A 57,671-nucleotide genomic window follows, 5' to 3' on the forward strand; every position below is an offset into this window, starting at 1 on the left:
AGAATTTGATGAATCTGCTCGAATTGATGGAGCTGGCGAATTTGCAATTTATTCAAAAATTATGTTGCCGATGATTCGTCCTGTGTTAATTGTTTGTGGATTATTTTCTTTTTCAGCATCATGGAATGATTTTTTATGGCCAGTAATTGTTTATAATGATGTAAACAAAATGCCGGTTACAGCTGGACTATTGTTGTTACAAGACATCTATGGAAACTATCGTCTGATTGGTCAATTAATGGGTTCAGCTTTTCTAGCGATTATTCCCACCTTACTTTTATTCGTTTTCGCTCAAAAGTATTTTGTTCAATCAATGAATTTAAATTCAGGTGTAAAAGGATAGTGAAAATAATGAATAGAAAAACAGAAAAAAGATTTTTGATTGCCGCAGCAATCTGGAATATTCTGACTTCATTGTTGACTATTTTTGGTTATTCTAATTGGTTAGAAGAAAAAGGCAGTAATCTTTTTAATCAAAATCAACAGACTTCCTATTTTTCATCAAGTTTCTTAGACAATGTCATTCATGTAGTTATGATTTATGGATTATTTATTTTCTGTATTGGATTAATTAGTCTAGTTATGGCACATACAATAAATAGATCTCCAATTGATAAAAAGATGATTTGTTGGTTAAGTTTTTGTCTCGTTCTTTCTTTTATATCTGTTGATATCATTGGTATTCTTCTTTATTTAATTACTTTAACGCTTTATATGGCTAGAAATAAAGCGATGCGAAGAAAACAATTTACAATAAATAAAATATTCACTGATAAAGAGAAATGAAAACGAATAGTCATATTCAATAAAAGAGAAAATTAAAAATAGGAAATAGTTGGCTGATGTCTATTAAGGGATTTAATAAATACCTATAGAAAGAGATAAATCATTAAGATTCTAGATAAGCAATAGAAATGAACAAGATAAAATAGCAATTTTAGAAAACAAGGAGAAATTTGATGGAAACGATATTGGCAAAAAGTAAGCAACCAAATGTTAAAGAAAGAGCAGATCCCTGGGTATATAAACATACAGATAATTATTATTATTTTACTGGGAGTGTACCTGGCTATAAAAGTATTGAACTAAGACGGGCAAGGTCACTAGATCATTTAGAGAATGCCGAAAGGGTAACAGTTTGGCAGGCACCAGAAACTGGCATACAAAGTCAGCTGATTTGGGCACCAGAGATTCATTATTTAAACAACAAGTGGTACATTTATTTTGCAGCAAGTGATCATAGTAAATTACGTAACGAAAAACATCATCATCGGATGTTTGTAATTGAAAACGCTCAGGAAAACTCAATGAACAATCAATGGCAAGAAAAAGGTCAGATTACGACCCAATTTGATAGTTTTAGTTTAGATGCAACAATATTTACACATAAAGAACAATTGTATTACGTTTGGGCTCAATTAGACCCAAGAATTCCAAGTAACTCAAATTTATATATTTCTAAAATGAGAAATCCTCGGACACTTAAAGGAAAACAAACCTTATTATCGATTCCTGAATATAATTGGGAAAAAATTGGATTTAAAGTAAATGAGGGACCAGCTGTTATTCAGCATAAAGATAAAGTTTTTATTACGTATTCAGCAAGTGCTACAGATGAAAATTACGCTATGGGATTATTATGGGCATTTAAGGATAGTGATTTATTAGATGGCTTTTCTTGGTATAAATTACAAGATCCTATCTTTAAAACTTGTGAAGAAACTCAATTCTATGGTCCAGGACATAACTCATTTACTAAAGGGGAAAATGATCAAACTGATATTCTCATTTTTCATGCCAGACCTAAGAAAAATGATTTTACAGACCCACTTTCAAATCCAAATCGTCATACCTATGCACAAACATTTACATGGGATAAACAGGGATTTCCTATTTTTGGTAAGCCGGGAATAGAGATGAATTTTAAAGGAGAATAAAAATGATAAAATTATTAGATCAAAAAAAGGGAGCAACAATTAGCAAGTATATCTATGGTCAATTTGCAGAGCATTTAGGTCGCTGTATCTATGAAGGAATTTATGTAGGTGAAGAGTCAAATATTCCAAATACAAATGGGATACGTAACGATGTCGTTGAAGCATTGAAAAATATTCAGGTTCCTGTTGTACGCTGGCCGGGTGGTTGCTTTGCAGATGAGTATCATTGGAAAGATGGTATTGGTCCAAAGGAAAAACGAAAAAAAATGGTGAATACACATTGGGGTGGCATTACTGAAAACAATCACTTTGGCACACATGAATTTTTTGAACTGATTAAGCAACTGGGCTGTGAAGCCTATGTGAATGGCAATGTTGGAAGTGGTACAGTCCAAGAGATGTCTGAGTGGGTTGAATATATCACGATGGATGGCATTTCACCAATGGCTGATTTAAGAAAAGAAAATGGACAAGAAAAAGCTTGGGAAATGAAGTTCTTTGGTGTTGGTAACGAAAATTGGGGCTGTGGTGGAAATATGCGTCCAGAGTATTATGCTGATTTATACCGTCGTTACCAGACTTATGTCCGTCAATATGGTGATAAAAAAATCTATAAAGTTGCTGGTGGAGCGAACGTTGCTGATTATCACTGGACAGAAGTTTTAATGAAAAATGCTCATTGGTTGATGGATGGGTTAAGTCTACACTATTATGTACATCCAAAAGGCTGGGAAGAAAAAGGAAGTGCAATTGACTTTGATCAACCGGAATGGTTTGTTACCTGTCAAAAAGCAGCATATATGGAAGAACTTATAAAAAAACACGCAGCAATTATGGATGTTTATGATCCAGAAAAACGTGTTGGTCTAATCATTGATGAATGGGGCACTTGGTTTTCTGTTGAGCCTGGAACCAATCCAGGATTTTTATATCAACAAAATACAGTACGTGATGCTATGGTAGCAGCCATTACTTTAAATATTTTTCATAAATATGCCGATCGTATTCATATGGCAAATATTGCTCAAATGGTTAATGTTTTACAAGCAATGATTTTAACAGATGGTGATAAAATGATTAAAACACCAACCTACCATGTCTTTGACCTATATAAAATCCATCAAGAAGCAGCACATGTTGAAATGTATGGAGATTTACCAAAAAATATGACAATGACAGCTTCCAAAAAAAATAACATGCTTAATCTCTCACTTTGTAATTATAACCTTGATGAAAACCAAGCCATTACTTTTGATTTTGAAAGTAATTGGTCTAAAATTATTTCTAGTCGCTATTTAACTGGTGAAAAAATGAATAGCTATAATGATTTTGATCATCCAGAAGATGTAATTATTCAAGATTTTAATGATTGTCAGCTAGAAAATGGGAAATTAACGATAATGGTTCCAGCTAAGTCGGTAGTAACAATCCAACTAGGCGAATGACAAAAATAGGTTGTAAAAATTGTGATCGACTTCAATCATTCGATCAGAAAGTGGTTGATGCATTAATTGATGAGCAGTTGAGTCTTGAGATAGATTTAGCTAACCAAGAAATTGTCAAGCAGCGCTTAACAATTTGCAATCAATGTTCTTTTAAAGTGGAAAATACCTGCACAAAATGTGGTTGTTATTGTCGATTTCGTGCTAGTCTAAAACATAAGAAATGTCCAATGGATTATTGGTATAAAGATAAAACATTTTATAACTAGATATTCCGTTTGGAACAATATTAAAGCAGTAATTCTTAAGCAAAGCAAATATTAAATATTCCAGTCTATTATGCAAATGATAGACTGGAATGTTTTTCTGTATTAATTAATTCATTAGGTTAAATGCCGTCTAGCCGAACTAGTAATTTCTAAAAAAACAAATCAATAATCATCAAATAAACAAAAGAAGAGATAGATAGAAAGTTATATTTATAAATAAAGATAGACATAGAGAATAAAAATTTAAAATCAAAAATTCAAATTTGTAATTATTTTTGAAATGATATTATACATTTAATTTTTTATTTAACCCTAGAAATTCCAAGTATATAGTTGCCTTTTATCTATAGGTATATAGTTAAGTTAGGCATATAGTTGATTATATAAAAGATGAGGAAATTTTATTCCATTGATTGCTTCCTCTGTTTTGGCTACAATAAAAATCTTCTTGATTTTAAAGAAAAAAAGGTTGATCATGATAAAATAGAATAAAAATTAGGAGGGATCTTATGGAAAAACCAGTGACAAATGATTTTGCAAAAATTGTATTTGAAAGAAGATCGATTCGTGAATTTGACAAAAATGTCAAAATTGACAAACAGGAATTACTTGAAATTATTCAAAAAGCAACGGCAGCACCCTCTTCTGTTAATATGCAATCTTGGCGTTTTGTTGTTGTCGAAAGTGATGCAGGAAAAGAGAAATTAAGACCGTTGATTGGCCCAAATATCAAACAAAATGATACTTCTTCAGCTATGATTTTAATTTTCGGTGATATGGAATGTTATAAGTACGGTGAAAGAATTTGTGATCAAGCCTATAAAGAAGGAAAGATGTCAAAAGAAGAAAAGAATAAGGGATTAGAAACATTTATTCCTTATTATGAAAATCTTTCAAAACAAGAGATGAATGATATTGTAAAAATTGATAGTAGTTTGGCAGCTATGCAGTTAATGTTGGTTGCTCGGTCTTATGGATATGATACAAATCCAATCGGCTATTTTCAAGCTGACCAATTGGCGGAAACATTCGACCTAAATAAAGATCGTTATATGCCAGTTCTTATTCTTGCTATAGGAAAAGCAGTGGAAGAAGGTCACCCATCTTTTCGTCTGCCTGCAGAAGAAATTACTTATTTTAAATAAAAATTTAAATTATTTATTTAAAAATTAAAATATATCTGTTAAAGGATATGATTCACAATTATTAGCAATAAAAGAGAATTCTGATAACATGATCTTTTGTAATTAAAATAAGTGATGAAAATAAGATATTAAAAGAAGTACCCAATTACTTTACTACTTTTTAAGTAAGAGATGAGTAGATTACGAATGTAGCATAAAGCTATTATTTTTCTTAACCATTTAAGTGATAAATCAAATAAAAATATTCAAAATATCAACCTATATTGATATTTTGAATATTTTTTAATTAGTTTATATTTTACTGAATGATTATTTATTTTTATCATAAACAGATGAATAGTTAAAAACAAAACCATTCTAATATTTGTAAGTTAGGTATATAGTTAAAAATAATTAACAAAATTAAAATTTAATAAAAATTTGAAAAATGTCTATCATATAAATAAATAATAATAAAATTAAATGAGATGTACACCCTTATCTACATAAATGGTATCACCGATCATACCACTAGCAAGATTGCTGACTAGAAAGGCACAAGTATTACCTATTTCTTCAATTGTGACACCTACATTATCAGCTGCACGTTCGTTAGACACTCTAATTAATTGATCATAATCTTTAACACCTGTTACAGCTAACGTTTTAATAGCACCGGCAGATATTGCATTAACATGGACTTGATTAACAGCGAATTCATAAGCTAGGTATCTTACTGCAGCTTCCAAAGAAGCTTTGGCAACGCCCATTACATTATAATTTGGAACAGCTCTCTCTGAACCGAAATACGTTAATGCAACTATACCAGAACCTGGATTCAATAAAGGTTTAGCGTAATGCGCGACAGCTAAAAGGGAATAACTGCTGATGTCCTGTGCTAAAGCGTAACCAGAACGAGAGACATCACTAATATTGCCTGATAATTCTTCTTTATTGGCAAAAGCAATGGCATGAACAAGACCATCAATTTTTCCGACAGATTCCTGAATAAAAGTAAATGCTTTTTCAATGGATTCATCGGAAGCAGCATCGCATTCAATTAAAATGTCTGTTTCATCTGCTAATTTGGCCACTTGTTTTTTCATACGCTCATTTTGGTATGTATAAATTACTTGTGCGCCTTGTTCTCTTAAGGCTTTTGCACATCCCCAAGCGATACTTTTTTTATTGGCTACACCCATCACTACAATTTTTTTGTCTTTTAAAAACATAGAGAAACTCCTTTATTTTATTCATTTAATTTGAAAAACGCCTACCTATCAGTTCTTGTTTAAAATTAATTTTATTATTAAGTTGACGGATAAAAATGCAACTGGTATCATCTGTGTAAGAATAAGAATGCTTAACTAAACAATTCTGTGAGGTATGCATTTTTCTTGATGTCTGAATTATTAACTAAAATACTTTGAAAGTCAAACTATTTTTACTTAATTTTAAAAAATTATTGGTAAGAATGATATATTTATTCTAAAAATTGCATTATAAGTACGGAGGAAATCATGAAAAGAGTCGTCGTTACTGGAATGGGAGCTATTACTCCAATAGGCAATACTGTTGAAGAATATTGGGAAAACCTGATAAAAGGAAAAGTAGGGTTTAATCCAATTACTAAATTTGATTCTAAGGAAACTGGAATTACTTTAGCTGGTGAGGTAAAAGAGTTTAATCCTCAAGAAGTATTGGATAGAAAGGAATATAAACGAATGGATCTATTTTCCCAATATGGCTTGGTTGCAGCTTTACAAGCTTTGGAAGATAGTGGATTATCAGAACAAGAAATAGACCCTAAAAGATTGGGAGTTATTGTTGGCAGTGGAATCGGTGGCATGACAACTTTACAAGACCAAGTAAGAGTGATGGATAAAAAGGGTCCAAAACGGGTGACACCTTTCTTTGTTCCAATGGTTATTGCCAATATGGTTGCTGGTAACATTTCTATTCGTCTTGGTGCAAAGGGACCTTCACAAACGGTTGTAACAGCATGTGCATCTGCTACAAATGCTATTGGTGAAGCTTTTGAAGCAATTAAAAATGGTAAGATGGATATGATGGTCACTGGTGGTGCAGAAGCTGCGGTTTGTGAAATAGGTATTTCAGGATTCGCTGCTTTAAGTGCTTTAAGTACTTCGACAGATCCAAATCGGGCATCGATTCCCTTTGACGCTGAACGTACAGGGTTTGTTATGGGTGAAGGTGCTGGAATGTTGATACTAGAAGAATTAGAACATGCACAAAGAAGAGGAGCTAAGATCCTTGGTGAAATTGTCGGATATGGTAATAATTGCGATGCAAGTCATATGACGGCTCCTTTAAAAGATGGTAGTGGTGCAGCTGGCGCAATTGAACAAGCATTAACTGAAGCGACAATCAAACCTGAACAAGTAAATTACATAAATGCACATGGTACATCCACTGCAGCAAATGATGCAGCTGAAACAACAGCTATTCATCGTGTTTTTGGTGATAATGCTGCTAAGATACCTGTCTCAAGTACAAAAAGTATGATTGGACATTTGTTAGGTGCTGGAGGCGGTGTTGAAGCGATTGCATGTATAAAAACCTTGCAAGAAGGAGTTGCCCATCCAACTGCTGGATACCAAGTTGTTGACCCAGCTTGTGATCTTGATTATATTAGCGAGGGTGCTAGAGAAATTAATGCAAAATATGCTATCAGCAATTCTTTTGGATTTGGTGGGCATAATGCAGTCATTTGTATGAAGAAATGGGAGGAAAAATAAATGGAAAAAGTACTAACAGCTGAAGAGGTTATGGCGTTAATCCCAAATAGATATCCAATTTGTTATATTGATTATGTGGATGAGTTAACACCAAATAAAAAAATTATTGCAACAAAAAATGTAACAATTAATGAAGAATTTTTCCAAGGACATTTTCCAGGGAATCCAACAATGCCAGGTGTTTTGATTCTTGAATCTTTGGCACAAGCCGGTTCGATTCTAATTTTAAAGACTGAACAATTTAATGGCAAAACTGCTTATATTGGTGGTATCGATAAAGCAAAATTCCGTCAAAAAGTTGTTCCAGGAGATGTATTAAAATTACATTTTGAAATTATTAAACAACGTGAAACAATCGGAACAGCACAAGCAGCAGCATATGTTGAAGGCAAGAAGGTTTGTGAATGTCAATTTACCTTTATTATTGGTCAGGAAACACGCTAATTTAAAAACACAATTAAATTTAATATCAAATAAGACATAGAAATTTAATTTCTATGTCTTATTTGATATTAAGAATGAGTTGAAATATGCAGAAAATATAAAAGAATAAAAATGAGAAAAAACTCTTTATTGATGGGTTCTATTTTTAAAAGTAAATAGAATAGAAAAACCATTTCCTAACTAGTTTAGTTGAAAAAACGACTAGAGTAAGCTACACTGAAAATTAGAGTTTTATAGGAAAAATGTAAAAAATATATATTAAAAAGAAAATGCAAATAGAAACTGGAGTGAAAATAATGGAAAATCGGTATGCAATTATTTTAGCTGCTGGTAAAGGAACACGTATGAAGTCTAATCTATATAAAGTACTACATTCTGTAGCCGGAAAATCTATGGTAGAGAATGTCTTAGGCCAGGTAGAAAAAGCACATCTACAAAAAATTATTACCATTGTTGGGTATGGTGCACAAGCCATTAAAGAAGAATTAAATGAACGTTGTGAATATGTTCTTCAAGAAGAACAACTAGGGACAGGGCATGCTGTTTTACAAGCAGAGACATTATTAGGTGATAAGGAAGGAATAACTCTGGTTGTTACTGGAGATACGCCTTTATTAACAACCGAGACAATCAATAATCTATTTGACTACCATCAAGAACAAAAAGCAAGTGCAACAATTTTAACTGCATATACAGAAGAACCAACCGGCTATGGTAGAATTATCCGTGACGCCAAAGGACTTGTTGAAAAAATTGTTGAACAAAAAGATGCGAATGACAAAGAAAAGTTGATCAAGGAAGTCAATACTGGAATGTTTTGTTTTAACAATAGCGATCTATTTTCTGCCTTATCTCAAATCACTACAGATAATTCACAAGGTGAATTTTACCTTACAGATGTAATTGAAATCTTAAAAAATAAAGGTAAGGTTGTTACTGCTTTTCAAATGGCTGATTTTGAAGAAGCCTTAGGTGTGAATGACAGGGTTGCTTTGGCAGAAGCAAATAAAATCATGCAACGACGTTTAGCTAAAATGCATATGATGAATGGTGTAACCTTTATTGATCCTGAAAGCACGTATATTGAAGGAGAAGTTTCTATAGGACCAGATACAATTATAGAAGCTGGTGTTCAATTAAAGGGAAAAACAAAAATAGGCAAAGAATGTATCATTGGTGCACATTCTGAAATTATCGATAGTATTATTGAAGATAAAGTAGTAGTGAAACATTCTGTGATTCAAGAAAGCAAGGTTCATAGTGAGTCAGATGTAGGTCCCTTTGCACATTTGCGGCCTAATGCAACAATTGGAAAACATGTCCATATTGGGAATTTTGTTGAAGTCAAGAACTCTTTTATTGATGAAGGAACAAAAGTTGGACATCTTACGTATGTAGGTGATGCAAGCTTAGGAAAAAATATTAATGTGGGTTGTGGCGTTGTTTTTGTTAATTATGATGGTAAGAATAAATATCGAACAACTGTAGGCGACTATGCATTTATTGGCTCATCAACAAATATTGTTGCACCTGTTCAAATTGCTGAAAAATCTGTTATTGCTGCTGGTTCAATTATTACAAAAGATGTTAATAAATATGATTTAGCAATTGCGCGTGCAAAACAGATAAACAAATCAGATTATGCGAAAAAATTTCCTTATCTAAACTAAACTTTCTCTGAATCACTTGATTTATTTTGTGATGACTACTATTATTTAAAAGGAAATAAAGTTTATGTAATTGCCTGAAAAAGAAAGTGGAGGTTCTAATGTCGAAACATTATTTTGATCCGAGGTTGAAAATTTTTTCTCTTAATTCAAATCGTCCATTAGCCGAAAAGATTGCTAATGCCGTAGGTGTAGAACTTGGAAAATCATCAGTTAATCAGTTTAGTGATGGAGAAATTCAAATTAATATTGAAGAAAGTATTCGTGGGTCACATGTATATCTGGTCCAATCAACAAGTAGCCCGGTAAATGATAATTTGATGGAATTACTCATTATGATTGATGCTTTAAAGCGTGCTAGTGCAAAAACAATTAATGTTGTTATGCCTTATTATGGTTATGCACGTCAAGATCGAAAAGCTCGGTCTCGTGAACCAATTACAGCTAAATTGGTTGCAAACATGCTTGAAAAAGCTGGAACAACCCGTATGTTAACGTTAGATCTCCATGCTGTTCAAATTCAAGGTTTCTTTGATATTCCTGTGGATCATTTAATGGGCGCACCATTAATTGCCGATTACTTTTTGGAACGTGAGATTCAAGGAGACGATGTTGTAGTTGTTTCTCCAGACCATGGCGGGGTAACACGTGCCCGCAAATTGGCTGAATATCTTAAATCACCAATTGCTATTATTGATAAACGTCGACCAAAAGCCAATGTTGCTGAAGTCATGAATATTATTGGACAAGTGGAAGACAAGGTTTGTGTATTGATTGATGATATGATTGACACAGCGGGTACAATTACTTTAGCAGCAAATGCTCTGAAGGAAGCTGGAGCAAAAGAAGTATATGCCTCTTGTACGCACCCAGTTTTATCCGGACCTGCTTTGCAACGGATTGAAGATTCTGCGATTAAACGATTGGTTGTTACAGATTCTATTTATCTATCAGATGATAGAAAAATCGGAAAGATTGATGAAATTAGCGTAAGTGAATTAATCGGGGATGCAATCAAACGAATTCATGAAAATAAACCGGTTAGTCCACTATTTGAAATAAGATATCGTTAATCACAAGGAAAACCGATTGCCTTAAGCATTAAATCAACAAATGGATAATGCTTATTATCTAGAAAAATTGAATAAGCGAAAAAGTAATTAAAAATAGGTTAGAGTTAACTAAATGTTTTTTAAATTTAGTTAACTCTAATTTATTTTCAGCTAGGAGTGCCTTAGAACCTATTTTTATGTATATAATTAATTTTTAATAAGGAATCAATCTGTCTATCTATTTTATTCATCCATTGATGAGTATTAATAAAATAAAAGGATCTACTTAGGATTTTTGGGTAGCTAGGTATTAAAAAATGTGATTAAATAAATTTATATATAACTTCAATCAATAGAAAATATTTAAGAAAGAAGTCTATCAATGAATTATTATACAAAACAATTAAAAGAATTAACCAGTGAACAATTTTACAGAATAGCTCAATTGAGAATTAGTGTTTTTGTTGTGGAACAAAACTGTCCTTATCAAGAGATCGATACACTTGATGAAATTGCCTGGCATATCTGGTTAGAAGATGAAAAAGATAATATTGTTGGTTATACAAGAGTGATAAATTATGAAGATTATGCTAGCTTTGGCAGAGTTCTCATTGCCCCTACCTATCGAAATAGCGGATTAGGAAAATCTCTAGTTGCACATACAATTTCATTTATCAACGAAAAATATCCCAATCAGCCCATTGTAATCAGCGGACAAGCTTACTTGAAGATGTTTTATGAATCCTTCGGATTTCAAGCAATTTCTGATCGTTACTTAGAAGATAATATTCCACATATAAAGATGCGAAAAGTATTTAGCAGTGATAAATAATTAAAAAAGGATAGGGCCTTTTAAATGACTAGGTTCTATCCTTATATGAACGATCTTTACGATTTAATTATTTTTATTTATGTTTTTTCGCACTACTATTCATTTTTCAATCGATTGACTGAGACAACCGTACCTGTGTAAGCATCGGCCAAAAATTCATAATGAACAAGTTCATCATCTTCGAATCGACAAATACCCCCTGTATACACTTTTGAACGTACAGCAAATTTTCTTAATGGTTTTTTTCAAATTCAATCCATGATCCTTCAATAGGTCCTTCTTTTAAGAAAGCATTCTTAATTTTTTTCAATACATCATCTGGCGATAAGGTTTTTCTTTTCTGATACCATAGCATAGAGGTTAGTCCACTTAAAACACCTAGACTAATTCCTAATGTCAATCCACCTTTAAAATATCCTAATTCTTCCTCACCACGCATTTAAATCCCTCCTTTAACTAGTAGTGGAAGTAGTTAACTGTTTTAATATTCTTTATTTTACCATAGAAAACAAAGAATATCGAAAAACAAAAAATGTTCAATTAAAAATTATTAGGTTATAATAAACTTAACTTAACGAATTAGAAAGGAATTCTTGTGAGTCTTTTATTTTATCATTGTATAAATGATAATTAATTTTAAGATAACAAGAAAGGACAGCAAATGGAAGAAAAAACATTTCAACGTATTAAAGAATTGACAGAATTACAAGGAACAAGTGGTTTTGAAGATGATATTCGTCAATATATGAAAAGGCAATTGACTCCCTTGGTAGATGATATTCAATATGATGGATTAGGTGGAATTTTTGGAATTAAGCAATCAAAAGAGAAAGACGCACCAAGAGTGATGGTTGCTGCTCATATGGATGAAGTCGGCTTTATGCTAACAGAAATTAAAGAAAATGGCTTATTTCGGGTAGTTCCACTAGGTGGTTGGAATCCTTATGTTGTTTCAGCACAACGCTTTTCATTAAAAACAAAACAAGGTGTTTATCCATGTATTTCTTCTTCAGTGCCACCACATTTATTAAGAGGAACCAATGGGCAAAGAAATTTAGAAGTGAGCGATATTTTATTTGATGCTGGTTTTGAATCAAAAGAAGAAGCAGAGCAATATGGGGTCCGGCCGGGAGACACATTAGTTCCACTTGTTGAAACGATAAAAACAGCAAATGATAAAAATATTATTAGTAAAGCTTTGGATAACCGCTATGGATGTACTATCGTGTTAGAAGCGCTTGAAGCCTTGCAAAATGAATCACTCGCTCATACATTGATTGCTGGAGCAAATGTACAAGAAGAAGTTGGATTACGTGGTTCAAAACCATCTGTACATAAATTTAAACCAGATCTTTTCTTTGCTGTAGATTGCTCAGCAGCAGATGATAGTCAAACTAAAGAAGGAACATTCGGACATTTAGGAGAAGGCACTTTACTTCGTATCTATGATCCAGGCTTGATTTTATTACCTAGACTACGAGAATATTTATTAGACATTGCAGAGACAAATAAAATTCCTTATCAATATTTTGTTTCAAAAGGTGGAACAGATGCAAGTGCCGCACATATAACAAATAATGGAATCCCTAGTACGGTTATTGGCGTTTGTGGTAGATATATTCATACACATCAAACGATGTTTAGTATTAAAGATTTTGAAGCAGCAAAAGAAATGTTGATTCAAGTCTTAAAAGGATTGGATTGTTCAACGGTAGATACAATTGTCTATGGAAGGTAGGTTTTAGTCAATGATTTATCCAAATTCATTAGAAGAAATAACAAATTACGAGAACTCTGGGAGGGTTGTTTTCTTTTTCACTGCAACTTGGTGCGGTGACTGTCAATTCATTAAACCGTTTATGCCGGAAATTGAGTCTGAATTTGCCGATTACCAGTTTGTTGAAATTGATCGAGATAAATTTATTGATACAGCTATTAAATGGGATATTTTTGGCATTCCAAGTTTTATTGTGATTCAAGATGGTAAAGAAGTGGGACGTTTAGTAAATAAAAATCGTAAAACAAAAGAAGATATCGCAAAATTTTTAAAAAGCATTGGTTGATCCATTTATTTTAAATGATTAGGTAGTCTCATTGCAATTATCTTTAATGATATGAAATATTTATTTATAACAAGATAAACAATTCTATAATCGAATTGTTAAGGTGATTATGCGATTTAAACACCTAACAATTCGATTTATTTATATCACTGGTTTGTTGTTTTGTTGAATAGTTTAGTTTTGGTATTTTTATGATTTAAACAGAGTAAAAGATAACATGATTAACTTTTTTATAAAAATGTTATTATTATTTGATTGGAAAATTACTAGACATTCTAATCATCTGTTCTATTTTTTAAGTATCTTTATGATCATTCATTTATCACTGGGAACTTTCATTTAAATACTTGCATTTTATTTTCTATTTTTTAACATTCAAAGTATAATTTGTAGTTAATAGAACGAAGTGAAGGGATTAATAGAAAAGGAGACGGTGAATAGATGGAAAAGCAAGTTTATAAGAATGTTTTGGTTGGTGTAGATGGTAGTGAACAAAGTGACCAGGCGTATAAAAAAGCACTGGAAGTTGCACGTAGAAATGATGCTCACTTGGTCGTTGTTCATATTGTTGAGGAAAGTGGACTTTCCACAATGGGTTATCCAACAATCACTGAAAATTCGATAGACCAAGAATCAGAAGACTCAAAAGAATTACTAAGGAAATGTGAAAAGTATGCCAAGGATGTAAAATTTAGTAATATAGAAACGATTTTGGTGTATGGTTCACCAAAAAGATCCTTAGCTGTAGAATTACCGTCAAAATATGACATTGATGTCATTGCTATTGGCCAGTCAGGAATTAACAATACAGTCGAACGTTTAACTTTAGGTGGTGTAAGTAGTTACGTGATTCGTCAGGCTCCCTGCGATGTTTTAATAGTGCACTCTGATTCTAATGGTTAACTCAACGAGTTAAATCACTTTAAAAGCAACTTTCTAGTTGAAAGGTAATTTTATTACACTAGAACTAGTGAGGTTGCTTTTTTGTAGTGGTTATTCGTTGAAAAAATAGCATGCAGAAAGCAATTTTTTTTGTTAATATAAAACAGAATAGATCAAGAATTTAAGCATAGGAAGGAATAAAATAAATGATTACAATATATAACAAAGAAAATATTGGTGATGTTTTACTAATAATTATTGAAAATGATGAAGGAAAAGAAAATAAAATTGAGCGAAAAGAAAACGTTACACAAATTAGTTTAATGGAAGAACCAGAGAAGGTTGTTGCTTGGAACATTTTTAATGTTTCAGAGATTTTAGGAGAAATCAAAGGTCAAGGCCAGGTTTTTCTGTCTGATACCCAGATTGATAAACTTAATCAAGTACTTCAGACATCTGGATTTACTGACAAATTGATAAATGATCAAGAACCAAAATTTGTTGTCGGTTATGTTAAAACATGTGAAAAACTGCCAAATTCAGATCACCTATCGATTACACAGACAGAAGTTGATCATGGAGAAGTTTTACAAATCATTTGTGGTGCACCAAATATACAAGCCGGACAAAAAGTAATAGTGGCAAAATCAGGTGCAATGATGCCGGATGGACAAATTATTTGGCCAGGTGCATTGCGTGGCGTAGAAAGCTTTGGAATGATCTGTTCTGCAAACGAACTAGGACTCAAAAATGCACCATCGAAAAAAGGTATAATGGTTCTTTCAGATGATGCAAAAATTGGTGAACCATATAATATTGATTCACAAAGTTAAATCTTATTAGAATTTAAATTATTTTGTAATAGATAAAAACTGTTGCACTTCCTTTAACTAATAATGAATGACATACATAACACTAATTGAGAACAATTAAAATTTTTAAAAGGATATTCCTAATAGATTTAATAGGTGAACAGAATAATAATGCACGTATGTATATTTAATTTTTTTTGGCATGCTCTTTATTTTGTTTTAGATGGGTTGTTATGTAAAATAGATGAGTAGCACTTATTGTTATTAAATATTATTTAATAACAATAAGTGCTACTCATCTATTTTAAAGTCAATGCTTATTATTGCTTTAATTATTTTTGTTCTGTTGCCTTTCCATGAGTAGGTTTCGAATATCTTCCAAATAGCCTTCGCTTTTTGTATCTGATACACTTTCTGGTGGTGGTTGAATCTGTTGTTTTCTTATTTTATTTGCCAGTTTTACTACGATAAATAAAACAAAAGCAGTAATTAAAAAGGTAACAACAGCACTGATAACATCACCAATTCTAAATTGAACACCTTCAACTGAAAATACCATAGAACCAAATGCTTGGTCTGCATTTTTTTTATGTGTAATAAGTACAAAAATCAAACTAATTAATGGCGTAATCAAACCATCTACAACCCTAGTAACAATGGCAGTAAAAGCACTACCCATAACTACACCAATAGCTAGGTTCAAGACACTACCTTGCATAATAAATTGTTTAAATTCTTTTAGCATTTCTCAACCTCCTTTATTTTAGTATATCGAAAGATAAATAAATTTTAAAATGAAAGCTGTCGTAATAGAAAGAAAATTAGGAAACTATGTTATAATGAACAGGAAGAGATCAAAAGAATAATTGGAGCTAACGATCAGAGCAGCAATCACTTTTAAGCTTCATTAAATAAAAAGATAGGGAGTGAGTATTACGTGACTATTGAATTAGCAAAAGGTGTAAATTTACAGGTAGTCCCCACAAAAAAATATAAAACACTACATATCCTTATTCGCTCTGTTACTCGATTATGCAAAAAAACAATTACAAAGCGTACATTACTATCAAGCTTACTCGAAACAAATAGCTTACACTATCCTGATCAGGTAAAAATAAGTGAAAAGATTGCAGAATTATACGGTGCGAATTTTAGTATCTATACGTCTAAAAAAGGCAATCATCATTGGCTCAACGTATCAATGACAATTCCCAATGGACGTTACTTAATGAATGATAATCAAATTTTTGCTGATTCGGTAGATTTTCTAAAAGAAATTCTTTTTTTCCCAAATATTGTAAATCAAGCTTTCGAACAAGAAACATTTCAGCGAGAAAAGAAAAACTTAGCTGCTTATTTTAAAAGTGTTAACGAGGATAAGCAAGTTCATGCGGCTCTTGCACTTCAACAGCTTTACTTTGATCAATCGGCTAGTCAACAAATTCCGAGCTTTGGAACTTTAGAAGACTTAGAAATGGAAACAGCAGAAAGTATGGCTAAATACTATTCTCAGTTAATAATGAATGATCCAATTGAAATTTTTATAACAGGAGATGTAACTGAAGACCAAGCTGTATCGCTTTTTAAGGATTTGCCATTTGAAGATAGAAAAACGGAGAATAATGATATTTTCTATTATCAGTCTGATAATAATTTAATCAAAGAACGTTCTGAGCAAGAAGTATTGGCCCAATCTAAATTGAATCTAGGCTATCATACGGGTATCTATTACGGCAGTGAATTCTATTTCGCCCTTCAGGTATTTAATGGTATTTTTGGTGGCTTTCCACATTCTAAGTTATTTATGAATGTTCGTGAAAAAGAAAACTTGGCTTATTATGTTTCTAGTTCTATTGATACTTTTCGTGGTTATTTGACAATTCAAACAGGTATTGATCGAAACAATCGTGAGAAAGTTTTACATTTAATTGCTGAAGAATTGGAAAATATTCGGTTAGGTAAAATCAGTCCACTAGAGATGGAACAAACAAAGGCTATGCTTAAAAACCAATATTTATCATCGCTTGATAATGTACAAGCTATTTTTGAAAATAATTATTTAAAAAAATTATTTACCAACTATTTATCAATAGATGAACAAATTCGTAGAATGGAAGCAGTAACGATTGAAGAAATTCAAAAGGTTGCTTCACTTATTCAATTGCAAGCCATTTTCTTCTTGGAAGGAGTTGAGGAAGATGCATAAATTGACGTATGAACAAATCAATGAAACAGTATATACAGAGGTTTTGGAAAATGGATTGACCGTTTATTTGATTCCTAAACAAGATTTTCATAAAACCTATGCCTTATTTACTACAAACTATGGTTCTATTGATAATGATTTTACTCCTTTAAATAAATCCGAATTTATCAAAGTACCAGACGGCATTGCACATTTTCTTGAGCATAAAATGTTTGAAAAAGAAGAAGGAGATGTTTTTCAGAAATTTGGTAGTCAGGGAGCATCTGCCAATGCTTTTACCAGTTCTACAAAAACAAGCTACCTATTTTCAACAACAGACCAAGTAAAACTTAATTTGACCACATTGCTTGATTTTGTGCAGTCTCCTTATTTTACAAAAGAAACGGTTGAAAAGGAAAAGGGAATTATTGGACAAGAAATACAAATGTATCAAGATGATCCAGATTGGCGCTTATTTTTTGGGATGATTGAAAATTTGTATCCAAATCATCCCCTCCATATTGATATTGCTGGCACTATTGAAAGTATTAGAGAGATTACTGCAGAAGATTTATATACTTGCTATAATACATTTTATCATCCAAGCAATATGAAACTTGTCGTCGTTGGCAATATCGATCCAGATGGTTTAATGGCATTAATTTATGAAAATCAGGCAACAAAGCCATTTGCTCGCTCTATGCCGATAAAACGTCATTTCCCTAAGGATAGCATCTCTGACATTATTCAAGAAAGGCAAGTAACTTTGCCTGTAGTTCGGCCAAAAGTGTTGCTTGGTATTAAAGGAATAGATAAAGAGGTTCCAAAAGAAAGCCGAGCAAAAATGAAATATCAACTAATGATTGAGCTGCTTTTGCAACTCTTATTAGGAAATACTTCAAAAAATTATTTAGCTTTATATGACCAAGGTCTGCTTGATGATAGTTTTAGCTATGAGTTTAACTTAGATCGTGGCTTTCATTTTGCTGTTGTCGGTGGCGATAGTGATTATCCAGAAAAACTGGCACAAAGAATGGAAGAAATTCTACTTCAAGCTGCTAATAGTCCAGAGATAACTGAAACTAATCTTATGCTAGTAAAACGAAAAATGATTGGAAAATATCTGCAATCATTGAATTCATTAGAGTATATTGCTAATCAATTTTCACAATTTATTCTAGATGATAAAATTCTTTTTGACAAAATAGCCATTATTGAAAGTATTCAATTACAAGATATTCTAATAACAACTAAATTTTTTCAAAAAGATAGATTGAGTCGCTTTTATATCTATCCTAAAAAAGAGGCATAAAGAATAGAATTATATTTATTTCAAATCATTAAAAATTGAATAAATGCTCATTAAGCAGTTATGACTTAGTTAAATAATTATAAATTTATCAAGATTCATTTAAATTAAAAAACTAGTACTGGTATTTTCCTTTTATTTTTAATAAACTAAGGATTAAAGTTGAACGAATTTGTTAATCACTTTTATTTTGTTGTTTTTAAAAAATATAGGTTGTATCATTTATTTTGATAAATTCTATCATAATTGATGTATAGGTACTTCAATTTACTTTTTAATAAATTAAATTTAGAAAGACTGGAGAAGATGGACGAGTGATCAGTGTAAATATTGGAGAAATACTTAAAGAAAAAAGATTGCAAAAAAACATCACACTTGATGAATTGCAACAAATCACCAAAATACAAAAACGTTATTTAATAGCAATCGAGGAAAATGATTTTAATATCATACCAGGTAAATTTTATGTTCGAGCATTCATTCGTCAGTATGCTGAGGCGATAGAGATGAATGGAGAGGAACTTGTCGATATTTATGATGGCAAAAAAACACAACTAGAAAAGCAGGAATCAAAAGAAACCTACCAACCTTTAGACGAGTCTAGGATTCAACATCATGAGAAAGAACAACCAAATAGTTGGTTATTGCGAAATCTACCAGCTGTTACTTTCTCTTTAATTGGTGCAGCAATCCTAATTATAGTTCTTTATGTTACTTGGCAAGATCATCAAAATGATTCTATTATCCAGACAACATCAAGCATCAATGTGAATGACAGTGCAAGTGCTTCAATTGCTAAAAGTAAAAGCCGGGAAAAAGCAGCTGCCTCTTCAACAAGCTCAAGCGCAAGTACGAGTTCTAGTAAAGAACAAAAAACAAAAATAGAAACAACAAATGAAACAAATAGATCGATGAATGTCAATGTGACAAATACTACTTCACCAGTAAAGGTAGAATTTAGTGGAAAAAGTGGTCCTTGTTGGGTAGGCATAATGGTTAATGGCGCCTATGTTTATCAACACACCTTACAAAGTAATGAGAAACAGGCAACTGAACTACCAGCTTCGGCATCTAATGCAACGATTGTTTTAGGCGCTTCAAATAATGTGAATGTTCATCTAAATGATCAAGAAATATCGATTGCACAAACACCTGTTTTGGTCCAAAAAAATATTATTGCTACAATTGCTTATAAAAATTAAAAAAATGAAAAGCATGGGTAAAGAAATACTCATGTTTTTCATTTTTTTAGTAGTGACAGTTCGTTTAAGATAACGTAAAATAGACAAAAAAGAGGGAGGTAAAAAATTGAATTTACCGAATAAACTAACTGTACTTCGAATTTGCCTAATTCCAGTATTTATTGTAACGATGAGCTTCTCAACATTCTTTGGAACCTTAACAGTTGGAAATACCACGATTGCTATAATGCAAATTATTAGTGCTCTTATTTTTGCAATTGCTAGTATTACAGATTGGCTAGATGGAAAGATCGCTCGTTCACGTGGTTTGATTACAAACTTTGGTAAATTTGCTGATCCATTAGCAGATAAAATGTTAGTTATGACTGCTTTTATTATGCTTGTTGGGCAGGGAAAAGTACCTGCATGGATCATTTCAATTATTGTTTGTCGTGAATTATCTGTAACAGGATTACGTTTACTTTTAGTAGAACATAGAGAAGTAATGGCGGCAGCCTGGCCTGGAAAGGTAAAAACAGCTACTCAAATGATTGCTATTATTTTGTTATTGATTAATAATATTCCTTTTTCCTTTATTTCTTTTCCTTTAGATCAAATCATGTTATATCTTTGTCTATTATTTACTATTTATTCTGGTGTTTATTATTTTGTTAAAAACGCTACTATATTTAAAGGATCTATGTAGTTTTTAATGGATCAACTGACTAAAAAATATAGACCAATAATGGTAGCTGAGTAGCTGAATAGATAAAGAATTCATCTTTTTTATATTTTGTTGTGTATATTGATAGAGACAGGGTGATGGTAAAGGTTATTGGTATGGATTGTTTTCCTTTTTATTATTAGTAAGTCGTTAAAACGATTATAATAAAAATAAAGAATAAATAAAGCAAAAAGGTGGGTGACCAGATTGGCTAAAGAATTTTCGTATGAAATATTAGAAGAGATTACAGTTCTATCAGAAAACGCCAAGGGTTGGCGTAAAGAATTAAATTTGATTAGTTGGAATGAACGTCCACCAAAATTTGATATTAGAGATTGGGCATCAAATCATGAAAAGATGGGTAAGGGAATCACATTAACAAATGAAGAATTTGACGAATTATCTAAAGTGATTAAAACCATGTAAACCATGCAGCCCTGTCAATAGTTAATTATTTCGGTGACTCTTTAAACTTAGGAAATTAGTATTATTTTTATAAGTAGATATAAAATTTTCAATTGAGAAATAATTTGTTAATTAAAATAAAAAATGTTGTTATTCTTGTTAAATTAAATAGAAAAAAGAGGTATTTGGCAAATGGATTATTATGATGTAACTTTTCAAGAGTTAAGTGGTCGAACAATTATTAAAAGAGGGGTAGCTTCAAATAAAGACACCTATTCTGTTTGGCAAGATGCGTGTGATGCTTACGATGAAAATGAATTAAGAGTTGCTGTTAATACAGATGTTTTTGTGGTTATGAATAGAAGATATATCGTTCGTATTGATATACAAAAAATTGATAGTCCAACAGAAAAACAAATAAAGAGACATGATGAGATCATGGGTGTTGTCACCACATTATCTAATATGGGATTTTAAGTGTTCATATAAAAATTATTTTAGTCATTGGCAATTTTGATTTCTAGAAATCAAAATTGCTTTTTCATTGGGTTAAATGAAAAAATGAAAAAATTTTTTAGAATAAAAAATAGGCGGATTGGATTTTTAATAGATGAGCTATTTCTTCTATGATTTAAACGGATTTATACGAAAAAAACTTGCTATTCAGGTGAAATTATACTATAATGGCAAAGGTACGATTTACAAGATGCGTAAAAAGTACTGGTAAATCAAGTAATTGATTTATCGGCGATGAAACGAGAGGTTGCGACACGCCTGGACGCTTTGCCACGAGCAAGTGTGTTGGAAATTTTCGGTGAGCCATGTCTACTTTCAAAATAGGCGAAGGAGGGAAATAAAGATGGCAAAACAAAAGATTCGTATTCGTTTAAAAGCGTATGAACATCGTATTTTAGATCAATCTGCGGATAAAATTGTGGAAACAGCAAAGAGAACTGGAGCTAGTGTATCTGGTCCAATTCCTTTACCAACAGAACGTTCACTTTATACAGTTATACGTGGACCACATGTACACAAAGACGCACGTGATCAGTTTGAAATACGTACACATAAACGTCTAATCGACATTGTGAACCCAACACCAAAAACAGTTGATGCTTTGATGAAGCTTGACTTACCATCTGGTGTAAATATTGAAATTAAATTATAAAATTAAGATGATGGAGGTGTACTCATGACCAAAGGAATCTTAGGGAAAAAAGTGGGAATGACTCAAATCTTCACTGAATCTGGTGAATTAATTCCAGTAACTGTTGTTGAAGCTACTCCAAATGTAGTATTACAGTTAAAAACAATGGAATCAGACGGCTATGAAGCAATTCAAGTCGGTTACCAAGATATGCGTGAGATTTTATCAAACAAACCTGCGAAAGGTCATGTTTCAAAAGCAAACACGACTCCTAAGCGCTTCATTAGAGAATTCAAAGATGTTGAGCTAGGAGAATATAAAGTAGGACAAGAAATTAAGGTAGATGTTTTCCAAGCTGGCGACATCGTTGATATTACAGGAACTACAAAAGGTAAAGGATTCCAAGGCGTAATAAAACGTCATGGACAAAGCCGTGGGCCAATGGCACATGGATCTCGTTACCATCGTCGTCCTGGGTCAATGGGTCCAGTTGCACCAAACCGTGTATTTAAAAATAAACATCTTGCTGGCCGTATGGGTGGCAACCGAGTAACAATTCAAAATTTGGAAATTGTTAAGGTAGATGTACAAAGAAACGTAATTTTAATTAAAGGAAATGTTCCTGGAGCTAAAAAATCATTAATTACTATTAAATCAGCTGTTAAAGCAAAATAGTAGAAGGAAGGAGGAACTAAGAAATGCCAAAAATAGCATTATTCAAACAAGACGGAACAAAAAATGGAGAAATGACATTAAATGAAGACATTTTTGGAATTGATCCAAATCAAAATGTTGTTTATGATGCAATTATTATGCAACGTGCTTCATTAAGACAGGGAACACATGCAGTAAAAAATCGTAGTGCAGTTCGTGGCGGTGGACGTAAACCATGGCGTCAAAAAGGAACTGGCCGTGCACGTCAAGGCTCAATCCGATCACCACAATGGCGTGGCGGTGGCGTTGTCTTTGGACCAACACCACGTTCTTATAGTTACAAATTACCTAGAAAAGTTCGTCGTTTAGCAATGAAATCTGTTTTATCAGAAAAAGTTGCTGATAATAACTTAGTAGCAGTAGAAAGCTTAAATTTTGAAACACCAAAAACGAAAGAATTTAAACAAGTTCTTGCAAACTTATCTATTGATACAAAAGTATTAATTATTTTAGAAGATGGCAATGATAATGCAGCATTATCTGCACGTAACTTGCCAAATGTTTCAGTTGCAACTTCTAAAAATGTCAGTGTTTTAGATATCGTATCTGCCAATAAATTGGTGGCAACACAAACTGCTCTTACTCAAATTGAGGAGGTGCTTGTATAATGAATTTACTAGATATTATTAAACGCCCAATGATTACAGAAAAATCCATGCTTGCAATGGATGACAAGAAATACTCTTTCGAAGTAGACACACATGCGAACAAAACATTAGTAAAACAAGCCGTTGAAGCTGCTTTTGATGTGAAAGTGAAAAATGTAAACATTATGAACATACGTCCAAAATTCAAACGTATGGGTAAATATACTGGTTATACAAGAAAACGTCGTAAAGCAATCGTAACACTAACAGAAGATTCAAAAGAAATTCAACTTTTTGAAAATGCTGAATAAGTATTAATTAAGTAATCATCAAAGTAGGAGGGAAAAGACGTGGCGATTAAAAAATACAAACCGACCACAAATGGCCGTCGTAATATGACAAGTTCTGATTTTGCTGAAATCACTACTTCAACCCCAGAAAAAACATTGTTACAACCATTGAAAAACAATGCTGGTCGTAACAATAATGGTCGTATTACAGTTCGTCATCAAGGTGGTGGTCATAAACGTCAATATCGAATCATTGATTTCAAACGTAATAAAGATAATATCAATGCGCTTGTTAAATCAATTGAATATGATCCAAATCGTTCGGCTAACATTGCTTTAATTCACTATGAAGATGGAGTGAAAGCTTATATTTTAGCACCAAAAGGATTACAAGTAGGCATGAATGTTGTTTCTGGTGCCAATGCGGATATTAAAGTTGGGAATGCACTTCCTCTAGAAAATATTCCAGTCGGTACAGTTATTCATAATATTGAAATGAAACCAGGAAAAGGCGGTCAATTAATTCGTTCTGCTGGAACAAGTGCACAAGTACTTGGTAAGGAAGGGAAATACGTATTAATTCGTTTAAATTCTGGTGAAGTTCGCATGATTTTAGCTACTTGCCGAGCAACAATTGGGGCAGTTGGCAATGAACAACATGAATTAATCAACATTGGTAAAGCAGGTCGTTCTCGTTGGATGCACAAACGTCCAACTGTTCGTGGTAGTGTAATGAATCCAAACGATCACCCACACGGTGGTGGTGAAGGTAAAGCACCAATTGGACGTAAGGCTCCTGTTTCTCCATGGGGACAACCAGCTATTGGCTACAAAACACGTAATAAAAAAGCAAAATCAAATAAACTTATTGTTCGTCGTCGTACGAAGTAATCTATTTATATAGTTTTATAATTTGAGAGGAGGTTTACCATGGGACGTAGTTTAAAAAAGGGACCTTTTGCTGATGAACATCTATTAAAAAAAGTTGAAGCGCAACAAGGTGTTGAAAAGAAAAAAGTGATCAAAACTTGGTCTCGCCGTTCAACTATTTTTCCAAGTTTTGTTGGATATACCATTGCTGTACATGATGGTAGAAAACATGTGCCTGTTTATATTCAAGAAGACATGGTCGGACATAAATTAGGTGAATTTGCACCAACAAGAACTTATCGTGGTCATGCTAGTGACGATAAGAAAACGAGACGCTAATTTGAGGGGAGGAAATGCAAATGCCAGAACAAATTACATCAGCTAAAGCAACTGCAAAAACTGTTCGTACTTCACCTCGTAAAGCCCGTTTAGTGATCGATCTTGTTAGAGGGAAAAGCGTTGCAGATGCAATTTCAATTTTGAAATTTACGCCGAATAAATCAGCTGAAATTATTGAAAAAGTTCTAATGTCTGCAGTAGCAAATGCAGAAAACAACTTTGACTTAGATGTTGAGAATTTAGTCGTATCTGAAGCTTTTGTTAACGAAGGACCAACGATGAAACGTTTCCGTCCACGTGCAAAAGGTTCAGCTTCACCAATCAACAAACGTACAAGTCACATCACAGTTGTCGTATCAGAAAAATAAGGAGGGACAAATCAGTGGGTCAAAAAGTAAATCCAGTTGGAATGCGTGTTGGCATTATTCGTGATTGGGATACAAAATGGTATGCTGAAAAAGAATATGCTGAATTCCTGCATGAAGATTTAAAAATCCGTACATTTATCTCAAAAAAACTTGCTGATGCTGCTGTATCTACAATTGAAATTGAACGTGCTGCAAATCGCATTGATATTTCAATTCATACAGCAAAGCCAGGTATGGTAATCGGTAAAGGCGGATCTGAAGTTGAGAATTTAAGAAAAGAATTAAACAAATTAACTGGTAAACGAGTTCACATTAATATTGTTGAAATCAAAAAACCAGATTTAGACGCTAAATTAGTAGGCGAAGGAATTGCACGTCAACTAGAAAATCGTGTTGCTTTTCGTCGGGCACAAAAACAAGCCATTCAACGTACAATGCGTGCTGGCGCTAAGGGAATTAAAACACAAGTATCCGGTCGTTTAAATGGTGCAGACATTGCACGTAAAGAAGGTTATTCAGAAGGAACAGTTCCACTTCATACATTGCGTGCAGATATTGATTACGCATGGGAAGAAGCAGAAACAACTTATGGACAATTAGGAGTTAAGGTGTGGATTTATCGTGGTGAAATTTTACCAACGAAAACAAACACTGAGAAAGGAGGGAAATAATCATGTTAGTACCTAAACGTGTGAAACACCGTCGTGAGTTCAGAGGAAAAATGCGGGGGGAAGCTAAAGGTGGAAAAGAAGTAACTTTTGGTGAATGGGGTTTACAAGCCTTGGATTCCCATTGGATTACTAACCGACAAATTGAAGCTGCTCGTATCGCGATGACTCGTTATATGAAGCGTGGCGGAAAAGTATGGATTAAAATTTTCCCTCATAAATCATATACGAGTAAAGCTATTGGTGTTCGTATGGGTAAAGGTAAAGGAGCACCTGAAGGATGGGTATCCCCAGTCAAACGTGGCAAAATAATGTTTGAAGTTGCTGGTGTTTCTGAGGAAGTTGCACGTGAAGCACTTCGCCTTGCATCTCATAAATTACCTATCAAAACTAAAATCGTAAAACGTGAGGAAATGGGTGGTGAATCGAATGAAAGTTAAAGAAATCAGAGAATTAACCACTACCGAAATGCTTGATAAAGAAAAACAATTAAAAGAAGAATTGTTTAATTTGAGATTCCAATTAGCAACAGGCCAGCTAGAAAATACGGCACGTATTAAAGAAGTACGTCGATCGATTGCACGCATTAAAACTGTCTTGCGTGAACAAGAAGCTAACTAATAATGGAGGGAGGCTAAATACGTATGACTGAAGAAAGAAATAATCGTAAAATTTATCAAGGTCGTGTGATTTCAGATAAAATGGACAAGACAATTACAGTCGTTGTTGAAACAAAGAAAAATCATCCTATCTATGGTAAACGTCTAAAATATTCAAAGAAGTATAAAGCACATGATGAAAACAACACTGCAAAAGTTGGTGACATCGTTAGAATCATGGAAACTCGTCCATTGTCAGCTACAAAACGTTTCCGTTTACTAGAGGTAGTCGAAGAAGCAATTATTATCTAACAAAACGAGATTTTCCTATATAGATTGAAGCTTAGAATCTGAAAGGAGGATACACAACGTGATCCAAGCAGAAAGCCGTTTAAAAGTCGCTGATAATTCAGGTGCACGTGAAATTTTGACGATCAAAGTCCTTGGAGGATCTGGTCGTAAAACTGCTAACATTGGTGACGTCATTGTAGCTACTGTCAAACAAGCAACACCAGGCGGTGTTGTTAAAAAAGGCGAAGTAGTGAAAGCCGTTATCGTTCGTACAAAATCTGGTGCTCGTCGCTCAGATGGTTCTTATATTAAATTTGATGAAAATGCTGCGGTGATTGTCCGTGATGATAAAAGTCCACGTGGAACTCGTATTTTTGGACCAGTTGCACGCGAATTAAGAGAAAACAATTTCATGAAGATCGTTTCTCTATCACCAGAAGTATTATAACCGAGACACTTGCCAAAGGAGGTGCGAAACAAAGATGTTTGTTAAAAAAGGCGATAAAGTAAAAATTATCACTGGAAAAGATAAAAACAAAGAAGGCGTTGTGTTATCAGCGTTTCCTAAAAACGAAAAAGTGATTGTTGAAGGTGTTAATATGATGAAAAAACATCAAAAACCTACACAATCAGCGCCACAAGGTGGCATTCTTGAAGTAGAAGCACCAATTCATGTTTCTAATGTAATGGTGATTGATCCTTCAAATGGTGAAGCAACAAAAGTTGCGTATAAAGAAATTGATGGAAAGAAAGTCCGCATTTCTAAAAAAACAGGTGAAGCTTTAGATAAATAATACAACAAGGAAGGGGGACTTATTGAATGAACCGCCTGAAAGAAAAATATGTAAATGAAATCATGCCAGCTTTAATGGAAAAATTTAATTATAGTTCTATTATGCAAACACCAAAGATTGAAAAAATCGTTATAAATATGGGTGTAGGTGATGCTGTATCTAACGCTAAAAATTTAGATAAAGCAGTTGAAGAATTAGCTTTAATCAGTGGACAAAAACCACTAATTACAAAGGCTAAAAAATCAATCGCGGGCTTCCGTTTGCGTGAAGGAATGCCAATTGGTGCAAAAGTTACATTACGTGGCGAAAGAATGTATGAATTTTTTGATAAATTAGTAACTGTTTCTCTACCTCGTGTACGTGACTTCCACGGAGTAAGTACAAAATCTTTTGATGGTAGAGGAAACTATACTCTAGGTGTTAAAGAACAATTAATTTTCCCAGAAGTTGATTATGATTTAGTAGATAAGGTACGAGGAATGGATATTGTTATTGTTACAACAGCGAACACGGATGAAGAATCTCGTGAGCTATTGGCACAACTAGGTATGCCGTTCCAAAAATAACAAAAGGAGGCGAACTACTTGGCTAAACAATCAAAAATTATTAAAAGTGAACGCCCAGCAAAATATTCAACACAAAATCATACACGTTGTGAACGTTGTGGACGTCCACGTTCAGTGTATCGTAAATTTCATCTTTGCCGTATTTGCTTCCGCGAACTTGCCTTTAAAGGTCAGATTCCCGGCGTGAAGAAAGCTAGCTGGTAAAATAATTCGCATAAAGGAGGTAAACAGTTAATGTCTATGACAGACCCAATTGCAGATTTTCTAACTCGTATTCGTAATGCAAATATGGTTAAACATGAGAGTTTAGAAGCTCCTGCATCAAAAATCAAACGTGATATTGCGGAAATCTTGAAACGTGAAGGATTTATTCGCGATGTTGAATACATTCAAGATGACAAACAAGGCGTTATTCGTGTTTTTCTGAAATATGGTAAAGACAACGAACGTGTTATTACTAACTTGAAACGTATTTCTAAACCAGGATTACGTGCTTATGTTAAAGCTGATGAGGTGCCTAAAGTCCTAAATGGCTTAGGAATTGCTCTTATTTCAACCTCTGAAGGTGTTATTACTGATAAAGAAGCTAGATCAAAAAATATTGGCGGCGAAGTGCTTGCCTACGTATGGTAATTCAAAGAATACACAAGGAGGTGTCTCTAAGTGAGTCGTATTGGAAATAAAATTGTTGTTTTACCTGATGGAGTAGAAGTTACCCAAAAAGGAAACAACATAACTGTTAAGGGACCAAAAGGTGAATTAACACGTGAATTTTCTAGTGATATTAAAATGAATATTGATGGAAAAGAAGTTGTATTTACACGTCCTAACGATAGTAAAGAAATGAAAACTATTCACGGTACTACTCGTGCCAATTTTAACAATATGGTTGTAGGTGTTAGTACTGGATTTGAAAAAGCTCTTGAACTTATTGGGGTAGGATATCGTGCCCAGGTTCAGGGAAATAAATTAACATTAAACGTTGGTTACTCTCATCCAGTAGAAATTGTACCACCTGCAGGTATTACTGTTGAGGTTCCTTCAAATACGCAAGTAATTGTTAAAGGAATTAATAAAGAACAAATTGGCGAATTAGCTGCTAAAATTCGTGGTATTCGTCCACCAGAACCTTATAAAGGCAAAGGAATTCGCTATGTTGGTGAATATGTACGCCGTAAAGAAGGTAAAACTGGAAAATAAACCATTCTTATAAATGAATGGGTATAAAAAGCTGAATATTCAGCATAAATTAAAGAGGTGACTATTGTGATAATAAAACCAGATAAAAATAAAACACGTCAAAAAAGACATCAACGTGTACGTAACAAAATCTCTGGTACTGCTGAGTGCCCACGCTTGAACGTGTTTCGTTCTAATAAAAACATCTACGCTCAAATTATTGATGACGTAGCGGGTGTGACGCTAGCAAGTGCCTCTGCCTTAGATAAGGAAATTACAGGTGAAACAAAAACTGAAAAAGCAGCTTCTGTTGGTGAATTAATTGCTAAACGTGCTGCAGATAAAAAAATTAAAAAAGTAGTCTTTGATCGTGGTGGCTATCTTTACCATGGTCGCGTACAAGCTTTAGCCGAAGCAGCTCGTGAAAATGGGCTAGAATTCTAAAAAGGAGGGAACACCATACGTGATGGCTTATACTTATATTGATCCAAAAAACTTGGAATTAGAAGACCGTGTTGTTGCCATTAATCGTGTAACTAAAGTTGTTAAAGGTGGACGTCGTTTACGTTTTGCTGCTTTAGTTGTTGTTGGCGATAGAAATGGTCATGTTGGTTTTGGGACTGGTAAAGCGCAAGAAGTACCAGAAGCAATTCGTAAAGCAATTGAAGATGCAAAGAAAAATCTAATAGAAGTTCCAATGGTTGGTTCTACTATTCCTCATGAAGTAATTGGAATCTTTGGTGGCGGACAAATCCTTATGAAACCTGCTGTAGCCGGTTCAGGAGTTGCTGCTGGCGGACCAGTTCGTGCTGTATTGGAATTAGCTGGTGTAGCAGATATTACTTCTAAATCATTGGGTTCAAATACACCAATCAATGTGGTTCGTGCGACTATTGATGGATTAAAACAATTAAAAAGAGCTGAGAATGTAGCAGCACTTCGTGGCAAGTCTATAGAAGAATTAATTGGATAAGGAGGACTAAAAGCATGGCTGAATTAAAAATTACTTTAAAACGCAGTGTTATCGGACGTCCTCAAAACCAACGTCAAACCATAAAAACATTGGGACTTGGAAAAATAAATAGTACAGTGACAAAACCTGCCAATGATGCAATCAAAGGTATGGTTAAAACTGTTGCGCATTTAGTGGACGTAGAAGAAATTTAATGTGCCGTTAAACAATTAAGGAATTAATGAATAGAGATTATTAAGGAGGTGCCAAACTAATGAAACTTCATGAATTAAAACCAGCTGAAGGATCACGTCATGTACGCAATCGTGTTGGACGTGGAACTTCATCCGGCAATGGTAAAACTTCTGGTCGTGGACAAAAAGGTCAAAAAGCGCGTTCAGGCGGTAGTATCCGTTTAGGATTTGAAGGTGGACAAACTCCTTTATTCCGTCGCATACCAAAACGCGGATTTACAAATATTAACCGTAAGGATTATGCTGTGATCAACTTAGATGTATTAAATACATTTGAAGATGGTGCTGAAATAACACCAGTGATCTTGAAAGAAAAAGGAATTGTTAAAGATGAAAAAGCAGGGATAAAAGTGCTTGCTAACGGGGAATTAACAAAGAAAGTGAACGTAAAAGTGGCAAAATTCTCTAAATCAGCTCAAAAAGCTATTGAAGCTGCTGGTGGTTCAATCGAGGTGATTTAATGTTTCGACTATTAAATAACGCTTTTAAGGTAAAAGACATTAGATCAAAACTTTTTTTCACTTTGTTTGTTTTATTTGTGTTCCGATTAGGAACACATATTACCGTTCCTGGAGTAGATGCGAAGGGATTATCCGATTTAAGTAATCTTCCATTTTTGAATATGTTGAATATGGTTAGTGGTAGTGCCATTCAAAATTTCTCAATTTTTTCAATGGGTGTCTCTCCCTATATTACTGCTTCAATTATTATTCAATTATTACAAATGGACATTGTACCAAAATTCGTTGAGTGGTCAAAACAAGGCGAAGTAGGACGTAAGAAATTAAATCAAGCAACACGTTACCTAACTATCGTATTAGGTATTGCTCAATCTATGGGAATTACGGCTGGATTTAATAGCTTAAGTCAGACAGGAATTGTTAAACATCCTTCTTTTGGAACTTTTGTTATGATTGCTGTTATTCTAACTTCAGGGACAATGTTTGTTACTTGGTTAGGAGAACAGATTACTGAGAAGGGAATCGGTAATGGTGTTTCTATGATTATCTTTGCAGGAATCATTTCAAGATTACCAGATTCGATCAAAAGTTTAGTGGATGATTATTTTATCAATATTGAATCTTCCAAAATTTGGCAATCTGTTATCTTCATGCTGATTTTAATTATTGCAATTTTGGTTATTGTTACGTTTGTAACTTTTTTTCAACAAGCAGAAAGAAAAATACCAATTCAATATACAAAACGAATGACTGGTGCACCAACAAGCAGTTATTTACCTTTAAAAGTTAATGCTGCAGGTGTTATTCCTGTTATTTTTGCCAGTTCATTAATTGCGACACCGAATGCACTTTTGCAGGCATTTACAAAATATTCAGGTGAAGGTTGGTACGATGTTATGACTAAAATTTTTAGTTATAATACAGTACCTGGTGCAACTGTTTATACTGTATTAATCGTTGCCTTTACGTTTTTCTATGCATTCGTACAAGTAAATCCTGAGAAATTAGCTGAAAACTTACAAAAACAAGGTAGTTATATTCCAAGTGTTAGACCAGGCAAGGGAACTGAGAGTTATGTTTCCAGTGTGTTAATGCGATTAAGTGTTGTAGGAGCTATTTTTCTAGGACTAGTTGCTTTGTTACCAATTATTGCTCAAATGATCTGGAAATTACCTCAATCTATAGGTCTTGGGGGAACCAGTTTATTAATTGTAATTGGAGTAGCTCTTGAAACTGCAAAACAATTAGAAGGACTAATGCTAAAACGTCGGTACGTTGGTTTTATTAACAAATAAGAATTAGAATTGTGTGTTGAGGTTATTCCTCAACACCATTCTCGCATATAGTTTGACTCACTTATTTATAAAATAGGTCTGTCTTTGAAAATGGGAGGAAAACAAATGAATCTCATCTTAATGGGTTTACCAGGTGCTGGAAAGGGAACACAGGCAGAAAAAATTATTGCTGCTTATAATATTCCTCATATTTCAACTGGTGATATGTTTCGAATAGCAATGAAAAATAAAACAGCACTGGGATTAAAAGCAAAATCATATATGGATAAGGGCGAACTGGTACCAGATGAAGTAACAAATGGTATTGTAAAAGAACGCTTGGCACAACTAGACACAGAAAAAGGGTTTTTGTTGGATGGGTTTCCAAGAACGCTTGATCAAGCAAAAACACTTGATGTCATTATGAAAGATTTAAATAAAAAAATAGATGCTGTTATCGATATTCATGTAAATGAAGAATTATTGATTGAACGCTTGGCTGGACGCTTTATGTGTCGTTCTTGTGGCGCAACATATCATAAGATTTTCAATCCACCACAAACTGATGAGACTTGTGATCGTTGTGGTGGTCATGAATTTTATCAAAGAGAAGATGACAAACCAGAAACGGTCAAAAAACGTTTAACTGTCAATATTAACAATAGCCTACCAATTGTTGATTATTATGATAATCAGAAAGTATTGTATAAGGTTGATGGCAATAATGATATTGATGTTGTCTCCTCAGAAATAAATAAAATTATTGATAAATAACACGAATCATTCTTCACAGTTTACCATTGTTGTATTCAGTTTTTCTTGCCAATTAAAGTCATTTGTGATATAATTAATCGGTCCGTATTATAGGCTTTATGACAAATTAAATTGAGAATTGTTTAGTTGAATTTTCTGGTGGGAGCTGGAGTTTCCGCCGTTTTATCGTGTGAAAACGCGAAACAAGTACAAGGAGGTACTGTGCGTGGCAAAAGATGATATGATTGAAATTGAAGGTACAGTCGTCGAAACTTTGCCGAATGCAATGTTTAAAGTTGAATTAGAAAATGGCCATGAAGTACTTGCTCATGTTTCTGGAAAAATTCGTATGCATTACATTCGAATATTACCAGGAGATAAGGTAACTGTAGAGTTGTCGCCATATGATTTAACTCGTGGTCGAATCACTTATCGCTTTAAATAATTGTACTCCGTAAAATCAAGGAGGTATTATCATGAAAGTAAGACCATCAGTAAAACCAATGTGTGAACATTGTAAAGTAATTCGCCGTAATGGACGTGTTATGGTCATTTGCTCAGCAAATCCAAAACATAAACAACGTCAAGGATAATAGGAGGTGTAGGAAATATGGCTCGTATTGCAGGAGTAGATATTCCTCGTGATAAACGTGTAGTAGTTTCACTTACTTATATTTATGGTATTGGAAATACTACTGCAAAAAAAATATTGGCAGATGCTGGTGTATCTGAAGATGTTCGTGTACGTGATTTAACCAATGAACAGACAGATGCGATCCGCGCACAAGTGGACAATTTAAAGGTTGAAGGCGATCTTAGACGCGAAGTAAACCTAAACATTAAACGTTTAATAGAAATTGGTTCTTATCGTGGTATTCGTCATCGTCGTGGATTACCTGTTCGTGGACAAAATACTAAAAACAATGCACGTACTCGTAAAGGTCCAGCTCGTACGATAGCAGGCAAGAAAAAATAATTCCTAAGTGAAGGAGGTTAGAACTTCATGGCAGTAAAAAAAGTTAGTCGTAAACGCCGTGTAAAAAAGAATATAGAAGCAGGGATTGCACATATCCATTCTACATTCAATAATACAATTGTAATGATTACTGACAGTCACGGAAACGCTTTGGCATGGTCATCAGCAGGAGCTTTGGGTTTTAAAGGTAGTAAAAAATCAACACCTTTTGCCGCTCAAATGGCTGCAGAAGCTGCAACTAAAGCAGCAATGGAACATGGATTGAAAACTGTTGAAGTTACCGTAAAAGGACCAGGTTCTGGACGTGAAGCAGCAATTCGTTCATTACAAGCAACTGGTTTAGAGGTAACAGCAATTCGTGACGTAACTCCAGTCCCTCATAATGGATGTCGCCCTCCAAAACGCCGTCGTGTTTAATAATAAGCGTCACTCATTTTGAGTTAATGAAAAAAAGGTCATTGAACAAGACACTTTTCGTTTTGAAAGGGGTATAGATAAGAATGATTGAATTTGAAAAACCAAGAATTAAAAAAATTGATGAAGATAGAGATTATGGTAAGTTCATTGTAGAACCATTGGAAAGAGGCTATGGAACTACTTTAGGAAATTCTCTACGTCGTATTTTATTATCTTCTTTACCAGGAGCTGCTATTACCAATATTCAAATTGATGGTGTTTTACATGAATTTTCAACCGTTCCAGGTGTTAGAGAAGACGTGACCCAAATTATTTTGAATATTAAAGGCCTAGCATTAAAACTATATGGTGAAGGAGAAAAAACCCTTGAAATCGATATTACAGGACCTACTACAGTAACTGCCGGTGATATTATTGTTGACAGTGATGTAGAAATTCTTAATAAAGATATGGTTATATGCAACGTTTCGGAAAAAGCTACTTTCCATGCTCGTTTAACAGTGAAACCAGGTCGTGGCTATGTTCAAGCTGACGAAAATAAAAAGGAAGATATGCCTATCGGTGTTCTCCCAGTTGACTCTATTTATACACCAGTTCGTCGTGTGAACTATCAAGTAGAAAATACACGTGTAGGTCGACATGATGATTTTGATAAATTAACAATGGAAATATGGACAGATGGCTCTATCATTCCTCAAGAAGCGTTAAGTCTAGCAGCAAAAATTATGACTGAACATTTAGATATTTTTGTTAATCTAACAGATGAAGCAAAAAATGCTGAGATCATGATTGAAAAAGAAGAAACGCAAAAAGAGAAAATGTTAGAAATGACAATCGAAGAACTAGATTTATCTGTTCGATCCTATAACTGTTTAAAACGTGCAGGTATTAATACCGTACAAGAACTTACAAATAAATCTGAACCAGAAATGATAAAAGTACGTAATTTAGGACGTAAATCTCTTGAAGAAGTGAAGTTAAAATTACATGACTTAGGTTTAGGCTTACGTAAAGATGATTAACACTGTTTACAAATATAACTAATTAGTTGTTTTAATTACTAATTATCCGTAGTAGACTACATAAGTAAAAGCAACTATTTTATCGAATAGTCTAGCGGTTTTGCAAACTATTTGTAAGTTTGTAATGAAAAGAAACGAAGGAGGGTACCCTACGTGAGTTATCGTAAATTAGGACGCACATCTAGTCAACGTAAGGCAATGTTGCGTGATTTAACGACTGATTTAATTATTAATGAACGAATTGTTACGACAGAAGCTCGTGCAAAAGAAGTTCGTTCAACAGCAGAAAAAATGATTACTTTAGGTAAAAGTGGAGATCTTCACGCTCGTAGACAAGCAGCTGCTTTTGTACGTAACGAAGTTGCTAGCGTGCATGAAGAAGAAGATACAATTGTTGTTGAATCAGCATTGCAAAAATTATTTAATAATTTAGCACCTCGTTATGAAGAACGTAAGGGCGGTTATACACGTATCTTAAAAACAGAACCAAGACGTGGCGATGCTGCACCTATGGTAATCTTGGAACTTGTCTAATATGGATGTATTTTTCACTTTATAGATGATTCTTTTAGAGTGTTATGATGTTGGAGGTAACTCCGAGTCTAGCTCAGCTTCACCTGCAAAGAAAAGCTTTGCAGGTGAACGCTCATCATATAGGGTGTTTTTTTGTTTTTTAATTAGAATATAATAACTAAAAAAGTTATATAGGTAAGAATTTTATTTTCTTGTCTTATAACTTTTTTATTTAACTTATAGATTTTTAAATTTTTTATATGTTTTAATTGAATAGTTATTGCTGTATCCTTAAATAGTAAACTATATTTTTATTTTTTAATTAAAATATAATTAATTTCAAGATCCTATGAACATTGGCCCAATTATATTGAATAAAAATTTACTTAGGGTTTTTAATCCATATTTTTAAGAATTACAACTCATTTTATATGCATTATTAATGACTAGATAAAAATTTAAATTGAAAAAGTCTGTATTTTTTGATAGGGTTAGTAAGAATAAATTATTTAAGGAGTGAACAATGCAACCAATTATTGAATTAAAAAATATTAGTTTTAGTTATCAGCCTGAAGATACACCGATATTGAAAAATATCTCTTTTTCTATTAAAAAAGGCGAATGGATTGCAATTGTTGGACATAATGGTTCCGGAAAATCTACCTTAGCAAAGACAATTAATGGTCTATTATTACCTGATGAAGGTGATGTTATCATTGATGGAAATAAATTAAATGAAGCAAATATTTGGGAAATACGTCAAAAGGTTGGTATGGTTTTTCAAAATCCTGACAATCAGTTTGTCGGTGCGACGGTCGAAGATGATATTGCTTTTGGGTTAGAGAACCAAGGAATCCCAAGAGATGAAATGGTATTACGAGTAAAAAATGCTTTAGAGAAAGTCCGTATGACAGAATTTGTAACACGTGAACCTGCACATCTGTCTGGTGGACAGAAACAGCGAGTAGCCATTGCAGGTATTGTTGCATTACGTCCTGCTATCATCATTTTAGATGAAGCAACTAGCATGTTAGATCCAGAAGGTAGAGAGGAAGTAATTGCTACCATTCGTGCTATAAAGGAGAAAAACAATCTAACGGTTATTTCTATTACACATGATATTTCTGAAGCAACACATGCAGATAGAATTTTAGTTATGAAACAAGGTGAGTTAATCAAAGTAGATACACCTAAACAAATTTTTGCAAATGAAGATCAGTTAGCAAACTGGGGACTTGATATTCCATTCTCAGAAAAATTGAAAAAAGCACTAAAAAAATATGATATTGAATTACCAGAAGAGTATTTACCAGAAGAAAGGTTGGTGGATTGGTTATGGACATTCGTTTTGAACAAGTAGGATTTACCTATCAACCACACACACCTTTTGAGCAACAAGCATTAGATGATATTAATCTAACCATTAAAGAAGGTTCCTACACAGCAATCATTGGCCATACAGGTAGCGGAAAATCTACCTTATTACAACATTTAAATGCACTTATTAAACCAACAACAGGTAAGGTAATCATTGGTGAGAGAACAATTACATCAGAAACAAATAATAAAAATTTAAAGCCTATTCGAAAAAAGGTTGGTATTGTTTTTCAATTTCCGGAATCTCAGCTTTTTGAAGAAACCGTGCAAAAGGATATTGCTTTTGGTCCCAAAAATTTTGGTGTTCCTGAAAAGAAAGCGAATTTATTAGCAGAAAAAATGCTTTCATATGTTGGTTTAGATGAAAGTTATTTAACTAGGTCTCCTTTTTCATTATCTGGTGGACAAATGCGTCGGGTAGCTATTGCAGGTGTGCTGGCAATGGAGCCAGAAGTATTGGTTTTAGATGAACCAACTGCAGGATTAGATCCTCAAGGAAGAAAAGAAATAATGGAAATGTTCTGGCGATTACATCAGGAAAAGAAAATAACTATTATACTGGTAACACATTTAATGGAAGGTGCAGCAAATTTTGCTGATCAAATTGTTGTTTTGGAGAAAGGAAGAATTGTTAAATCCGGTTCACCTAAAGAAGTATTTCAGCAGGTTGATTGGTTAAAAGAGAAACATTTAGGACTTCCACCTGCAACCGAATTTGCTGATAAATTACTCAAGAAAGGGATGGCTTTTTCAACATTACCATTAACTGAGAATGAACTAGCTAGTGAAATAATAAATTATATGAAAAATCGGGTGAAAAAAAATGACGAATAAACTAATTTTTGGTCGCTATATTCCTGGTAATTCATTCATACACACGCTAGATCCACGAACAAAGTTAATTGCCAGTTTTTATTATATTCTTATTATTTTTTTGGCAAACAATTGGCAAACTTATTTATTGTTAGCAGTTTTTACTTTCTTAGCAATTCTTTTATCAAAAATTAATTTGGCCTTTTTTGTTCGAGGAATTCGACCACTTCTCTGGCTTATTCTTTTTACTGTTTCATTACAGATACTATTTACACGTGGAGGAACAACATACTGGGAATGGGGAATTTTTTCACTTACCTTTAATGGTATAGCAAACGGATTACTCATTTTTTGTCGTTTTGTATTAATTATATTTATGTCGACGCTTTTGACATTAACAACATCCCCATTAGCATTGGCAGATGCCATAGAATATCTATTATGTCCGCTTAAAGTCATTCGCTTTCCAGTTCATGAGGTTTCCCTAATGTTATCTATTGCTTTAAGATTTGTCCCAACATTGATGGATGAAACAGAAAAAATCATGAATGCGCAACGTGCTCGTGGTGTCGATTTTGGTGAGGGGAGCTTAATTCAAAAAATGAAGGCTGTTATTCCTTTATTGATTCCCTTATTTGTTAGTAGTTTTAACCGTGCTGAAGATCTGGCAACTGCTATGGAAGCTAGAGGCTATCAGGGAGGAGAAGGACGAACAAGATATCGCATATTATATTGGCATAAAAATGATCTAGTTGTCTTGCTGTTTTTTGTTTTATTAACAGTTGGATTATTTATATTAAGAAGTTAGGGGAAATAGTTATGCCGCGTTATAAAGCAATAATTGCTTATGATGGAACAAACTTTAATGGGTTTCAATCACAAATCAATGGACGTACTGTACAAGATGAATTAGAAAAAACGCTCTATAAATTAAATAACAATCAATCAATCACTATTTTTGGATCTGGTCGAACAGATGCAGGTGTTCATGCTTTAGGCCAGGTTATTCATTTCGATTATCTCAAAGCAAGAGACGTTGAGAAATTAAGATTTGCTCTAGACACCCAATCGCCAGCAGATATTTCGGTAAAAAAAATTGAAGAGGTATCTAATAACTTCCATGCTCGGTATCATGTTATAGAAAAAACATATCAATTTAAAATTGATACTGGCAAAACTAGAGATCCTTTTCGACGTTTCTATGCTAGTTATTTTCCACATTCGATCGATTTAGCTAAAATTGAAAAAGCATTGCCTGATTTATTAGGAGAACATGATTTTACTTCATTCTGTGCAGCTGGTTGTTCGGTAGATAGCAAAATAAGAACGATTTATGAAGCATCTGTTTCTCAAACATCAGAAGATGAAATTATTTTTACCTTTAGAGGAAATGGTTTTTTATATAAAATGGTAAGAATTATTGTAGGAACCCTGTTAAAAATCGGTCAAGGAAAAATAAAGGAAACAGCAATTCCAGAAATTATTGCAGGAAAAAATCGTCGTTTGGCTGGACCCACTGCACATCCAGAAGGATTGTACCTTGTTCAAGTTATTTACGAAGAAAATAGCATGAAAACTATACAAAACCGATAGCTTTAAAAATAATAGCTATCGGTTTTGTATGATTTTCATGCTATTTTTATTCATTGAATCTTTTATGTTTTGGCATAGCTATCCATAAAAGACCGACTATAAAACCAATGATTGCTGGAACTGTCCAACCGAGTCCAGCAGAAAATAAAGGTAAATACTTTTCAGCAATTTGAAGAAGTGGTGAAACTAAGCGACCTTCCTTAACGATTATTGGCGAACTATTTAGCATATCAAGCAAAGCTGCAAAAAAAGTAAAAAGCGTTGTCATTTGATAAACTTCTTTTCTGTAAAGTAATGGTTAATGGGTATAAGAACATTAATACAGGCAACGAGAATTGAATGATATTTGTTAATCCAACATTGGTAAAAAGACAAGCAAAAATGCTAATTGCTATAATAAAAAATTTATATGAAAGCTGAGGAAATAACTGTACAAATGTTTCTGAACAAGCAGTTATTGCACCAATCTCTGTTTTTAAACAAGCCAAAATAACAATAATAGCTAATAAGATTAGCCCACCTTTCCCTAAATAATAAGTGGCAATTTGTGTTAAAGAAATGCCACCATTTGAACTGATAGCAAAGCGTCCAATACTCATTGTTCCTACACAGGCTAATAGGGTATAAATAATACCCATTAAAATAACAGTAATGATACCAGATTTAATAGTATCTTTTGCAATCTCTCTTGGTTTAGTAATTCCCATTCAACGAATGGTTGAAATAATAACAACAGCAAACAAGAAAGAAACTAATGCATCTAATGTATTATAGCCATCAGTAAATCCCTTAAAAAAAGCATCTTGTCTGTATGCTTCACCAATGGGAGCTGAGGAAATGCTACCTAGGGGATGTATAAAAGCTAAAACTAGTAAAATAGCTAAGAAAAATAAAAATAATGGATTAAGAAATTTGCCAACGTAATCTAATAGTCTAGATGGATTTTTTGAAAAAAACCAAACAAATAGAAAAAACATGATAGAAAATACGGGCAAAACAATTCCTTGATTATTTTTGGATAAAAAAGGCGCTATTCCAATTTCAAAGGCTGTTGTTGCTAAACGTGGAATAGAAAATAAAGGGCCAATTGTTAAAGTGAGTAGAAAGGTAAAAAATAAAGCGTAAGTATGATGAATCCGATCTGCTAGTTCGATTAAGCCATCATTTTCAGAAACTCCCATAACAATAATGCCCAAAAAGGGAAGACCAACACCAGTTACAATGAAACCTAAATTGGCAATAAATACATGAGCACCGGCTTCTTGTCCTAAATGCACAGGAAAGATAAGATTACCTGCACCAAAAAATAATCCAAATAGCATGGGACCAATAAATAGATAATCTTTTAAAGCTAGTTTTGTCTTCATAAATACTTTCACCTCTTTAATTATGAAGAGAAATAGTCAATTTTGTATTAAAAACCTATTTTTTGTATTAATAAATTTAAAAACTTTGTTGCTAGATAAATAATGCTACCTTTTATTTTACCATTTTTTTAAAGATTAATTTTTTATTTTGAAAAATTTTTACCCACAATAAACCTAGAATAAAACCAACGATTGCTGGCACTATCCAACCTATTCCAGTTGAAAATAAAGGTAAATATTTTGATGCACTTTGTAGAATGGGTGCCACTAAATTGTTCTCTTTAATAACTGAAGGCATATGATTTAACATATCAAGAAAAGCCGCAAGGAAGGTAAAAAAAGTCGTTATTTGGTAAACTTCTTTTCGGTTATTAAAAAAAGGACCACAGACAACAAGTAACATTAATGTAATGGTTAATGGACATAGAAACATTAACACTGGTGAGGCAAATTGAATAATATTTGTTAGGCCAATATTTGCAAATAAACAAGCAAAAATACTAATAAATGTAATAAAAAATTTATAAGAAAACTTGGGAAATATCTGCATAAATGTTCCTGAACAAGCAGTGATTAGACCAATTGCTGTTTTTAGACAGGCCAAAGTAACAATAAGTGTTAATAAAATGAGACCACCCTTACCTAAATAATAGGTAGCAATTTGAGTTAAAGCAATACCTCCATTTGAGCTGATAGGAAAACGTCCAATACTCATAGTACCTACGTAGGCTAATAGTGTATAAATAATACTCATTAAAATAACTGTAATGGTACCTGATTTAATGGTATCTTTAGCAATCTCCTTTGATTCTGTAATTCCCATTCTACGAATTGCCGAAATAATAACTACTGCGAATAAAAAAGAATTCAAGGCATCTAAGGTATTGTATCCATCAGTAAATCCTTTGAAAAAAGCGCCTTGTTTATAAGCTTCACCAATAGGAGCTGAAGTGATATTGCCCATTGGATGAATAAAAGCTAAAATTAACAAGATGGCTAGGAAGAATAAAAATAATGGATTTAAGACCTTACCAATATAATCTAATAATTTGGAAGGCGTTTTTGAGAAAAACCAAGAGAGCAGAAAAAACATAGCTGAAAATACAACAAGAATAACTGGGTGACTATCTTTTGGAAAAAAAGATGAGAAACCAATTTCAAAAGAAGTCGTTGCTAAACGTGGAATAGCAAACAATGGACCAATCGTTAGAGTTAACAGAAACGTAAAAATTAAAGCATAACTATGATGAATACGATCTGCTAATTCAATTAGGCTATCACTTCTTGAAATTCCCATAACAATAATGCCTAAAAATGGCAAGCCTACGCCGGTTATAATAAAACCTAAATTGGCAACAAACACATGGGCACCTGCTTCTTGTCCTAGATGTACAGGAAAGATAAGATTACCTGCACCAAAAAATAATCCAAACAACATAGAACCTATATATAAATAATCTTTCCAGATTAATTCTTTCTTCATTTTGAAAAGCTCCTTTTTTAATTATTAATTAAATCAGTGAATTCTTTGTTTATACATATATCAATTTAATTTATAGTATCACTGTTTCATTAAAAAGCATCCTATGTATTAGTTTAAGATTATTTTTTAGTTAATGATTATTTTTAAGATTTTTTTAGATAGTTTATTTTATATTTTGGCAGAATGATCCATAAGATACCTAGAATAAAGCCAAATGCTGCTGGAGTAGTCCATCCCATTCCAATAGAAAACAATGGAAGATATTTTTCAGCCATTTCTAAGATGGGAACTACCAAGCGACTTTCCCTAATTATAGCTGGTGAATTATTTAGCATATCGAGAAATGCTGCAAAAAAGGTAAATAATGTTGTTATTTGATAGACTTCCTTTCGATTATTGAACAAGGAGCCAAATAAAGCGAGTAACATTAAAGTAATGGTTAGCGGATATAAAAACATGAGTACAGGTAAAGAAAATTGAATGATATTTGTTAAGCCAACATTTGCGAATAGACAGGTAAAAATGCTAATCGATAGGATAAAAAATTTATAAGAAATGTTTGAAAAAAGTTTCATAAATGTTTCTGAGCAAGCAGTAATTAATCCAATTGCTGTTTTCAAGCAAGCTAAAATAACAATAGTAGCTAACAAAACAAGTCCACCATTTCCCAAATAATGGGTAGCGATTTGTGTCAAAGCAATACCACCATTTGAGCTGATAGCAAAGTGTCCTACGCTCATGGTTCCTACATAAGCTAATAACGTATAGATAACACCCATCAGAATAACTGTAATAATTCCAGATTTGATAGTGTCTTTTGCAATGTCTTTCGGTTCAGTAACACCCATCCCACGAATTGTTGAAATAATCACAACTGCTAGCATAAAAGAACCTAATGCATCTAATGTATTATAACCATCAGTAAAACCCTTGAAAAACGCACTCGTACTATAAGCATCACCAATTGGAGCAGAAGAGATATTGCCTAATGGATGAATAAAAGCTAAAATTAACAAGATAGCTAAGAAAAACAAAAATAAAGGATTTAGGAACTTACCAATATAATCCAATAATTTAGATGGACTCTTTGAAAATAACCAAGCAAATAAAAAGAATATAACAGAAAATACAGCGAGAACTACTGTATGACTACTCTTTTGGAAAAAAGGCGCTAATCCAATTTCAAAAGAAGTTGTTGCTAAGCGTGGAATAGTGAAAAGTGGCCCTAAGGTTAACGTCAATATAAATGTAAAGATTAAAGCGTACGGACGACTTATTCGTTCTGCTAATTCAATAGAACTATTACATTGTGAAATTCCCATTACAAGAATTCCTAAAAATGGCAAACCAATTCCTGTAACTAGGAAACCTAAATTGGCAGAAAACACATGGGCACCCGCTTCTTGTCCTAAATGCACAGGAAAGATAAGATTACCTGCACCAAAAAATAATCCAAACAACATAGAACCCACATATAAATAATTTTTCCAAGTCAATTTTTTCTTCATATTACCATCCTCTCATTAATTATTAATAAAAATAACAGAAGAAATCAACAATAGCAAGAAAATTCCAAGAATTTTTCAATTTATGTAGAGATGATTAAAAACTAAATAGATAGGTAGATCAAATAAAAAAACTACCTATTTAATAAGTCTAAAATTTTAAAAATTAAATATGGCGTTTAGTTGAAGAAAATGAGCATTATTGAACCCTTAATAATAATTAAATCTATCTCATTGTTATAAAATAGAATAAATATTATTTTATAATATTTATTATTTAAGAGAGATTGCCATGATCAAGAAATCATTATATAATGAAGAAAATTTATCAATGAAAATTTTATTAAAATAAGTTTAACTTTTTGGTAAATAAGGAAGGAATCAATGTGAATAGTAAAAAGAAACAAGGGATTTGGCCAATTCATTTTAATTTACAAATGACGGTTATCTTGCTTGTTTGTTGTTCAACACTTGTTTCATTGCTTGTTTCTGCATTCTTGATTCGTAATTTCATAATGAAAACAAATTATGAAACAGTTTCAGAAAAAATGTCAAGTACAGCTAAAATTATTGCAAAAAGTGAAACAGTTCGCAATGGTTTATTGTATGGTGATAAGCAACAATTTGTTCAACAATTTACAAGGGATATTACGAATGATGCAAAACTCGATTTTATCGTTGTAATGGATAAAAAAGGCGTCCGTTTATCTCATACTGATGCTTCCTATATAGGCCAGCCATTTTCAAATAAACCAGATATGCAACGAGTACTTGCTGGTCACGAATTTTTTTCAAAGAAGAATGGGGTATTGGGAAAAGGTTATCGCTATTTTGTGCCGGTGACCTTTCATAACAAGGTAATTTGTGCTGTTTGTGTCGGTTCAACGACACAAAGAATTGAAATGCAAATCATTAATGCACAGAAAAAAATTTTATTTGCTTTATGCGTCGGATTAATTGTTGGTATTATTGGTGCTATTTTTCTGGCGAGAAAAATAAAAGGTATTTTACTGGGCTTAGAACCAGAAGAAATAGCAACGCAATTAATTGAGAAAGAAATCATTGAAAACGAAGTTAATGAAGGAATTTTAGCTATTTCACAAAATCGAGAAGTCATTTTAATGAATAAAGAGGCAAAAAAATTGTTAACCTCATCAAATCTGGAAACCACTTCTTTGATTGGCAGTCAGGTGGATGAAAATCTTTATGATGTATTATTTAAAAAAGCATTTGAGGAAAAACAAATTATACGTAATCAAGCAATGTATCTAAATGGGGTTGAAGTTATAGCTAGCGCTTCACCAATCTTTAATAAGAATCAGTTTTTTGGCGTTGTAGCAACATTGAATGACCAATCTGAAGTAATAAAATTGTTAGATGAATTAGGCGGCACAGAACAATATATTAATTCTTTACGAGCACAGACTCATGAATTTTTAAACAAACTGCATGTTGTATCCGGGTTAATTGATTTAAAAAAATTTGATGAAGTATCAAGCTTTATTAAACAATTAAATCAACATTATAGAGCCGATGTTGGCATTATTACTAAACAAATAAAAGTGCCGGCAATTGCTGGATTTTTATTAGGGAAAATTAATGAAGCAAAAGAACAAGACGTTGAAATGGTCATTGCTTCTGATTCCTATATCCCTGAAATTGAAGTTGATGATTCGATTCATGCATTACTGCAAGTTTTAGGTAATCTATTAGACAATGCAAAGGAAGCAACCTTGTGTAATAAATCCAGTAGAACAGTTTGGATTCATCTAACTTTTGAGGAAGAAAGCCAGATATTTATTTTAACTGTTTGTGATAATGGTATAGGAATAACAGATGAAACTAAACACAAACTTTTTCAAGTTGGCGTTTCAACCAAAGGAAAAAATCGTGGATTTGGATTAGCTATTGTCAAAAAAATTATTAATCAGCACAATGGAATGATTGAATTTTCAGCTAGGGAAGAAGGTGGCACAACTGTATATTTAGAATTGCCAAAGGAGGGAAAAAATAATTGACTCAAGTACTAATCGTTGAAGATGATCCCATGGTAGCTATGTTGAATCAAACTTTTATTGAAAAATTCTCGAATATGAAAATAATTGAAAATGTTCGAACAGCCAGTGAAGCAAGAAAAATTATTGAATTAAATGAAATAGATTTATTATTATTAGATATTTTTTTACCGGGAGATACAGGGATTGAGTTACTTTCATGGATAAGAATGAGCAAAAAAGAAAATATTGCAGTGATTCTAATTACAGCGGCTGACGATGTTGGAACGGTAAAGGCAGCTATTCGGTATGGTGCTATCGATTATTTGATTAAACCTTTTACCTTTGAACGTTTTCAGTTTGCAGTTGAGAAATATTTGAAATTGATAGATGCTACACAAGGAAATAAAACAGATCAATCAACACTTGATCGTTATTTAAATGCCTCTGATTCATTTAATAATGAAACCACCCAGACTGAAAAAAATAGAATTATTTTACCAAAAGGACTAACAAAATTAACATTAAAAAGAGTTTATCAAGGCATTGAAACATTTAATGAAACGCTATTTTCAACCAAAGAACTATCAATTAATGAAACGCTATTTTCAACCAAAGAACTATCAATTGCTATTCAACTCTCAAGAATATCGACAAAAAAATACCTGCAATTTTTGGTGGATTGCCAATTTTTAGAAGAAGTAATTTGTTATTTAGAAATGGGAAGGCCCTTAATGAAGTATAAGGTGAAAAAGGAAAATCAACAAATGTTTTCTAATTATTTCACTGATTAATTTCTATTAAAAAATTTGGTTAGAAAAGATAACTTTAATAAAAAATTTACTTAAAGATCTTTTGTTTTTTTCAAATATCTTGTGAACTATCAATCATAATAAAGATAAAGACCATTTCAATTAGAAATTTTTCTTAATTGAAACGGTCTTTATTAAAAATCTCTGATAATTAACTTTTATTAAGCAGGTTTCACTTCATTTTTACTAATACCAGCTGTTAAAATATCATTAAAATTATCGAAACTGGTAGTAATCATATTTTTCAATGCTTCATCTGTATTTGAACCAATATGTGGAGTTACTAACACACGTGGGTATAAATCGATTAATTTTTGGATAATGGGATCTGGAAGAGGCTGATCAATTTTAAATGCCTTAAAGAATAAATCTTTTTCATTTGCAAAAACATCTGTACCAAATCCAGCTAACTGATTATTTTCTAAAGCAGTTAAAATTGCTTCATTATCTTGTAATTCTCCCCGTGCTGTATTAACGAGAATTGCATCAGATTTCATTTTACCTAAAAATGTTTGGTTAATCATTTGATCATTCTTACCTGGGATGTGAGGGACATGAATACTAACAATATCACTTTCAGCTAATAATTTATCTTGTGTTTTAAAGGTAAGGACTTCTTTAGCTGCATCCGATTGATAAACGTCATAACCAATAACGTGAGCACCTAATCCACTAAAAAGTTTTGCTTCCGTTAAACCAATTCTACCTGTTCCAATAATTCCAACTGTACAATTACGAACTTCTTTACTGAACATTGTTTCATCAACAATAAAATTTTTATGTGCTGTACGATTTGTCGCATAAGCTGTATGACGTAAAAGCATCATTGCTAGAGTTAAAGAAAGTTCAGCAATAGCATTAGGTGAATAAGAAGGAACCCGGGCGACATGCATATGGTAATTTTCAGCAACGGCTAAGTCAATATGATTTACACCAACTGTTCTAGTGAAAACATAGCGAATACCATAATCATTAAGTTTTTCTAGGTTTTCTTTATCGGCTACACAATTTCCTCTTAATAAAACAGCATCATGATTCTTAGCAGTTGTAATGTTTTCATGAGTTAACAATTCTTCAATGAAGGTTAACTGATAATCATATTTATTGAATTGGTTAAAATAGGGAACTTCATTTGGTCGTACACCGTAACAAGCAATTTTAAACGTTTTTTTATATTCTCTCTTTTTATAATTTATATTAATTTTCTATACAGTTTATTTTTATTTATGAAAATATACCAGTATTCTTAATAACTTCTAAAATAATAATCCAGATTGGTGTCATAATAACAGCACTCAACGTAGAGAGTAGAGAAGCATTTGAGGCGAGTACCGCTTCTTTATCAAAGCTGATTGCATAGGCAGCAGCTACCGTTGCAGCTGGCGTTGCCATCATGATCACAATTGTTGCAAGTGCGTCAAAACTAACAGGCAAAATATGTGTGGCTGTTAAAATGGTTAGTAGAACAACATTAATTGCAGGAACAAGAATTACTTTTGCAAAACTATAATACCAAGAAGTCTTGTCTGTAGCAGCTTTTTTAATACTAACTTCTACAAAGGTAGCACCAATAGATAACCAAGCGAGAGGTGAAGCGAGATCTGCTAGGTAGCTCAATGGTTTAAACAACCAGGGCGCAGTTAAATCAACACGCAAAAAGGCCACTTGTTGTACTTTTCCTTCAAGATTAACTGCACTGACTTGAGGCAGATATCCTTGAAATATCCAAATGAGTAAACCAAGGAAAGTAGCGATAATAATGGGATTTAAAAACATAGATTTAAGATTTTTCAATTCCATTTTTAAGCCACTCATCTTAATATAACCATAGGAATATAGAAAGATTCGATAGCCAATATTAAAGATGGAACTATACATAACACCTACAGGACCATAAATAGTACTAACAATTGGTGTACCAAAGAAGGTAGTAGACCCAAAAATTGTCAATACCCGCAATGTATCTTGCTTATCTCCCTTATAACGAATAAATAAAGGGATGGTAGCAAAAATTAGAATGACATAAATAAGCAATCCCCAAATTAATACATTCACGCCTTGTTTTAGTAGCTCGGGATTAATATCTTGCATGAATGCTTTAAAAGCTAATGCAGGTAAAGCAACAGTTAAAACGACTTTTGAAAGAACTTTACCGACCTGATCAGAAAATATTCCTTTTTTACGACAATAAAAACCGATTAAAATAATAGAAACAGTAGATGTAATGGCACTAATAATATCCATATTAGTAAATGTTTTCCTTAAAATATCTAGAAGATTCATTAAATATTCCTCATTGTTTATTAATTCACAATAAAGCGGATTAAAATTTCTTTTACAAGTAACTATATTAAAATAGTTGTGTATAAAAGCAACAATATGAAATTAAATTAACTTTTGTAACTAATATAACTAATATAACAATAAAAGAAAAAAACTTAAACATAAAGATCATACTAAATCTTTGATCTAAATTTTTAGATGACAAATAAACTATTTTAACAATTAACAGTTAGATTTATTTTTAGGTATGTTATCTGTCCTTCTCGTCATGTGAAAATTTTCGTTTAAACAAAAGAATTTTAAAAATTTCTATTTAATTGATTAATAATTTTAACCATTTTTCTAATCAAGACTTTAATATTTTAAATGATAGAAAAGCTTGATAGAATAAAAACAAATGATTGAACGGTCCATTATGAAAAATAGAAAGGAATTATCTTACTATGTATAAAGATTTGGAAGGAAAAGTAGCAGTTATTACTGGTAGTTCGAAAGGAATTGGTCAATCTATTGCTAAACGTTTGGTACAAGAAAAAATGGCTGTCGTTCTTAATTACCATTCAGATGAGATAGACACAGAAGAAACTGTCAAAGAAATTATTGCTCATGGAGGTAAAGCTGTTGGAGTAAAGGCAGATGTTAGCACAGAAGCAGGCGTTCAGTTATTATTAGATACGGCACAAGAGTCTTTTCATAGAATGGATGTTTGGATAAATAATGCAGGCATGGAAAAACAACAGGCAACACATCAAGTTAGCTTAGAAGAGTGGGAAAAAGTAATTAAATTGAATTTAAATGGTACATTTTTAGGCACAAAGATGGCATTAAATTTCTTTTTAAAAAATAAAATTCAGGGAAATATTTTAAACATATCTTCCGTTCATGAAAAAATTCCATGGCCAACTTTTGCAAGTTACACAGCAAGTAAGGGAGGAATTAAACTTTTTACACAAACAACAGCCATGGAATATGCAAATCGAGGAATTCGTATTAACGGCATTGCTCCTGGTGCAATTAAAACAGCTATGAATAAAAATAAGTTGGATAATTCAAACGAAAGAGAGACGTTACTTGATATGATTCCCTTAAAAAAAATAGGTGATCCAGAAGATATTGCAGCAGCTTCTTCCTGGTTAATCTCTGATGAAGCAAAGTATGTAACTGGAATTACCTTGTTCGTCGATGGTGGAATGAGTTTATATCCAGCCTTTCAAAATGGCAAAGGTTGAGATAAATAGCACTATTATCAGATAACAGAACAAAATCATTATAAAAATTAGGAAAGAAGTTTGATAGTCATGCGTATTTTGCTGAATGATAATAAATCAATTAAAGACAGTTAAATTTTTAAATTAATCCTATTAAAATAGTTTGTTTCATACTAAATCATCAAAAATCAATCTTGATGATTTAGTATATTTATTTGGTTTCAACGAATTATTGACAATGAATAATAAAAATGGTTATTGAATAAAACCAACGTTTTTTAATAATTAAGGAATAAACAATGATTATTCTATCTAGAGATAGAATAAATTCCTAAGAATTTCAAATTAAATAGTGAATGATTCATCTGTTTGTGATATAATTTTTTATGGGTATTTTTGAACTTTCTAAACAGGTAGGTTGTAGATAAAACAAGTAAAGTTACAAGAGATAGATAATTACTTGTTTTAACATACACATTAGCAAGAAGAAAGAAAATCAACAACGGAGGAGCTAGAATGAAGAACAAACTAATTGTCATTGTAGTTATTGCTATTATTATTATTGCTGCAGCTTTATACTTAGTTGGCTATTTCATGCGTAAGAAGAACCAAAGCAAACTCAATGAATTGGAGCAGAGAAAAGAAGCATTATTTGATTTACCTATATTTGATGAAATTGACGAAATAAAAAAAATGCACTTAGTTGGACAAAGTCAAAATACATTTCGTGAATGGAATCAGCGTTGGGCTGATCTTTCTACTCGTTCCTTTGCAGAATTAGAAAGCCAGATTTATGAAGTTGAAAATCTTAATGAGACCTTCCGTTTTATGAAAGCTAGTAATGCAGTAACAGAAGCCAATCAAACCATGCATAATATGGAAAGTGAAGTTGAAATCATTCGTAATGGATTAAAAGAGCTACGTGATAGTGAAGAACGTAATTCGCTTGAAGTCCAAAAGGCATTAGATATTTACGAAGAGCTAAATAAGCTATTACAAAATGAGAAAGAAAACTTTGGAAATGCTTATTCTGAACTGCAAAAACAATTGAAAAATGTTGAAATCGAATTTACCCAATTTGTGACTTTAAACACTTCTGGCGATCCAGTAGAAGCTCGTGAAATATTAGAAAAAGCAGAGCAGCATACGTATGAGTTAGACAGTTTAATGAAACGGATCCCTCCCTTACATGAAGAACTTGACCATACTTTTAAAGATCAATTAAAGGAAATTGGTGAGGGATATAAAAAACTGTTGGCGGATCATTATGTTTTTCCTAATCAAAATATGGAAAGTAAAATTAAACATGTTCAAAAACGTGTTGAAAATTCTTTAGGTGATTTGGAAAAAACCGAGGTTGATGCAGTAGAAGTTGCCAATCGAGATACAGCCAACGAAATTGATGCATTGTATGAAATCATGGAAAAAGAAATCAATGCAAAAAAATACGTACTAACAAATGTAAAAACGATTGGGAATTATATTGCTCATGTATGGAACAATAATCGTCAATTAACGGTTGAGTTAGATCATACTTCACAAAGCTACACACTAAATCACAATGAAGTAGGACGCTCAAGAGGATTTCAAACTGAAATTGAAGAATTGAATCGTCGGTATGAAACAATTGAGCCAAGATTAAAAGAACATACAATTCCCTATTCTGAAGTTCAAAGTTTCTTGAAAAATTGCTATAAAATATTGGAAGATATTGAAAATCAACAATTAGAAATAGACGATTCATTAAAAGATCTTCACAAAGGTGAGAAAGAAGCACAAAGAAAAGTAGATGAATATGATTTCAAACTACGCACATTAAAACGGTATGTTGAAAAACAACGATTGCCTGGATTATCAGCAGACTATTTGGAATTCTTTTATGTTGTCACAGATCATATTGAAGGATTGAGTAAGTCTTTGAATAAGATACGTCTTAACATGGATGAAATTAACAAGCAATGTAAACTGTGTGAGGAAGATTTAGAATTATTAGAAAAGAAAACACAAGATTTAATTAATGCTGCAGCATTGACAGAACAAATGATGCAATATGCGAACCGTTATCGACATATGCATGAAAATATTCAACGAGCAATGGAAAGAAGTTTACAACTATTTTCTGAAGAATATCGTTATCAAGATGCATTGGATGAAATTGGAACAGCATTAGAGCATGTTGAACCAGGTACATTCAGAAGAATAGAAAGTTTATATTTTAAGAATTTAGACAATACAGAAGTAATTGCTGTTTAAAAGATAGCTAAACGAAACTATTTCTTGATTGAATAGTTTCGTTTTACTTTTTAGTTTCTTATAATTTTAGCTAGTTTCTAAGGTAAGTAATTTGAAGTTAATTACTTTTATTCTTGAATGAAAATAGCCACAATAAATCGAAAGAAATGACCTCTTCATTTCTTTCGATTTATTTGTTAAGTACAAATTTTAATAAGTTAATTTTATTTTAACTAATCACTCACCTAGAAATAAAGAAATAAAAGTAAATTAAGACAAGGCTTTATGATTATTCAAATCGTTTGAATTAAAATAATATTTAATTATTACACATTGAAAACAATGACTTAAATAAAAAATAAAGAAGTTAAAATGGTATTGATTCTAAATGCTTAATAGTTATATAGAATAGGTATGTGAGAGAATTGAATTAATTTTAGTAGGTTCTATTTCAGATTTCTTTTCTTGCTTTATTTTGTACTTTTCAAGATGAGGTAAAATGGGAAATAAATTTTCTTTATTTTAATGTATTTACTAGAATTAATGGGTAGAAACAATTCTTTATTCTATCTTTCGATGAATTGGGTTAATACTAACCTTGTTGAACTTGGCATTTAGAAAGTATATAATGGGAAAGAATTTTTATTAAAGAAGGGTAAAAAATAATGATATACTTTGATAATAGTGCGACAACTTCGATTTATCCAGAAGTTTTAGATACTTACATAAAAACGAGCAAACAAATTATGGGGAATCCATCTAGTTTACATAGCTTAGGTAGTCAGGCAAATCGCCTATTAGAACAGTCTAGAAAGCAAATTAGTGAATTATTATCTGTACAATCACAAGAAATATACTTCACTAGTGGAGGAACAGAAGGAAATAACTGGGTACTTAAGGGAACAGCAATTGAAAAACAGGTATTTGGCAAACATATTATCATCTCAGCGATTGAACATCCAGCCATTGCTGAAACTGCACATCAGTTAAAACAATTAGGTTTTGAAATCTCCTATGCACCAGTAGATAAAAATGGTCGGGTAATTGTAGAACAGTTAGCCGAATTGATTAGAAAAGATACCATCTTAGTTTCTATTATGGCTGTTAACAATGAAGTAGGAAGTATACAACCAATTCAAGAAATTAGTGAATTATTAAACGATTTTCCAACCGTGCATTTTCATGTAGATGCCGTGCAAGCAATTGGTAAACTACCTAAGGAACTATGGCTAACACCTAGGGTAGATTTTGCAACAATTTCTGCTCATAAATTCCACGGACCTAGAGGAATTGGCTTCATTTATTGGAAAAATGGTCGAAAGTTAGCACCATTATTAAATGGTGGCGGTCAGGAAAAAAATCAACGTAGTGGAACAGAGAATCTACCAGCTATTGTGGCTATGGCTAAAGCGTTACGTCTTTATATGGCTAAAATTGAGAGACAACCGAATCATATGACAACATTGAAAAATTATTTTGTAGATGCACTTGAAGAATACAATAAAGTGACTATTTTTTCCAAAAAGGGAAACTTGTTTATTCCAAATATTTTATGTTTTGCTTTAAAGGGTGTACGCGGTGAGGCCTTTGTTCATGCATTAGAAGAAAAACAAATTTATGTTTCTACTACTAGTGCTTGTTCAAGTAAAAAGAAGATAATTAGCAGTACTTTGTCTGCAATGAAATTTCCAAATGATTTAGCAACCTCTGCTATTCGGGTTAGTTTAGATGAAGATAACACAATGGCAGAAATTGAACAATTTATGATTATTTTTCATCAACTATATAAAAAATTTTCTAAGATCAATAGTTAGGTAGTATAATCATTTAAAAATGATTTAGATAGAATTAGCTATAAAAAACAATTAAAGTATTAAATAAATTTTTAGATGAATAGGATATACATAAGAACTATAGAAAGAAGATATGTAAAAATATTGAATTGAAAGGATGATTATTTATTAATGGAATATACTGAAATTATGGTTCGTTATGGAGAATTATCTACTAAGGGAAAAAACAGAAAAACATTTATCATGCAATTAGCACAAAATGTAAAACGGACATTAAGTGATTTTCCAGCAGTAAGAATTCATGCGGATAGAGATAGAATGCATCTATTGTTAAATGGTGAAGATAGTCAACAAATTTTACCTAAATTAACCAAAGTATTTGGTATCCAAAATTTTTCTCCAAGTATTCGGGTAGAAAAAGAGTTAGAAATTCTAAAAGAAACGGTAAAACAAATTATCAAAGAAATTTATACTTCTGGAAAAACGTTTAAAATTTCCTCTAGACGAGCAGATCACCAATTTGCAGTTGATTCAAATGAATTAAATCAACTATTGGGGGATGTAGTAATAGAAACTATACCGAATATACAGGTACAAATGAAAAATCCGGATATTAATATTCGAGTGGAAATACGTCAAGATAGTGCTTATATTTCTTATGAAACAATTAAAGGGGCTGGTGGATTACCTGTTGGAACTAGCGGACGGGGAATGTTAATGTTATCTGGTGGTATCGATTCTCCAGTTGCTGGTTACCTATCTATGAAACGTGGTGTAGAAATTGAGGCCGTTCATTTTTCCAGTCCACCTTATACAAGTGAAGAAGCATTAGAGAAAGCTAAAAATCTTGCTGGTAAGTTGGCTCCTTATGGAGGTAGTATTCAGTTTATTGAAGTACCTTTTACTGAAATTCAGGAGGAAATCAAACGAATAGTTCCACAAGGATATCTTATGACGATCACTAGGCGATTGATGTTACGTTTAACAGAAATGATTTGCACATTGCGAAATGGATTAGTTATTATAAATGGTGAATCTTTAGGTCAAGTTGCTTCACAAACATTACATAGCATGGTAGCCATCAATGATGTAACCACTACACCGATCATCCGTCCGGTTGTCTCAATGGATAAAAATGAAATTATTGAAATAGCAGAAGAAATAGATACATTTGAGTTGGCTATTCAACCATTTGAAGACTGTTGCACTATTTTTGCTCCACCCCAACCTAAAACACGTCCAAAAATTGAAAAAGCTCGTGAATATGAAGCGCGTTTAGATATTGATGGATTAATGGCACGTGCAATTGCAGGAATTAGAATCAACGAGATACCAGAAGAAATAAGCAACAAAGAAAATGATGAATTCGTAGATTTTTTATAATTAATTATTTATCAAATTATTAAACGAGATAAGTAACTATTAAAATTTTATTACATATTTAAAAAATTAATTATAAATTATAATTTATAAAATACTGTCAGATAAAAATAAAAGATAGAAATAATTTAGATCTAATATTTCTATCTTTTATTTTTATTTAAGTATAGAAAGCTTGAATTAGTGTTTTTATGAATATGGAGTAAAGCGAAATTCTTCTAAAACTTAGATTTTTGATTTTTTCTAGTTACAATGTCACAAATTATTATTAATAAATACATTGCTCCTAAATTATAAGCATGTTAAACTAAATATGTGTGAAATTAATAACAAGGAGAAATAAAATGAAGCAACAAGTTGCAAAAAAGAAAGTGCCAAAAGCAACAGCTAAACGCTTTCCAATATACCTTCGTTATTTAAAAATGCTCGATGGTACTGGTATTAAACGGATAAAATCTAAAGAATTTAGTCAGATAACACAAATCCCATCTGCTTCTATTCGAAGAGATTTTTCATATCTAGGTGAATTAGGACGTAGTGGGTATGGCTATGATGTACCTGATCTTATAGAAGTTTTTAATAACATTTTGAACACAAAACAGGAAAAACGCATTGCTTTAATTGGCTGTGGGAATCTTGGAAAAGCATTGATACAAAATAATTTTCGTCGCAATGATAATTTAACAATTGTTTGTGCATTTGATAATAATATTGAATCCATTGGTATGCAAATTGATCATATTTTGATTCAGCCAATGGAGGAACTTTATGCTACTGTAAAAGAAAAAGAAATAACAGTGGCTATTTCTACTGTGCCTAGTCAATTTGCGCAAAATGCCATTGATCATATTGTAGAGACGGGAATTACGGCTATCTTAAACTTTGCACCTGATCGAGTGATCGTTCCAAATCAGGTGACTGTTCAATATATTGATTTAACAACAGAATTGCAAACGCTTATATATTTTGATAATTACTTTACTTTGGATGATTGATTACTGAAATATTGGATTATCTAGTATAATTGACTTTCATTATTTTTCATTGTAGAATATTTTAAAACGATGAACAAGAATAGTATTATCAGTATCGCCTAAGAGAGAAGATTAATTGGTGGGAAGTCTTTGCATAGCTGATAAGAAGGTAGCTTGGGAGTTAATAATTCTAATTAAGTAAAATTATTCGGATAGTGATCGTTACTTCACTAATAAAGTGGTATTTAGTTTTTAGCTAAATACAATTTAGGTGGTACCGCGTAAAAAACGTCCTAAAATATGAAAATATTTTAGGATGTTTTTTATATAAAAAGCATTTTATCTATTTTAAATATAAAAATAATGAACACATTTTATGTAGAAAGAGGAAACCATATGACAGAAAAGCCAAACCTACCAACAAAATACCAACCGAATAGCATAGAAAAAGGACGTTATAAAAAATGGTTGGAACAAGATGTTTTTAAACCAAATGGTGATAAAAAAGCTAAACCTTATTCAATTGTTATTCCTCCTCCTAACGTAACGGGAAAATTGCATTTGGGACATGCTTGGGATACTACCTTGCAAGATGTAATTATTCGTCAAAAAAGAATGCAAGGTTATGACACTTTATGGTTACCTGGCATGGACCACGCAGGCATTGCAACTCAGGCAAAGGTGGAAGAAAAATTAGCAACACAGGGAATTTCACGTTATGATTTAGGAAGGAAAA

Annotated in this window: 68 protein-coding genes, 2 pseudogenes and 1 other annotated feature (2 of these 71 cut by a window edge); of the genes and pseudogenes, 62 read left to right on the forward strand and 8 right to left on the reverse strand. The window is 32.6% G+C overall.

The genetic code is table 11. From position 1 onward, the window contains the following. The 6 genes from MPTP_RS00480 to MPTP_RS00505 all read left to right on the forward strand — a co-directional run. Nucleotides 1-343, forward strand: partial view of a carbohydrate ABC transporter permease gene (locus MPTP_RS00480; protein ID WP_013773040.1) — the 3' portion only. The gene continues 503 nt to the left of window position 1, outside the view; the window shows 343 of its 846 coding nt (coding positions 504-846); its start codon lies beyond the left edge, outside the window; it ends in the stop codon at nt 341-343. A gap of 8 nt (nt 344-351) precedes the next feature. Beyond that, nucleotides 352-786, forward strand: a complete 435-nt coding sequence (locus tag MPTP_RS00485; protein WP_013773041.1) for a DUF4064 domain-containing protein — start codon at nt 352-354, stop codon at nt 784-786. A gap of 173 nt (nt 787-959) precedes the next feature. After that, a complete protein-coding gene (locus MPTP_RS00490) occupies nt 960-1,937 on the forward strand; it encodes a glycoside hydrolase family 43 protein (protein ID WP_013773042.1) in 978 nt (325 codons plus the stop codon). A gap of 2 nt (nt 1,938-1,939) precedes the next feature. Continuing rightward, nucleotides 1,940-3,382: an alpha-N-arabinofuranosidase gene (locus MPTP_RS00495; protein WP_013773043.1), complete on the forward strand. Its 1,443-nt coding sequence runs from the start codon at nt 1,940-1,942 to the stop codon at nt 3,380-3,382. Continuing rightward, nucleotides 3,379-3,648 (forward strand): DUF6171 family protein, encoded by a 270-nt coding sequence (locus MPTP_RS00500; protein WP_048589611.1) that lies wholly within the window; start codon nt 3,379-3,381, stop codon nt 3,646-3,648. Before MPTP_RS00495 ends, MPTP_RS00500 begins: the two co-directional genes overlap by 4 nt. Nucleotides 3,649-4,157: 509 nt before the next feature. Next, the gene (locus MPTP_RS00505; RefSeq protein ID WP_013773045.1) at nt 4,158-4,793 is read left to right on the forward strand and encodes a nitroreductase family protein; all 636 of its coding nucleotides are present in this window, start codon (nt 4,158-4,160) and stop codon (nt 4,791-4,793) included. 458 nt (nt 4,794-5,251) lie between these two features. Here MPTP_RS00505 and fabI read toward each other — a convergent pair whose 3' ends face one another. Then, on the reverse strand, nt 5,252-6,004 hold the full coding sequence (gene fabI, locus MPTP_RS00510) for an enoyl-ACP reductase FabI (protein WP_013773046.1): 753 nt from the start codon (nt 6,002-6,004) through the stop codon (nt 5,252-5,254). A 288-nt stretch (nt 6,005-6,292) separates the two neighbouring features. Between fabI and fabF the strand changes: the two genes are divergently transcribed. From fabF to MPTP_RS00535, 5 genes are all read left to right on the forward strand, one after another. Continuing rightward, the gene (gene fabF / locus MPTP_RS00515; protein ID WP_013773047.1) at nt 6,293-7,531 is read left to right on the forward strand and encodes a beta-ketoacyl-ACP synthase II; all 1,239 of its coding nucleotides are present in this window, start codon (nt 6,293-6,295) and stop codon (nt 7,529-7,531) included. Further along, on the forward strand, nt 7,532-7,975 hold the full coding sequence (fabZ, locus tag MPTP_RS00520) for a 3-hydroxyacyl-ACP dehydratase FabZ (RefSeq protein WP_013773048.1): 444 nt from the start codon (nt 7,532-7,534) through the stop codon (nt 7,973-7,975). A gap of 296 nt (nt 7,976-8,271) precedes the next feature. Beyond that, the gene (glmU, locus tag MPTP_RS00525; RefSeq protein WP_013773049.1) at nt 8,272-9,645 is read left to right on the forward strand and encodes a bifunctional UDP-N-acetylglucosamine diphosphorylase/glucosamine-1-phosphate N-acetyltransferase GlmU; all 1,374 of its coding nucleotides are present in this window, start codon (nt 8,272-8,274) and stop codon (nt 9,643-9,645) included. Nucleotides 9,646-9,743: 98 nt separating this feature from the next. Beyond that, on the forward strand, nt 9,744-10,715 hold the full coding sequence (locus tag MPTP_RS00530; RefSeq protein WP_013773050.1) for a ribose-phosphate diphosphokinase: 972 nt from the start codon (nt 9,744-9,746) through the stop codon (nt 10,713-10,715). A gap of 361 nt (nt 10,716-11,076) precedes the next feature. Continuing rightward, nucleotides 11,077-11,526, forward strand: a complete 450-nt coding sequence (locus MPTP_RS00535; RefSeq protein ID WP_013773051.1) for a GNAT family N-acetyltransferase — start codon at nt 11,077-11,079, stop codon at nt 11,524-11,526. Between the two features lie 95 nt (nt 11,527-11,621). Here the strand turns inward: MPTP_RS00535 and MPTP_RS00540 are convergent. After that, a pseudogene (locus MPTP_RS00540) lies at nt 11,622-11,965 on the reverse strand (PepSY domain-containing protein). Nucleotides 11,966-12,187: 222 nt separating this feature from the next. Between MPTP_RS00540 and pepA the strand changes: the two are divergent. The 4 genes from pepA to ytpR all read left to right on the forward strand — a co-directional run bounded on the left by pepA (nt 12,188) and on the right by ytpR (nt 15,304). Then, a complete protein-coding gene (gene pepA / locus MPTP_RS00545; RefSeq protein ID WP_013773054.1) occupies nt 12,188-13,264 on the forward strand; it encodes a glutamyl aminopeptidase in 1,077 nt (358 codons plus the stop codon). Nucleotides 13,265-13,274: 10 nt separating this feature from the next. Beyond that, nucleotides 13,275-13,589 carry a thioredoxin family protein gene (locus MPTP_RS00550; RefSeq protein WP_013773055.1) on the forward strand — a complete coding sequence of 105 codons (315 nt, stop codon included), beginning with the start codon at nt 13,275-13,277 and terminating at the stop codon, nt 13,587-13,589. A gap of 441 nt (nt 13,590-14,030) precedes the next feature. Next, entirely contained in the window at nt 14,031-14,492 is a 462-nt protein-coding gene (locus MPTP_RS00555; protein ID WP_013773056.1) for a universal stress protein, read from the forward strand. Between the two features lie 185 nt (nt 14,493-14,677). After that, on the forward strand, nt 14,678-15,304 hold the full coding sequence (gene ytpR, locus MPTP_RS00560) for a YtpR family tRNA-binding protein (protein ID WP_013773057.1): 627 nt from the start codon (nt 14,678-14,680) through the stop codon (nt 15,302-15,304). 307 nt (nt 15,305-15,611) lie between these two features. Here ytpR and mscL read toward each other — a convergent pair whose 3' ends face one another. Next, nucleotides 15,612-16,028 carry a large conductance mechanosensitive channel protein MscL gene (gene mscL, locus MPTP_RS00565; protein WP_013773058.1) on the reverse strand — a complete coding sequence of 139 codons (417 nt, stop codon included), beginning with the start codon at nt 16,026-16,028 and terminating at the stop codon, nt 15,612-15,614. A gap of 192 nt (nt 16,029-16,220) precedes the next feature. Here mscL and yfmF point away from each other — a divergent pair, with 192 nt between their 5' ends. The 39 genes from yfmF to truA all read left to right on the forward strand — a co-directional run bounded on the left by yfmF (nt 16,221) and on the right by truA (nt 39,904). Next, nucleotides 16,221-17,489: an EF-P 5-aminopentanol modification-associated protein YfmF gene (gene yfmF, locus MPTP_RS00570; protein ID WP_013773059.1), complete on the forward strand. Its 1,269-nt coding sequence runs from the start codon at nt 16,221-16,223 to the stop codon at nt 17,487-17,489. After that, entirely contained in the window at nt 17,482-18,780 is a 1,299-nt protein-coding gene (gene yfmH / locus MPTP_RS00575) for an EF-P 5-aminopentanol modification-associated protein YfmH (RefSeq protein WP_013773060.1), read from the forward strand. The genes yfmF and yfmH overlap by 8 nt, the downstream gene beginning before the upstream one ends. Before the next feature lie 311 nt (nt 18,781-19,091). Then, complete coding sequence (locus MPTP_RS00580) at nt 19,092-19,979, forward strand: helix-turn-helix domain-containing protein (RefSeq protein ID WP_013773061.1); 888 nt, start codon at nt 19,092-19,094, stop codon at nt 19,977-19,979. A 106-nt stretch (nt 19,980-20,085) separates the two neighbouring features. After that, a complete protein-coding gene (gene pgsA / locus MPTP_RS00585; RefSeq protein ID WP_013773062.1) occupies nt 20,086-20,664 on the forward strand; it encodes a CDP-diacylglycerol--glycerol-3-phosphate 3-phosphatidyltransferase in 579 nt (192 codons plus the stop codon). Between the two features lie 225 nt (nt 20,665-20,889). Further along, on the forward strand, nt 20,890-21,108 hold the full coding sequence (locus MPTP_RS00590; RefSeq protein WP_013773063.1) for a YdbC family protein: 219 nt from the start codon (nt 20,890-20,892) through the stop codon (nt 21,106-21,108). Between the two features lie 171 nt (nt 21,109-21,279). Next, nucleotides 21,280-21,564: a hypothetical protein gene (locus MPTP_RS00595; protein ID WP_013773064.1), complete on the forward strand. Its 285-nt coding sequence runs from the start codon at nt 21,280-21,282 to the stop codon at nt 21,562-21,564. 382 nt (nt 21,565-21,946) lie between these two features. Beyond that, on the forward strand, nt 21,947-22,255 hold the full coding sequence (rpsJ, locus tag MPTP_RS00600) for a 30S ribosomal protein S10 (protein WP_013773065.1): 309 nt from the start codon (nt 21,947-21,949) through the stop codon (nt 22,253-22,255). Between the two features lie 24 nt (nt 22,256-22,279). Continuing rightward, nucleotides 22,280-22,909 (forward strand): 50S ribosomal protein L3, encoded by a 630-nt coding sequence (gene rplC / locus MPTP_RS00605; protein WP_013773066.1) that lies wholly within the window; start codon nt 22,280-22,282, stop codon nt 22,907-22,909. A 23-nt stretch (nt 22,910-22,932) separates the two neighbouring features. Next, complete coding sequence (rplD, locus tag MPTP_RS00610; RefSeq protein ID WP_013773067.1) at nt 22,933-23,556, forward strand: 50S ribosomal protein L4; 624 nt, start codon at nt 22,933-22,935, stop codon at nt 23,554-23,556. Then, on the forward strand, nt 23,556-23,846 hold the full coding sequence (gene rplW, locus MPTP_RS00615) for a 50S ribosomal protein L23 (protein ID WP_013773068.1): 291 nt from the start codon (nt 23,556-23,558) through the stop codon (nt 23,844-23,846). The genes rplD and rplW overlap by 1 nt, the downstream gene beginning before the upstream one ends. Nucleotides 23,847-23,885: 39 nt before the next feature. Continuing rightward, nucleotides 23,886-24,716, forward strand: a complete 831-nt coding sequence (gene rplB, locus MPTP_RS00620) for a 50S ribosomal protein L2 (protein WP_013773069.1) — start codon at nt 23,886-23,888, stop codon at nt 24,714-24,716. 39 nt (nt 24,717-24,755) lie between these two features. Further along, nucleotides 24,756-25,034 carry a 30S ribosomal protein S19 gene (rpsS, locus tag MPTP_RS00625; RefSeq protein ID WP_013773070.1) on the forward strand — a complete coding sequence of 93 codons (279 nt, stop codon included), beginning with the start codon at nt 24,756-24,758 and terminating at the stop codon, nt 25,032-25,034. Between the two features lie 20 nt (nt 25,035-25,054). Beyond that, a complete protein-coding gene (gene rplV, locus MPTP_RS00630) occupies nt 25,055-25,402 on the forward strand; it encodes a 50S ribosomal protein L22 (RefSeq protein ID WP_013773071.1) in 348 nt (115 codons plus the stop codon). A 14-nt stretch (nt 25,403-25,416) separates the two neighbouring features. Continuing rightward, on the forward strand, nt 25,417-26,073 hold the full coding sequence (gene rpsC / locus MPTP_RS00635; protein WP_013773072.1) for a 30S ribosomal protein S3: 657 nt from the start codon (nt 25,417-25,419) through the stop codon (nt 26,071-26,073). A 2-nt stretch (nt 26,074-26,075) separates the two neighbouring features. Then, nucleotides 26,076-26,510: a 50S ribosomal protein L16 gene (rplP, locus tag MPTP_RS00640; protein WP_013773073.1), complete on the forward strand. Its 435-nt coding sequence runs from the start codon at nt 26,076-26,078 to the stop codon at nt 26,508-26,510. Then, nucleotides 26,500-26,691 carry a 50S ribosomal protein L29 gene (gene rpmC / locus MPTP_RS00645; RefSeq protein WP_013773074.1) on the forward strand — a complete coding sequence of 64 codons (192 nt, stop codon included), beginning with the start codon at nt 26,500-26,502 and terminating at the stop codon, nt 26,689-26,691. The genes rplP and rpmC overlap by 11 nt, the downstream gene beginning before the upstream one ends. A 23-nt stretch (nt 26,692-26,714) precedes the next feature. Further along, a complete protein-coding gene (gene rpsQ / locus MPTP_RS00650; RefSeq protein WP_013773075.1) occupies nt 26,715-26,981 on the forward strand; it encodes a 30S ribosomal protein S17 in 267 nt (88 codons plus the stop codon). A 58-nt stretch (nt 26,982-27,039) separates the two neighbouring features. After that, nucleotides 27,040-27,408, forward strand: a complete 369-nt coding sequence (rplN, locus tag MPTP_RS00655) for a 50S ribosomal protein L14 (protein ID WP_013773076.1) — start codon at nt 27,040-27,042, stop codon at nt 27,406-27,408. 34 nt (nt 27,409-27,442) lie between these two features. Continuing rightward, on the forward strand, nt 27,443-27,754 hold the full coding sequence (gene rplX / locus MPTP_RS00660) for a 50S ribosomal protein L24 (RefSeq protein ID WP_013773077.1): 312 nt from the start codon (nt 27,443-27,445) through the stop codon (nt 27,752-27,754). A 26-nt stretch (nt 27,755-27,780) separates the two neighbouring features. Beyond that, a complete protein-coding gene (gene rplE / locus MPTP_RS00665; RefSeq protein WP_013773078.1) occupies nt 27,781-28,320 on the forward strand; it encodes a 50S ribosomal protein L5 in 540 nt (179 codons plus the stop codon). An 18-nt stretch (nt 28,321-28,338) separates the two neighbouring features. Continuing rightward, nucleotides 28,339-28,524, forward strand: a complete 186-nt coding sequence (locus MPTP_RS00670; RefSeq protein WP_013773079.1) for a type Z 30S ribosomal protein S14 — start codon at nt 28,339-28,341, stop codon at nt 28,522-28,524. A gap of 30 nt (nt 28,525-28,554) precedes the next feature. Further along, the gene (gene rpsH, locus MPTP_RS00675) at nt 28,555-28,953 is read left to right on the forward strand and encodes a 30S ribosomal protein S8 (RefSeq protein ID WP_013773080.1); all 399 of its coding nucleotides are present in this window, start codon (nt 28,555-28,557) and stop codon (nt 28,951-28,953) included. 30 nt (nt 28,954-28,983) lie between these two features. Continuing rightward, nucleotides 28,984-29,520, forward strand: a complete 537-nt coding sequence (gene rplF, locus MPTP_RS00680; RefSeq protein ID WP_013773081.1) for a 50S ribosomal protein L6 — start codon at nt 28,984-28,986, stop codon at nt 29,518-29,520. 66 nt (nt 29,521-29,586) lie between these two features. Then, a complete protein-coding gene (rplR, locus tag MPTP_RS00685; protein ID WP_013773082.1) occupies nt 29,587-29,943 on the forward strand; it encodes a 50S ribosomal protein L18 in 357 nt (118 codons plus the stop codon). A 22-nt stretch (nt 29,944-29,965) separates the two neighbouring features. After that, a complete protein-coding gene (gene rpsE, locus MPTP_RS00690; protein WP_041363309.1) occupies nt 29,966-30,472 on the forward strand; it encodes a 30S ribosomal protein S5 in 507 nt (168 codons plus the stop codon). Between the two features lie 14 nt (nt 30,473-30,486). Continuing rightward, nucleotides 30,487-30,666, forward strand: coding sequence for a 50S ribosomal protein L30 (rpmD, locus tag MPTP_RS00695; protein WP_013773084.1), 180 nt, complete (start codon nt 30,487-30,489; stop codon nt 30,664-30,666). Nucleotides 30,667-30,725: 59 nt separating this feature from the next. Then, entirely contained in the window at nt 30,726-31,166 is a 441-nt protein-coding gene (gene rplO, locus MPTP_RS00700) for a 50S ribosomal protein L15 (RefSeq protein WP_013773085.1), read from the forward strand. After that, entirely contained in the window at nt 31,166-32,461 is a 1,296-nt protein-coding gene (secY, locus tag MPTP_RS00705; protein WP_013773086.1) for a preprotein translocase subunit SecY, read from the forward strand. Before rplO ends, secY begins: the two co-directional genes overlap by 1 nt. 105 nt (nt 32,462-32,566) lie before the next feature. Then, a complete protein-coding gene (locus MPTP_RS00710) occupies nt 32,567-33,214 on the forward strand; it encodes an adenylate kinase (protein ID WP_013773087.1) in 648 nt (215 codons plus the stop codon). Nucleotides 33,215-33,419: 205 nt separating this feature from the next. After that, the gene (infA, locus tag MPTP_RS00715; RefSeq protein ID WP_013773088.1) at nt 33,420-33,638 is read left to right on the forward strand and encodes a translation initiation factor IF-1; all 219 of its coding nucleotides are present in this window, start codon (nt 33,420-33,422) and stop codon (nt 33,636-33,638) included. Nucleotides 33,639-33,669: 31 nt separating this feature from the next. After that, nucleotides 33,670-33,786, forward strand: a complete 117-nt coding sequence (gene rpmJ / locus MPTP_RS00720) for a 50S ribosomal protein L36 (protein ID WP_013773089.1) — start codon at nt 33,670-33,672, stop codon at nt 33,784-33,786. Nucleotides 33,787-33,803: 17 nt separating this feature from the next. Then, nucleotides 33,804-34,169, forward strand: coding sequence for a 30S ribosomal protein S13 (rpsM, locus tag MPTP_RS00725; protein WP_013773090.1), 366 nt, complete (start codon nt 33,804-33,806; stop codon nt 34,167-34,169). Between the two features lie 27 nt (nt 34,170-34,196). Continuing rightward, the gene (rpsK, locus tag MPTP_RS00730; protein WP_013773091.1) at nt 34,197-34,586 is read left to right on the forward strand and encodes a 30S ribosomal protein S11; all 390 of its coding nucleotides are present in this window, start codon (nt 34,197-34,199) and stop codon (nt 34,584-34,586) included. Between the two features lie 83 nt (nt 34,587-34,669). Further along, nucleotides 34,670-35,608 carry a DNA-directed RNA polymerase subunit alpha gene (locus MPTP_RS00735; RefSeq protein ID WP_013773092.1) on the forward strand — a complete coding sequence of 313 codons (939 nt, stop codon included), beginning with the start codon at nt 34,670-34,672 and terminating at the stop codon, nt 35,606-35,608. A gap of 153 nt (nt 35,609-35,761) precedes the next feature. Then, a complete protein-coding gene (gene rplQ, locus MPTP_RS00740; RefSeq protein WP_013773093.1) occupies nt 35,762-36,142 on the forward strand; it encodes a 50S ribosomal protein L17 in 381 nt (126 codons plus the stop codon). Nucleotides 36,143-36,644: 502 nt separating this feature from the next. Next, the gene (locus MPTP_RS00745; RefSeq protein WP_013773094.1) at nt 36,645-37,481 is read left to right on the forward strand and encodes an energy-coupling factor ABC transporter ATP-binding protein; all 837 of its coding nucleotides are present in this window, start codon (nt 36,645-36,647) and stop codon (nt 37,479-37,481) included. After that, a complete protein-coding gene (locus MPTP_RS00750) occupies nt 37,457-38,332 on the forward strand; it encodes an energy-coupling factor ABC transporter ATP-binding protein (protein WP_013773095.1) in 876 nt (291 codons plus the stop codon). Before MPTP_RS00745 ends, MPTP_RS00750 begins: the two co-directional genes overlap by 25 nt. Then, nucleotides 38,322-39,119: an energy-coupling factor transporter transmembrane component T family protein gene (locus MPTP_RS00755; RefSeq protein WP_041363457.1), complete on the forward strand. Its 798-nt coding sequence runs from the start codon at nt 38,322-38,324 to the stop codon at nt 39,117-39,119. Before MPTP_RS00750 ends, MPTP_RS00755 begins: the two co-directional genes overlap by 11 nt. Before the next feature lie 11 nt (nt 39,120-39,130). Further along, nucleotides 39,131-39,904, forward strand: a complete 774-nt coding sequence (gene truA, locus MPTP_RS00760; protein ID WP_013773098.1) for a tRNA pseudouridine(38-40) synthase TruA — start codon at nt 39,131-39,133, stop codon at nt 39,902-39,904. Between the two features lie 46 nt (nt 39,905-39,950). Here the strand turns inward: truA and brnQ (MPTP_RS00765) are convergent. The 3 genes and pseudogenes from brnQ (MPTP_RS00765) to brnQ (MPTP_RS00775) all read right to left on the reverse strand — a co-directional run bounded on the left by brnQ (MPTP_RS00765) (nt 39,951) and on the right by brnQ (MPTP_RS00775) (nt 44,262). Beyond that, nucleotides 39,951-41,271: pseudogene (brnQ, locus tag MPTP_RS00765) on the reverse strand (branched-chain amino acid transport system II carrier protein). Nucleotides 41,272-41,383: 112 nt separating this feature from the next. Continuing rightward, nucleotides 41,384-42,754 carry a branched-chain amino acid transport system II carrier protein gene (brnQ, locus tag MPTP_RS00770; RefSeq protein ID WP_013773102.1) on the reverse strand — a complete coding sequence of 457 codons (1,371 nt, stop codon included), beginning with the start codon at nt 42,752-42,754 and terminating at the stop codon, nt 41,384-41,386. A 143-nt stretch (nt 42,755-42,897) separates the two neighbouring features. Then, on the reverse strand, nt 42,898-44,262 hold the full coding sequence (brnQ, locus tag MPTP_RS00775) for a branched-chain amino acid transport system II carrier protein (protein WP_013773103.1): 1,365 nt from the start codon (nt 44,260-44,262) through the stop codon (nt 42,898-42,900). A 383-nt stretch (nt 44,263-44,645) separates the two neighbouring features. Between brnQ (MPTP_RS00775) and MPTP_RS00780 the strand changes: the two genes are divergently transcribed. After that, the gene (locus MPTP_RS00780; RefSeq protein WP_013773104.1) at nt 44,646-46,277 is read left to right on the forward strand and encodes an ATP-binding protein; all 1,632 of its coding nucleotides are present in this window, start codon (nt 44,646-44,648) and stop codon (nt 46,275-46,277) included. Then, the gene (locus MPTP_RS00785; protein ID WP_013773105.1) at nt 46,274-47,047 is read left to right on the forward strand and encodes a response regulator; all 774 of its coding nucleotides are present in this window, start codon (nt 46,274-46,276) and stop codon (nt 47,045-47,047) included. Before MPTP_RS00780 ends, MPTP_RS00785 begins: the two co-directional genes overlap by 4 nt. A 179-nt stretch (nt 47,048-47,226) precedes the next feature. On the opposite strand, the gene MPTP_RS00790 is transcribed toward MPTP_RS00785, so the two are convergent. Both MPTP_RS00790 and MPTP_RS00795 read right to left on the reverse strand, forming a co-directional pair. Next, nucleotides 47,227-48,261: a 2-hydroxyacid dehydrogenase gene (locus tag MPTP_RS00790; RefSeq protein WP_048590068.1), complete on the reverse strand. Its 1,035-nt coding sequence runs from the start codon at nt 48,259-48,261 to the stop codon at nt 47,227-47,229. A gap of 28 nt (nt 48,262-48,289) precedes the next feature. After that, complete coding sequence (locus tag MPTP_RS00795; protein WP_013773107.1) at nt 48,290-49,348, reverse strand: AEC family transporter; 1,059 nt, start codon at nt 49,346-49,348, stop codon at nt 48,290-48,292. A gap of 443 nt (nt 49,349-49,791) precedes the next feature. Between MPTP_RS00795 and MPTP_RS00800 the strand changes: the two genes are divergently transcribed. The 6 genes from MPTP_RS00800 to MPTP_RS00825 form a co-directional block, all read left to right on the forward strand. Then, nucleotides 49,792-50,577: a glucose 1-dehydrogenase gene (locus tag MPTP_RS00800; RefSeq protein WP_013773108.1), complete on the forward strand. Its 786-nt coding sequence runs from the start codon at nt 49,792-49,794 to the stop codon at nt 50,575-50,577. A gap of 495 nt (nt 50,578-51,072) precedes the next feature. Continuing rightward, a complete protein-coding gene (ezrA, locus tag MPTP_RS00805; RefSeq protein ID WP_013773109.1) occupies nt 51,073-52,809 on the forward strand; it encodes a septation ring formation regulator EzrA in 1,737 nt (578 codons plus the stop codon). 644 nt (nt 52,810-53,453) lie between these two features. Beyond that, nucleotides 53,454-54,602 carry a cysteine desulfurase family protein gene (locus tag MPTP_RS00810; protein WP_013773110.1) on the forward strand — a complete coding sequence of 383 codons (1,149 nt, stop codon included), beginning with the start codon at nt 53,454-53,456 and terminating at the stop codon, nt 54,600-54,602. Between the two features lie 150 nt (nt 54,603-54,752). Continuing rightward, nucleotides 54,753-55,964, forward strand: a complete 1,212-nt coding sequence (thiI, locus tag MPTP_RS00815; protein WP_013773111.1) for a tRNA uracil 4-sulfurtransferase ThiI — start codon at nt 54,753-54,755, stop codon at nt 55,962-55,964. Nucleotides 55,965-56,305: 341 nt separating this feature from the next. Further along, nucleotides 56,306-56,956: a redox-sensing transcriptional repressor Rex gene (locus tag MPTP_RS00820; protein ID WP_013773112.1), complete on the forward strand. Its 651-nt coding sequence runs from the start codon at nt 56,306-56,308 to the stop codon at nt 56,954-56,956. Nucleotides 56,957-57,016: 60 nt separating this feature from the next. Continuing rightward, nucleotides 57,017-57,234 (forward strand) — a binding site (T-box leader). Nucleotides 57,235-57,331: 97 nt separating this feature from the next. Then, nucleotides 57,332-57,671, forward strand: partial view of a valine--tRNA ligase gene (locus MPTP_RS00825; protein WP_013773113.1) — the beginning only. 2,315 nt of this gene lie beyond the right edge of the window; only the first 340 of its 2,655 coding nucleotides appear in the window; the start codon lies at nt 57,332-57,334; its stop codon lies beyond the right edge, outside the window.

Origin of the sequence: Melissococcus plutonius ATCC 35311 (genome assembly GCF_000270185.1) — a bacterium.
Taxonomy (GTDB): domain Bacteria; phylum Bacillota; class Bacilli; order Lactobacillales; family Enterococcaceae; genus Melissococcus; species Melissococcus plutonius.

Bases quoted from the DNA above. Each gene is read 5' to 3' on its own strand.
- MPTP_RS00820 (WP_013773112.1), top strand. From the start codon at position 56,306: ATGAAGCAACAAGTTGCAAAAAAGAAAGTGCCAAAAGCAACAGCTAAA.
- MPTP_RS00750 (WP_013773095.1), top strand. From the start codon at position 37,457: ATGGACATTCGTTTTGAACAAGTAGGATTTACCTATCAACCACACACA.
- brnQ (WP_013773103.1), bottom strand. From the start codon at position 44,262: ATGAAGAAAAAATTGACTTGGAAAAATTATTTATATGTGGGTTCTATG.
- MPTP_RS00500 (WP_048589611.1), top strand. From the start codon at position 3,379: ATGACAAAAATAGGTTGTAAAAATTGTGATCGACTTCAATCATTCGAT.
- thiI (WP_013773111.1), top strand. From the start codon at position 54,753: ATGGAATATACTGAAATTATGGTTCGTTATGGAGAATTATCTACTAAG.
- rpsK (WP_013773091.1), top strand. From the start codon at position 34,197: ATGGCAGTAAAAAAAGTTAGTCGTAAACGCCGTGTAAAAAAGAATATA.
- rplW (WP_013773068.1), top strand. From the start codon at position 23,556: ATGAATTTACTAGATATTATTAAACGCCCAATGATTACAGAAAAATCC.
- mscL (WP_013773058.1), bottom strand. From the start codon at position 16,028: ATGCTAAAAGAATTTAAACAATTTATTATGCAAGGTAGTGTCTTGAAC.
- MPTP_RS00745 (WP_013773094.1), top strand. From the start codon at position 36,645: ATGCAACCAATTATTGAATTAAAAAATATTAGTTTTAGTTATCAGCCT.
- rplP (WP_013773073.1), top strand. From the start codon at position 26,076: ATGTTAGTACCTAAACGTGTGAAACACCGTCGTGAGTTCAGAGGAAAA.
- glmU (WP_013773049.1), top strand. From the start codon at position 8,272: ATGGAAAATCGGTATGCAATTATTTTAGCTGCTGGTAAAGGAACACGT.
- MPTP_RS00495 (WP_013773043.1), top strand. From the start codon at position 1,940: ATGATAAAATTATTAGATCAAAAAAAGGGAGCAACAATTAGCAAGTAT.
- fabZ (WP_013773048.1), top strand. From the start codon at position 7,532: ATGGAAAAAGTACTAACAGCTGAAGAGGTTATGGCGTTAATCCCAAAT.
- MPTP_RS00810 (WP_013773110.1), top strand. From the start codon at position 53,454: ATGATATACTTTGATAATAGTGCGACAACTTCGATTTATCCAGAAGTT.
- MPTP_RS00595 (WP_013773064.1), top strand. From the start codon at position 21,280: ATGGATTATTATGATGTAACTTTTCAAGAGTTAAGTGGTCGAACAATT.
- ezrA (WP_013773109.1), top strand. From the start codon at position 51,073: ATGAAGAACAAACTAATTGTCATTGTAGTTATTGCTATTATTATTATT.
- ytpR (WP_013773057.1), top strand. From the start codon at position 14,678: ATGATTACAATATATAACAAAGAAAATATTGGTGATGTTTTACTAATA.
- MPTP_RS00795 (WP_013773107.1), bottom strand. From the start codon at position 49,348: ATGAATCTTCTAGATATTTTAAGGAAAACATTTACTAATATGGATATT.
- MPTP_RS00490 (WP_013773042.1), top strand. From the start codon at position 960: ATGGAAACGATATTGGCAAAAAGTAAGCAACCAAATGTTAAAGAAAGA.
- rpmJ (WP_013773089.1), top strand. From the start codon at position 33,670: ATGAAAGTAAGACCATCAGTAAAACCAATGTGTGAACATTGTAAAGTA.
- rplD (WP_013773067.1), top strand. From the start codon at position 22,933: ATGCCAAAAATAGCATTATTCAAACAAGACGGAACAAAAAATGGAGAA.
- rpsS (WP_013773070.1), top strand. From the start codon at position 24,756: ATGGGACGTAGTTTAAAAAAGGGACCTTTTGCTGATGAACATCTATTA.
- MPTP_RS00505 (WP_013773045.1), top strand. From the start codon at position 4,158: ATGGAAAAACCAGTGACAAATGATTTTGCAAAAATTGTATTTGAAAGA.
- MPTP_RS00555 (WP_013773056.1), top strand. From the start codon at position 14,031: ATGGAAAAGCAAGTTTATAAGAATGTTTTGGTTGGTGTAGATGGTAGT.
- MPTP_RS00735 (WP_013773092.1), top strand. From the start codon at position 34,670: ATGATTGAATTTGAAAAACCAAGAATTAAAAAAATTGATGAAGATAGA.
- rplE (WP_013773078.1), top strand. From the start codon at position 27,781: ATGAACCGCCTGAAAGAAAAATATGTAAATGAAATCATGCCAGCTTTA.
- MPTP_RS00710 (WP_013773087.1), top strand. From the start codon at position 32,567: ATGAATCTCATCTTAATGGGTTTACCAGGTGCTGGAAAGGGAACACAG.
- fabI (WP_013773046.1), bottom strand. From the start codon at position 6,004: ATGTTTTTAAAAGACAAAAAAATTGTAGTGATGGGTGTAGCCAATAAA.
- yfmH (WP_013773060.1), top strand. From the start codon at position 17,482: ATGCATAAATTGACGTATGAACAAATCAATGAAACAGTATATACAGAG.
- MPTP_RS00535 (WP_013773051.1), top strand. From the start codon at position 11,077: ATGAATTATTATACAAAACAATTAAAAGAATTAACCAGTGAACAATTT.
- rpmD (WP_013773084.1), top strand. From the start codon at position 30,487: ATGGCTGAATTAAAAATTACTTTAAAACGCAGTGTTATCGGACGTCCT.
- rpsM (WP_013773090.1), top strand. From the start codon at position 33,804: ATGGCTCGTATTGCAGGAGTAGATATTCCTCGTGATAAACGTGTAGTA.
- MPTP_RS00800 (WP_013773108.1), top strand. From the start codon at position 49,792: ATGTATAAAGATTTGGAAGGAAAAGTAGCAGTTATTACTGGTAGTTCG.
- rplV (WP_013773071.1), top strand. From the start codon at position 25,055: ATGCCAGAACAAATTACATCAGCTAAAGCAACTGCAAAAACTGTTCGT.
- rpsQ (WP_013773075.1), top strand. From the start codon at position 26,715: ATGACTGAAGAAAGAAATAATCGTAAAATTTATCAAGGTCGTGTGATT.
- brnQ (WP_013773102.1), bottom strand. From the start codon at position 42,754: ATGAAGAAAGAATTAATCTGGAAAGATTATTTATATATAGGTTCTATG.
- rpmC (WP_013773074.1), top strand. From the start codon at position 26,500: ATGAAAGTTAAAGAAATCAGAGAATTAACCACTACCGAAATGCTTGAT.
- fabF (WP_013773047.1), top strand. From the start codon at position 6,293: ATGAAAAGAGTCGTCGTTACTGGAATGGGAGCTATTACTCCAATAGGC.
- rplO (WP_013773085.1), top strand. From the start codon at position 30,726: ATGAAACTTCATGAATTAAAACCAGCTGAAGGATCACGTCATGTACGC.
- rplC (WP_013773066.1), top strand. From the start codon at position 22,280: ATGACCAAAGGAATCTTAGGGAAAAAAGTGGGAATGACTCAAATCTTC.
- rpsH (WP_013773080.1), top strand. From the start codon at position 28,555: ATGTCTATGACAGACCCAATTGCAGATTTTCTAACTCGTATTCGTAAT.
- truA (WP_013773098.1), top strand. From the start codon at position 39,131: ATGCCGCGTTATAAAGCAATAATTGCTTATGATGGAACAAACTTTAAT.
- rplX (WP_013773077.1), top strand. From the start codon at position 27,443: ATGTTTGTTAAAAAAGGCGATAAAGTAAAAATTATCACTGGAAAAGAT.
- MPTP_RS00485 (WP_013773041.1), top strand. From the start codon at position 352: ATGAATAGAAAAACAGAAAAAAGATTTTTGATTGCCGCAGCAATCTGG.
- secY (WP_013773086.1), top strand. From the start codon at position 31,166: ATGTTTCGACTATTAAATAACGCTTTTAAGGTAAAAGACATTAGATCA.
- pepA (WP_013773054.1), top strand. From the start codon at position 12,188: ATGGAAGAAAAAACATTTCAACGTATTAAAGAATTGACAGAATTACAA.
- rpsJ (WP_013773065.1), top strand. From the start codon at position 21,947: ATGGCAAAACAAAAGATTCGTATTCGTTTAAAAGCGTATGAACATCGT.
- MPTP_RS00755 (WP_041363457.1), top strand. From the start codon at position 38,322: ATGACGAATAAACTAATTTTTGGTCGCTATATTCCTGGTAATTCATTC.
- MPTP_RS00550 (WP_013773055.1), top strand. From the start codon at position 13,275: ATGATTTATCCAAATTCATTAGAAGAAATAACAAATTACGAGAACTCT.
- rpsE (WP_041363309.1), top strand. From the start codon at position 29,966: ATGGCTTATACTTATATTGATCCAAAAAACTTGGAATTAGAAGACCGT.
- MPTP_RS00530 (WP_013773050.1), top strand. From the start codon at position 9,744: ATGTCGAAACATTATTTTGATCCGAGGTTGAAAATTTTTTCTCTTAAT.